At 48.0% G+C, this 57,671-nt stretch carries 53 protein-coding genes and 1 riboswitch (1 of these 54 running past the window's edge); of the genes, 32 read left to right on the forward strand and 21 right to left on the reverse strand.

Annotated features, from left to right (window positions below; genetic code table 11):
• The 6 genes from Q5866_RS12180 to Q5866_RS12205 all read left to right on the forward strand — a co-directional run.
• On the forward strand, nt 1-1,009 hold a 1,009-nt coding region (locus tag Q5866_RS12180; RefSeq protein WP_303180497.1), incomplete at its 5' end, for a RagB/SusD family nutrient uptake outer membrane protein.
• A 23-nt stretch (nt 1,010-1,032) separates the two neighbouring features.
• Nucleotides 1,033-1,911: a hypothetical protein gene (locus tag Q5866_RS12185; protein ID WP_303180499.1), complete on the forward strand. Its 879-nt coding sequence runs from the start codon at nt 1,033-1,035 to the stop codon at nt 1,909-1,911.
• Nucleotides 1,912-1,974: 63 nt separating this feature from the next.
• On the forward strand, nt 1,975-4,644 hold the full coding sequence (locus Q5866_RS12190; protein WP_303180501.1) for a zinc-dependent metalloprotease: 2,670 nt from the start codon (nt 1,975-1,977) through the stop codon (nt 4,642-4,644).
• 228 nt (nt 4,645-4,872) lie between these two features.
• Nucleotides 4,873-5,805, forward strand: a complete 933-nt coding sequence (locus tag Q5866_RS12195; RefSeq protein WP_099292327.1) for an ABC transporter ATP-binding protein — start codon at nt 4,873-4,875, stop codon at nt 5,803-5,805.
• Nucleotides 5,806-5,817: 12 nt separating this feature from the next.
• Nucleotides 5,818-8,109: a Gldg family protein gene (locus tag Q5866_RS12200; RefSeq protein ID WP_303180504.1), complete on the forward strand. Its 2,292-nt coding sequence runs from the start codon at nt 5,818-5,820 to the stop codon at nt 8,107-8,109.
• 17 nt (nt 8,110-8,126) lie between these two features.
• Entirely contained in the window at nt 8,127-10,412 is a 2,286-nt protein-coding gene (locus Q5866_RS12205) for a Gldg family protein (protein WP_186975289.1), read from the forward strand.
• Nucleotides 10,413-10,773: 361 nt separating this feature from the next.
• Here the strand turns inward: Q5866_RS12205 and Q5866_RS12210 are convergent, their stop codons facing one another.
• The 13 genes from Q5866_RS12210 to Q5866_RS12270 all read right to left on the reverse strand — a co-directional run bounded on the left by Q5866_RS12210 (nt 10,774) and on the right by Q5866_RS12270 (nt 24,640).
• Nucleotides 10,774-11,523, reverse strand: a complete 750-nt coding sequence (locus Q5866_RS12210) for a HesA/MoeB/ThiF family protein (protein ID WP_303180507.1) — start codon at nt 11,521-11,523, stop codon at nt 10,774-10,776.
• Between the two features lie 39 nt (nt 11,524-11,562).
• Nucleotides 11,563-12,171: a recombinase family protein gene (locus Q5866_RS12215; RefSeq protein WP_099292331.1), complete on the reverse strand. Its 609-nt coding sequence runs from the start codon at nt 12,169-12,171 to the stop codon at nt 11,563-11,565.
• A gap of 115 nt (nt 12,172-12,286) precedes the next feature.
• A complete protein-coding gene (gene thiH, locus Q5866_RS12220; protein ID WP_099292332.1) occupies nt 12,287-13,396 on the reverse strand; it encodes a 2-iminoacetate synthase ThiH in 1,110 nt (369 codons plus the stop codon).
• A gap of 223 nt (nt 13,397-13,619) precedes the next feature.
• Nucleotides 13,620-14,387, reverse strand: a complete 768-nt coding sequence (locus tag Q5866_RS12225) for a thiazole synthase (RefSeq protein ID WP_099292333.1) — start codon at nt 14,385-14,387, stop codon at nt 13,620-13,622.
• A 100-nt stretch (nt 14,388-14,487) separates the two neighbouring features.
• Nucleotides 14,488-16,452 carry a thiamine phosphate synthase gene (locus tag Q5866_RS12230; protein ID WP_303180511.1) on the reverse strand — a complete coding sequence of 655 codons (1,965 nt, stop codon included), beginning with the start codon at nt 16,450-16,452 and terminating at the stop codon, nt 14,488-14,490.
• Nucleotides 16,453-16,609: 157 nt separating this feature from the next.
• A complete protein-coding gene (gene thiC, locus Q5866_RS12235; protein WP_227214624.1) occupies nt 16,610-18,358 on the reverse strand; it encodes a phosphomethylpyrimidine synthase ThiC in 1,749 nt (582 codons plus the stop codon).
• 106 nt (nt 18,359-18,464) lie between these two features.
• On the reverse strand, nt 18,465-18,665 hold the full coding sequence (thiS, locus tag Q5866_RS12240; RefSeq protein ID WP_099292336.1) for a sulfur carrier protein ThiS: 201 nt from the start codon (nt 18,663-18,665) through the stop codon (nt 18,465-18,467).
• A 119-nt stretch (nt 18,666-18,784) separates the two neighbouring features.
• Nucleotides 18,785-18,935, reverse strand: a riboswitch (TPP riboswitch).
• A gap of 64 nt (nt 18,936-18,999) precedes the next feature.
• Nucleotides 19,000-19,692 carry a Crp/Fnr family transcriptional regulator gene (locus Q5866_RS12245; RefSeq protein WP_099294529.1) on the reverse strand — a complete coding sequence of 231 codons (693 nt, stop codon included), beginning with the start codon at nt 19,690-19,692 and terminating at the stop codon, nt 19,000-19,002.
• Nucleotides 19,693-19,785: 93 nt separating this feature from the next.
• Nucleotides 19,786-20,580 carry a cytochrome c biogenesis protein gene (locus Q5866_RS12250; RefSeq protein WP_292267433.1) on the reverse strand — a complete coding sequence of 265 codons (795 nt, stop codon included), beginning with the start codon at nt 20,578-20,580 and terminating at the stop codon, nt 19,786-19,788.
• The gene (locus Q5866_RS12255) at nt 20,577-21,818 is read right to left on the reverse strand and encodes a cytochrome c biogenesis protein ResB (protein ID WP_292267435.1); all 1,242 of its coding nucleotides are present in this window, start codon (nt 21,816-21,818) and stop codon (nt 20,577-20,579) included. The genes Q5866_RS12250 and Q5866_RS12255 overlap by 4 nt, the downstream gene beginning before the upstream one ends.
• A gap of 7 nt (nt 21,819-21,825) precedes the next feature.
• Nucleotides 21,826-23,304, reverse strand: coding sequence for an ammonia-forming cytochrome c nitrite reductase (gene nrfA, locus Q5866_RS12260; protein ID WP_303180513.1), 1,479 nt, complete (start codon nt 23,302-23,304; stop codon nt 21,826-21,828).
• Between the two features lie 14 nt (nt 23,305-23,318).
• Nucleotides 23,319-23,909: a cytochrome c nitrite reductase small subunit gene (gene nrfH, locus Q5866_RS12265; protein WP_303180514.1), complete on the reverse strand. Its 591-nt coding sequence runs from the start codon at nt 23,907-23,909 to the stop codon at nt 23,319-23,321.
• 404 nt (nt 23,910-24,313) lie between these two features.
• Nucleotides 24,314-24,640: an MGMT family protein gene (locus Q5866_RS12270; RefSeq protein WP_099292341.1), complete on the reverse strand. Its 327-nt coding sequence runs from the start codon at nt 24,638-24,640 to the stop codon at nt 24,314-24,316.
• Between the two features lie 342 nt (nt 24,641-24,982).
• On the opposite strand from Q5866_RS12270, the gene Q5866_RS12275 reads away from it, so the two are divergent.
• Entirely contained in the window at nt 24,983-25,171 is a 189-nt protein-coding gene (locus Q5866_RS12275; RefSeq protein ID WP_099292342.1) for a hypothetical protein, read from the forward strand.
• A gap of 48 nt (nt 25,172-25,219) precedes the next feature.
• On the opposite strand, the gene Q5866_RS12280 is transcribed toward Q5866_RS12275, so the two are convergent.
• From Q5866_RS12280 to purB, 3 genes are read right to left on the reverse strand one after another with little or no spacing between them, the layout of a single operon-like run.
• A complete protein-coding gene (locus Q5866_RS12280) occupies nt 25,220-26,095 on the reverse strand; it encodes an NADPH-dependent 7-cyano-7-deazaguanine reductase QueF (protein ID WP_303180517.1) in 876 nt (291 codons plus the stop codon).
• Nucleotides 26,096-26,097: 2 nt separating this feature from the next.
• Nucleotides 26,098-27,921, reverse strand: a complete 1,824-nt coding sequence (locus Q5866_RS12285) for an ABC transporter ATP-binding protein (protein ID WP_099292344.1) — start codon at nt 27,919-27,921, stop codon at nt 26,098-26,100.
• 9 nt (nt 27,922-27,930) lie between these two features.
• A complete protein-coding gene (purB, locus tag Q5866_RS12290) occupies nt 27,931-29,271 on the reverse strand; it encodes an adenylosuccinate lyase (RefSeq protein WP_099292345.1) in 1,341 nt (446 codons plus the stop codon).
• A 419-nt stretch (nt 29,272-29,690) separates the two neighbouring features.
• On the opposite strand from purB, the gene Q5866_RS12295 reads away from it, so the two are divergent.
• Genes Q5866_RS12295 through Q5866_RS12305 form a run of 3 tightly spaced genes read left to right on the forward strand, consistent with a single transcriptional unit; the run spans nt 29,691 to nt 32,358 of the window.
• The gene (locus Q5866_RS12295) at nt 29,691-30,476 is read left to right on the forward strand and encodes an EI24 domain-containing protein (RefSeq protein WP_227214630.1); all 786 of its coding nucleotides are present in this window, start codon (nt 29,691-29,693) and stop codon (nt 30,474-30,476) included.
• Nucleotides 30,473-31,858 carry a nodulation protein NfeD gene (locus Q5866_RS12300; protein WP_303180518.1) on the forward strand — a complete coding sequence of 462 codons (1,386 nt, stop codon included), beginning with the start codon at nt 30,473-30,475 and terminating at the stop codon, nt 31,856-31,858. The genes Q5866_RS12295 and Q5866_RS12300 overlap by 4 nt, the downstream gene beginning before the upstream one ends.
• Nucleotides 31,855-32,358, forward strand: coding sequence for a tetratricopeptide repeat protein (locus tag Q5866_RS12305; RefSeq protein ID WP_099292348.1), 504 nt, complete (start codon nt 31,855-31,857; stop codon nt 32,356-32,358). The genes Q5866_RS12300 and Q5866_RS12305 overlap by 4 nt, the downstream gene beginning before the upstream one ends.
• Nucleotides 32,359-32,430: 72 nt before the next feature.
• On the opposite strand, the gene Q5866_RS12310 is transcribed toward Q5866_RS12305, so the two are convergent.
• Together Q5866_RS12310 and Q5866_RS12315 are read right to left on the reverse strand one after the other, a co-directional pair.
• On the reverse strand, nt 32,431-33,384 hold the full coding sequence (locus Q5866_RS12310) for a 3-oxoacyl-ACP synthase III family protein (RefSeq protein ID WP_303180524.1): 954 nt from the start codon (nt 33,382-33,384) through the stop codon (nt 32,431-32,433).
• Between the two features lie 18 nt (nt 33,385-33,402).
• On the reverse strand, nt 33,403-33,987 hold the full coding sequence (locus Q5866_RS12315; protein ID WP_186975302.1) for a TetR/AcrR family transcriptional regulator: 585 nt from the start codon (nt 33,985-33,987) through the stop codon (nt 33,403-33,405).
• Between the two features lie 326 nt (nt 33,988-34,313).
• On the opposite strand from Q5866_RS12315, the gene Q5866_RS12320 reads away from it, so the two are divergent.
• Nucleotides 34,314-35,243 carry a YitT family protein gene (locus tag Q5866_RS12320; RefSeq protein ID WP_303180526.1) on the forward strand — a complete coding sequence of 310 codons (930 nt, stop codon included), beginning with the start codon at nt 34,314-34,316 and terminating at the stop codon, nt 35,241-35,243.
• A 289-nt stretch (nt 35,244-35,532) separates the two neighbouring features.
• Here the strand turns inward: Q5866_RS12320 and Q5866_RS12325 are convergent, their stop codons facing one another.
• Entirely contained in the window at nt 35,533-36,258 is a 726-nt protein-coding gene (locus tag Q5866_RS12325; RefSeq protein WP_303180528.1) for a hypothetical protein, read from the reverse strand.
• A 568-nt stretch (nt 36,259-36,826) separates the two neighbouring features.
• On the opposite strand from Q5866_RS12325, the gene Q5866_RS12330 reads away from it, so the two are divergent.
• The 9 genes from Q5866_RS12330 (at nt 36,827) to Q5866_RS12370 (ending at nt 46,472) form a co-directional block, all read left to right on the forward strand.
• Complete coding sequence (locus tag Q5866_RS12330; RefSeq protein ID WP_303180529.1) at nt 36,827-37,771, forward strand: hypothetical protein; 945 nt, start codon at nt 36,827-36,829, stop codon at nt 37,769-37,771.
• 225 nt (nt 37,772-37,996) lie between these two features.
• Nucleotides 37,997-38,362: a hypothetical protein gene (locus Q5866_RS12335; RefSeq protein WP_099292352.1), complete on the forward strand. Its 366-nt coding sequence runs from the start codon at nt 37,997-37,999 to the stop codon at nt 38,360-38,362.
• A 93-nt stretch (nt 38,363-38,455) separates the two neighbouring features.
• Nucleotides 38,456-39,418, forward strand: a complete 963-nt coding sequence (bioB, locus tag Q5866_RS12340) for a biotin synthase BioB (RefSeq protein ID WP_303180531.1) — start codon at nt 38,456-38,458, stop codon at nt 39,416-39,418.
• A 159-nt stretch (nt 39,419-39,577) separates the two neighbouring features.
• Entirely contained in the window at nt 39,578-40,861 is a 1,284-nt protein-coding gene (gene bioA / locus Q5866_RS12345; protein ID WP_099292354.1) for an adenosylmethionine--8-amino-7-oxononanoate transaminase, read from the forward strand.
• Between the two features lie 213 nt (nt 40,862-41,074).
• A complete protein-coding gene (locus Q5866_RS12350; RefSeq protein WP_303180532.1) occupies nt 41,075-42,232 on the forward strand; it encodes an 8-amino-7-oxononanoate synthase in 1,158 nt (385 codons plus the stop codon).
• 56 nt (nt 42,233-42,288) lie between these two features.
• A complete protein-coding gene (locus Q5866_RS12355; protein ID WP_303180534.1) occupies nt 42,289-42,933 on the forward strand; it encodes a DUF452 family protein in 645 nt (214 codons plus the stop codon).
• A gap of 183 nt (nt 42,934-43,116) precedes the next feature.
• Nucleotides 43,117-43,896: a malonyl-ACP O-methyltransferase BioC gene (gene bioC / locus Q5866_RS12360; RefSeq protein WP_303180535.1), complete on the forward strand. Its 780-nt coding sequence runs from the start codon at nt 43,117-43,119 to the stop codon at nt 43,894-43,896.
• A gap of 84 nt (nt 43,897-43,980) precedes the next feature.
• Nucleotides 43,981-44,667, forward strand: a complete 687-nt coding sequence (gene bioD / locus Q5866_RS12365) for a dethiobiotin synthase (protein WP_303180537.1) — start codon at nt 43,981-43,983, stop codon at nt 44,665-44,667.
• On the forward strand, nt 44,664-46,472 hold the full coding sequence (locus tag Q5866_RS12370) for a U32 family peptidase (protein WP_303180538.1): 1,809 nt from the start codon (nt 44,664-44,666) through the stop codon (nt 46,470-46,472). The genes bioD and Q5866_RS12370 overlap by 4 nt, the downstream gene beginning before the upstream one ends.
• A 4-nt stretch (nt 46,473-46,476) precedes the next feature.
• Here Q5866_RS12370 and Q5866_RS12375 read toward each other — a convergent pair whose 3' ends face one another.
• Entirely contained in the window at nt 46,477-46,797 is a 321-nt protein-coding gene (locus Q5866_RS12375; RefSeq protein ID WP_099292361.1) for a multidrug efflux SMR transporter, read from the reverse strand.
• Between the two features lie 133 nt (nt 46,798-46,930).
• On the opposite strand from Q5866_RS12375, the gene Q5866_RS12380 reads away from it, so the two are divergent.
• The gene (locus tag Q5866_RS12380) at nt 46,931-47,488 is read left to right on the forward strand and encodes a Crp/Fnr family transcriptional regulator (protein ID WP_255302021.1); all 558 of its coding nucleotides are present in this window, start codon (nt 46,931-46,933) and stop codon (nt 47,486-47,488) included.
• Between the two features lie 311 nt (nt 47,489-47,799).
• Nucleotides 47,800-48,984, forward strand: a complete 1,185-nt coding sequence (locus Q5866_RS12385; RefSeq protein WP_303180540.1) for a clostripain-related cysteine peptidase — start codon at nt 47,800-47,802, stop codon at nt 48,982-48,984.
• Here the strand turns inward: Q5866_RS12385 and Q5866_RS12390 are convergent.
• Nucleotides 48,960-50,090, reverse strand: coding sequence for a M20 family metallopeptidase (locus tag Q5866_RS12390; protein WP_099292363.1), 1,131 nt, complete (start codon nt 50,088-50,090; stop codon nt 48,960-48,962). The genes Q5866_RS12385 and Q5866_RS12390 overlap by 25 nt on opposite strands.
• A 263-nt stretch (nt 50,091-50,353) precedes the next feature.
• Between Q5866_RS12390 and Q5866_RS12395 the strand changes: the two genes are divergently transcribed.
• The 10 genes from Q5866_RS12395 to Q5866_RS12440 all read left to right on the forward strand — a co-directional run.
• Complete coding sequence (locus Q5866_RS12395) at nt 50,354-51,421, forward strand: DUF2157 domain-containing protein (protein ID WP_099292364.1); 1,068 nt, start codon at nt 50,354-50,356, stop codon at nt 51,419-51,421.
• Nucleotides 51,422-51,428: 7 nt separating this feature from the next.
• Nucleotides 51,429-51,899: a YqaA family protein gene (locus tag Q5866_RS12400; protein WP_303180541.1), complete on the forward strand. Its 471-nt coding sequence runs from the start codon at nt 51,429-51,431 to the stop codon at nt 51,897-51,899.
• 317 nt (nt 51,900-52,216) lie between these two features.
• Nucleotides 52,217-52,729: an outer membrane protein gene (locus tag Q5866_RS12405; protein WP_255302022.1), complete on the forward strand. Its 513-nt coding sequence runs from the start codon at nt 52,217-52,219 to the stop codon at nt 52,727-52,729.
• A gap of 20 nt (nt 52,730-52,749) precedes the next feature.
• Nucleotides 52,750-53,763 (forward strand): hypothetical protein, encoded by a 1,014-nt coding sequence (locus Q5866_RS12410; RefSeq protein ID WP_303180542.1) that lies wholly within the window; start codon nt 52,750-52,752, stop codon nt 53,761-53,763.
• Between the two features lie 14 nt (nt 53,764-53,777).
• Entirely contained in the window at nt 53,778-54,176 is a 399-nt protein-coding gene (locus tag Q5866_RS12415) for a hypothetical protein (protein ID WP_099292367.1), read from the forward strand.
• Nucleotides 54,177-54,194: 18 nt separating this feature from the next.
• Nucleotides 54,195-54,776, forward strand: coding sequence for a Yip1 family protein (locus Q5866_RS12420; RefSeq protein ID WP_186975315.1), 582 nt, complete (start codon nt 54,195-54,197; stop codon nt 54,774-54,776).
• An 84-nt stretch (nt 54,777-54,860) separates the two neighbouring features.
• The gene (locus Q5866_RS12425; RefSeq protein WP_099292369.1) at nt 54,861-55,397 is read left to right on the forward strand and encodes an AraC family transcriptional regulator; all 537 of its coding nucleotides are present in this window, start codon (nt 54,861-54,863) and stop codon (nt 55,395-55,397) included.
• Nucleotides 55,398-55,411: 14 nt separating this feature from the next.
• Nucleotides 55,412-56,776 (forward strand): hypothetical protein, encoded by a 1,365-nt coding sequence (locus Q5866_RS12430; protein WP_303180545.1) that lies wholly within the window; start codon nt 55,412-55,414, stop codon nt 56,774-56,776.
• Nucleotides 56,728-57,489: a hypothetical protein gene (locus Q5866_RS12435; RefSeq protein ID WP_303180547.1), complete on the forward strand. Its 762-nt coding sequence runs from the start codon at nt 56,728-56,730 to the stop codon at nt 57,487-57,489. The genes Q5866_RS12430 and Q5866_RS12435 overlap by 49 nt, the downstream gene beginning before the upstream one ends.
• Nucleotides 57,490-57,528: 39 nt before the next feature.
• Nucleotides 57,529-57,671, forward strand: the 5' portion of a protein-coding gene (locus Q5866_RS12440) for an AraC family transcriptional regulator (protein WP_303180548.1). Its footprint extends 1,009 nt past the window's final position; the window shows 143 of its 1,152 coding nt (coding positions 1-143); the start codon lies at nt 57,529-57,531; its stop codon lies beyond the right edge, outside the window.

The following is a 57,671-nucleotide window of genomic DNA, read 5'->3' on the forward strand; positions in this document are numbered from 1 at the left end:
GCTAATTCGCTACGCTTTGCCCAAATTTACTTTTTCGCTATGTGTTTATTTTATGTTGGTGAATACCTTTGGTGAACCTTATAATTATAATAAAAAAGCATTGGGAGTTCCTCTTAAGCTTTCCGCTGATATAGAGGAGAATGGGATGCCCCGAAATACAGTAGAAGAGGTTTACATGCAGATCGTAGAAGATTTAAGAGAATCGTCAGCTTTGTTTGAAAAATACCCGAAACGAAGGGGAAATTACCGTATTAATTTACCGACGGTTAATATCTTGTTATCCCGGGTATATTTACATATGGAACGATGGGATAGCGTGATCGTGGCAGCGAATAAAGCTATTCAATATTCCGAAGGCTTGACCGACTACACGAAATTTAGCGGGAGTAACTTTTTCATGTGTTCTTACGATCATTCGGAAGTAGAATGGATTTATGGTGTCGGAGTGAATATCCAGTTTTTTGGTCCCTCGGCTGATCTTCTTTCAAGGTATGATAAAAATGATTGTCGACCCGGGATGTGGTTTGATATGGGCGAATATTCGACCAATCGTTTATTAAAAAAGGATTATGATTGGATGAGTGGATCCGCTACTCCCGTGAATACGGTTCGGATTTCCGAAGCTTATTTGAATCGTGCGGAAGCTTACGTGCAAAAGGGGATGACGGGTGAGGCTTTGGCGGATTTGAACGAGGTGCGCTGTAACCGGATTACGGGATACACGAATATAGAGAATGTCCCGGCAAATTTGTTGGAGGAAGTACGTTTGGAACGACGTTTGGAATTGTGTTTTGACGAGCAACGGTGGTTTGATTTACGTCGTTATGGGATGCCTTCTATTACACATAGATATCGTTATCGAAAAAGCGATCCGTGGGTAATATACACGTTGCGTGAGAAAGACCCGTTGTACACGCTTCCTCTACCCAATGAGGCAATACGAAATAACGTTAGACTGGAGCAAAATGCTTCGGCTTACGAACCCAAGAGATCGGGGGTTGAAGAATGACAAGATTAAAAAAATGATGTAGTATGAAAAAGATATATTGGTTGATGTTTGTGGCACTGGGAATGTTGGCTTGTGCCGAGGATAGCAAGTTGGGGGAAATACCTTCGTTGACACAGGAATATACTTTACCGCAAGGAAATTCTCCCGCGGATGACCGTATCGTGGATTTGCATGATAAATACGGGACGTTTGTTTTGTACGAGTATATAGAAGCGGATTTGAAATGGTTGCAGGTGGACGTGAATAATACTTGGGGCGATTACGAGTATACTCAGCCGAATCCGCTATACGCGGGAAATGTTTTGGATCTATTGGGAGAATGTTGGTTTAGATTTTATCCGGCAGAATTTCATGAGAAATTCATGCCTTACAAGATATTTCTGACCTCAACCTTGAAATATGTGTCTTTCACGGGAGCTGAAACGATGATGAATAGCCGTGTTGTTCAGACTCAAATGGTCGTCAGTCATTGTTCGGAGGAGGTGAAGAATATGACTCAAGCGGATAAGGTTGCTTTTAAAAATGATTTACAATCCAAACTTTGGGGAAGTTGGCTTTCAAAATTTGATATTCCCGGGGAGTTTTATGGTGTAAGTAATTATTACGGTAAGGCTAGTTCTGATCCAACGAATTGGAATTATGCCCGAGAGAGAGGTTTTGTTGCTGATAGCAAAGGTACGGAATGGAGTACGCAAGACCCATGGCCTTCTTCAACTCTAAGTGAAAGTGCCGATCTGGATGCTTTTTTAAGTGGAATGCGCAACCGGACTTCGGAGGAGTGGGCTGAAGATTTGACGTATCCTCTGGTAAAAAAGAAATATGATATTCTGAGGAATTATTTTTTAGAGAAGTTCAATTTTGATATACAGAAGATTGGGGATGCAAATGCGGTAACCGAATAGTAATGTGTTTCTATGATATATTGGAAATAAATCATTGTATGTTTAAATCTTAAATTTTAGGAAATGAGAAAATTTTACGTGCTATTGCTAATACTAGCAATAATGGCTCCTTGTATGCTTACATTGGGGGCAGATAGAAAGAGGAAAAAAGACAAAACAGAACAAAAAAGTGAAGAGGTAGTTAAAAAGAAAAGTAAGTATGATGAGTTGTTAAAAAAATCTAATGTCGTGACTGCTAAAGGTGATTTTGTAACCGTACATAAGATTGGAGGTAAGATTTATTTCGAATATCCGTTAAAATACATGGGACGGGATGTATTGTTGGGAGGTACAGTATCGGCAACTTCCGAACCGATGTTCGTGAATTTGGGATTCAAGTATCAGAACCCGATGTTGCTGGAAGTCGTGATACAGGATTCTACTGTTTTCTTTAATAAGAAGAATGTTGCTTATTCACGAGGCACGGATGAGGCTTGGGCTCGTAAAGCTGTGGAAAGAAATTTCATCCCGCGTTTATACAAGCGTTTCCCTGTTGCGGCTTATAATATCGATAGCACGGCGGTGGTAATTGACGTGACGGAACTTTTAAATAATAACCCGGAACTTTCTCCTGAAGGATATACCGGTATGTTTAAAAATACCCTTATGAAAGAATCCTCGTTCTTCGGGAAAGTAAAAGCTTTCGAGGATAATGTTTCCGTGGAGATAAACCAAGAGGTGCAGATCGGTATGGAGTTCGCTATTTTTAAAGCGTCTTTGGGAAAAGTTTCAACCCGTTCGGTTATCTCAATGCTTTTATTACCGGAAAAGAAAATGAATCCTCGTGTTCAAGATTCTCGTGTAGGAATATTTCCGACTTATAACGGTAGTCACGAAAACGGGACTCTTCCCTTTCGAGAAATTTCGCAGACAGAGGATGGATTACGTTTATATAATCTAGCTAATCGTTGGCGTTTAGAACCGAAAGACATCAAGGCGTGGGAGCGTGGTGAGTTGGTGGAACCCGTGAAGCCGATCGTGTGGTACGTGGATGACGCTTTTCCCGATGAGTGGAGAGAACCGATCAAAGCGGGTGTTTTGATCTGGAATCAAGCTTTCGAGAAGATCGGTTTCAAGAATGCGATTCAAGTTCGTGATTTCCCCGTGAATGACCCGAGTTTTGATCCGGATAACCTGAAATATTCTTGCTTGCGTTATTTGCCTACTCCGGACGCTAATGCTATGGGGCCTTCTTGGGTGGATCCGACAACCGGAGAGATTGTTAACGCTTCGGTTATCGTCTATAATAATATTATACAGTTGATTAATAATTGGCGTTTCGTGCAGACCGCACAGGTAGATTCCAGAGTTCGGGCGAAAAAGATGCCGAAGGATGTTATGGACGAATCGATAGCTTACGTGATCGCCCACGAGATCGGGCACACGTTAGGATTGATGCACAATATGGCAGGGTCGGCAGCTATACCGGTGGATTCTTTACGTTCGGCAAGTTTCACTCGTGAATACGGGACGACGGCTTCCATTATGGACTACGCTCGTTTTAATTACGTGGCGCAACCCGGTGACAAAGGGGTGAAATTGACACCCCCGGGGCTGGGCGTGTATGACGAGTATGTTATCAAGTGGTTGTATAGTCCGATTCCTCAAGCCAAGGATATGTGGGAAGAAGCCGCTATCGCTGAAAAATGGATTGACGAGAAAGCGGGAGATCCTTACTATCGTTATGGACGGCAACAGATAGGTAATCGTTACGACCCCAGTGCTTTTGAGGAGGATTTGGGTGACGATCCCGTAAAGGCAGGAACGTACGGTATCAAGAATTTAAAGTATATTCTTGAAAATATGAATGAATGGATCAAGGACGACGAGGATTTGAGATATCGTTCCGGGATTTATTTGCAGATTCAGCAACAATATTTCCGTTATTTGATGAACGTATTGTATCAGGTAGGAGGTATATACCTGACACAAGTGAAAGACGGGACGGACGGGGAGCCGGTAAGGGCATTGGATCGCAAAAAACAAAAAGAATCATTAGCTTGGGTAATAAACGAGTTACTTCACAGTGAATGGATTAATGCCCCGCAATTATCCGATAAATTTGATTTGGATATAAGTGCATCAGCTAATATAATTAATCGGGTTTCATATTCCTTTTTGTCGACATTGGCAACGAATGTAACCCTCTCTTCGCACGTTTCAAAAGAAAAAGTGCCTTACTCGGTTCGGGAATATTACGATGATTTATACTTGAAGATATTTGCCCCTACAATACAAGGACGGAAATTAACAACAACCGAAAAAGCTTTACAGAATGCATTTCTGCTTTCCGGATTTAGTGCCGGTGGTGGAGGGAGTATGGCTGCTTTGACGAACGATTCGCGTTTCGTCCCGTCGGAAATGTCGCCATTACCTTCTTTGGATGAGATACGAGCTTATGGTTTGGATGAATCCGGAGTATCAAAAATATGGTATGAACAGTTGCAGCAAATTGAAGCACGTTACGGGAAGGGTTCCGTGGCACGTGCCTTGTTTGATAATAATTTTGGACGTTATGTATCACCGTTTCAAAATACGGTTTTCGTGGACGCTATCAGTGAACTCGGGTACTATAATATCGTGATGCTACGAAAAGTGCGTGATTTGGTAAAAGGAAAAGTTGCCACGGCTCACCGTGATGATAAGGCGTATTACGAGGGATTATTGATTAAATTGAATAAGTTTTTCAAATAGATATAAAATGTTTTTGTGTTTGAAAGGTCGTGTCTGTCTGGCACGACCTTTGTCTATCGACTATATGGTAACGAGGGGTGTTGTATTGTGAAAATGAATTCAGATTTGAGATAAATAAATTGCTCCCGGTTTTGATTTAATACCGATATTGATAGTACCATTTTTGTTTTCGGGTATTCTATACGTGTGGAAAAAAGTGTGATAATTTTTTACTCAAAACAATATTGTATGGAAAAATCAATCGTAAAAGTAGAACATCTGTCTCATCGATACAGTGTTCAATGGGCTATCCGGGATATTAATTTCGAGATAACGGAAAATGGAATTTATGGTTTGCTCGGTTCTAACGGGGCGGGGAAATCAACCACGATGAATATCATGTGCGGGGTGTTGAAGCAGACAGAGGGGGACGTTTACATCAAGGGCGTGAGCATGCGTGACAATCCGGTAGAAGCAAAAAAGCATATCGGTTTCCTGCCGCAGAAACCCCCGTTGTATGGTGATTTGACGGTGGAGGAGTTTCTGGCGTTCACGGCGAATATCCGTCGTATTCCGGAAGACGAAGTCGCGGGAGCGGTGAAAAGTGTAATGGAACGTTGTGGGGTAGGCCATTTCCGGAAGCGGTTGATTCGTAACTTGTCGGGCGGTTACCAGCAGCGGGTGGGTATCGCGCAGGCGATTATTCACAATCCGGCATTCGTGGTGCTGGACGAGCCGACGAACGGTTTGGACCCGAATCAGATCATAGAGATACGCCACTTGATAAAAGAGATCGGTGAGGATAGAACGGTGATTCTATCGACGCACATTCTGTCGGAGGTACAGGCGACGTGTGATTATATACGGATGATCGAGGAAGGACAGGTAGTCTTTTCCGGCACGGTGGAGGAGTTTGACAATTATATTGTTCCCAGCACGATATTCGTGACTTTGGCGTCAATGCCTTCGGCGGAGGAACTAAAGGTATTGCCCGGGGTGGTGGATGCCGAGAACACGGGTGGCATGAATTACCGGGTAAATTTCTCGGACTCCCGCGAGGCGATCACCAAGATCGTGGAAACAAGCGTGGCTCGCAACTGGCAATTGCTGGAGATTCGTGCCGAGAAGAGTTCTATGGATAACGTGTTCGCCGAGTTGTCCGCCAAGAGTAAGAAACATTAAAATCGAGAATTTATGAAGATGGCATTTAAAATAGCAAAGATGGAATTGCAATCTTTGTTCTTCTCGCCCGTGGCGTGGTTGTTGCTGGTCGTGTTCGCTTATCAGGTCGGAATGACTATTTCTGATTCGTTGGAGGGAATCGTGGTACGCCAAGCGATGGGATACGAGATGTGGAGAGTGACGGGCAGCGTGTTCGCGGGATTAATGGAGTCGATACAAGGCTCTCTTTATTTGTATATTCCCTTGTTGACGATGAATATGATCAGTCGCGACTTGAACGGGGGGACAATAAAGTTGTTGCAGTCGGCACCTTTACGCAATATTCAGGTGGTAGCCGGTAAATACATGGCTTTGATGGTATTCGGGCTGGCGATGATGGGCGTGATATTGTTTTACGTGATATTCGGTTTGTTCACGATCGAGAATATAGATATTCCTTACGTGTTGACGGGTATTCTGGGACTTTACCTTTTGTTGTGCGCTTATGCCGCTATCGGGTTGTTTGTTTCCAGTCTGACTTCTTATCAAGTGGTGGCGGTGTTCGGTACTTTGATGATTCTCATCCTGTTCAATTACGTGGGCGACGTGGGGCAGAACTACGAGTTCGTGCGGGATATCACTTATTGGCTTTCAATCCGGGGCAGGGTGTTCGAGTTTATTTACGGGTTAATATGCAGCGAAGACGTGCTTTATTTCCTGATCGTGATCGCTATATTCTTGACATGGACAACGCTCCGGTTGATCAACCGGGTGCAGAAGCGGGGATGGACAGTCCGCTGGGGCGCCTACCTTGGTGTATTCGTGTTGGCGATGGGATTGGGGTATCTGAGTTCCCGCCCGATGCTGATGTCGTATTACGATGCCACGAGAACGAAGGGAAATACGCTGAGCGAGGGAAGCCAGAATATCGTGAAGTTACTTGACGGAAAGGTGAAGATCACGACTTACACGAATGTGCTTGACAAGGAGTTTTGGAGCACGCTGCCCGATCATATTAATCATGACATGGGCAATTTCCGTGATTACGTGCGTTTTAAACCGGATATGAAGTTGCGTTACGTTTATTTCTATGACAACGCGGGTAACGAGGAACTGGACGAGCAGTATCCCGACTTGAACGACAGAGAACGGGCAGAACGGATATGTGACAATTACGGGATTCCTTTCTCTATTTTCCTGTCGCCGGAGGAGATGAAGAAAATAGAGGATTTGAGCGCGGAGGGCAACAAGACAATACGCGTGATCGAACGGGAGAACGGGCAAAAGTCTTATTTACGTTTCTATTATCACGGGGGATGGAAGGAGTCCCCGATGGAAGGCGAGATTTCCGCCGCATTCAAACGTCTGGTGATGGACGTACCGACGATAGGCTTCCTTACCGGGCATGGTGAACGCGATATCAACCGGGAAGCCGACCGGGAATACAAGCGTATTTCCAGCGACAGGAATATTCGAAGCTCTATGGTGAATCAGGGGTTCGATATAGAGGAAGTGCGAGCGGATCAGGCTATCCCGGACAGTATCAATATACTGGTGATTTCCGAGTTAAGGTCGCCTTTGAGCGAGCGTGAAAAAGTGCATCTGGACGCCTTCGTTGACCGGGGCGGCAATCTCTTTATACTCGGCGGGCCGGGAAGACAGGAACTGATGAACCCGCTTGTCGAGCGGTTCGGTGTCCGCTTTATGCCGGGGCAGCTGGTGCAACCGACAAAAGATCTTCAGGCTGACCTGATACAGGCTTTACCGACGAAAGAAGGAATAAAATTATGGCCGGGGTTGGATATAATCCGGATATACGAGGGCTGCGTTGCCATGCCGGGCTGCGTCGGTTTGGAATACACTCCCGTCGAGGGGGTGACGGTCACGCCGTTGTTTACCACCGACACGGTGGGATGCTGGAATAGGACACGGGGTGCGGACTTCACGCGTGATTCGATTGTTTATGAACCGGAAGCGAGTGACCGTGCCGGAGTTTTCGCCACGGTAATAGCTTTGAGCTGCGACGTGAACGGCAAGCAACAACGTGTAGTTATCTCCGGCAACACGGATTGCTTGAGTAACGGGGAATTTGCCACGGGCAGGCGGGAAGTTCGCAATTTTAATTACGAGTTGGCTCGTTCCGGTTTCTACTGGTTGTCACACGAGGAATTGCCCGTGAATACTTCCCGTGCGGAGCCGATAGACAGGAAATTGAATGTTAGCGAGTCTGCCATGGAGGTATGGAAGATCGTGTTCATGGTAGTTATTCCCGTTATACTCGCGTTTGCCGGAATCTTGATATGGCTTCGGCGCCGGGGACGTTGATACTTAAAATTTAGATTATGAGAATGATATATAAAATAGCGAAAACCGAGTTACAGATGTTGTTTTACTCGCCTATAGCTTGGTTGGTGTTGATCATATTTACTTTTCAATGTGGTTTGATTTTCACGGGTTCCGTCACGATGATCGAGAAACAGCAAGCGATGGGGTACGATCCCATGTTTATCAGTTCCAGTATTTTCGGTCGCCTTTTCTACGAGGTGCAGAACTATCTTTTCTTGTACATCCCTTTACTGACGATGGGATTGGTAAGCAAAGATCTTGCCGGGGGAACGATGAAACTTTTGTACTCGTCGCCGATGACGAACGCGCAGATTATCTTGGGTAAATACTTGTCCATGGTGATTTTCGCGCTCGTGTTGGTATCTATTTTTATCGTGTACGTGATATTCAGTCTGTTCGCGGTAGAGAACTTTGATGTATTGCAGATTCTTACCGGGATACTCGGTCTTTTCCTTTTGATATGTACTTATGCAGCCGTCGGGTTGTTTTTCTCGACGCTGACTTCTTACCAGATTATTGCGGCAGTGGCGACTTTAGTATTCTTGACTTTCTTGAACTTCATAGACCGTATCTGGCAGGATATTGATTTCGTTCGCGACGTCACTTTTTGGTTGTCACTTCCGCGGCATGCCGGAACGTTTATAGGCGGGATGATTTGCAGCGAGGAGATCGCTTATTTCATCATGTTCCCCGCCATGTGCGTGTGGTTCTCTATCGTGCGCCTGTCTTCCCGCGTGCAGAAGAGTTCATGGGTGCGGAATTTCGCGAAGTACGCGGGTGTTTTCCTTATCATGGCGATGGTGGCTTACGTGAGTTCCCGTCCCGCCTTGATGGGGTATATCGACACGACACGGGAGAATAGTTTAACGTTGACGCCTAACAGTCAGGAAATTGTGAAGAAGCTGAAGGGCGGACTCACGATCACCACGTACAGTAATTTGCTGGATGAGGACTTCATGAAGGCACTCCCTCGTTACCAGAATAATGACGCGTACCAATTTCGTGAATACCTGCGGTTCAAGCCGGAGATCAAGATGAAATACGTGTATTATTACGATTCGGTTCAGAACACGAAACAGAGAGGTTTTTTGTCTGAATTGCCGATGGAGAGAAGGGCAAAACAGATTGCCGCGTCGTTCAAGATCAAGTTGTCGAGATACTTGACCCCGGAGCAGATCAAGCAGGTGATTGACCTGTCGCCGGAGGACAACCGGTTCGTGCGGCAGGTGGAACGGGAAAGCGGGGAGAAGATGTTCCTGCGGCAGTTCGACGATATGATGAGAGATCCGTCGGAGGCGGAGATTTCCGCCGCGTTCAAACGTATGGTGATGGAGTTGCCTACCGTGGGTTTTCTCACCGGACACGGCGAGAGAAGTATCAGCCGCTACCGGGATCGGGATTATGCCAGCTTTGCTCAAAACAAGCGTTTCCGCTATGCCTTGCTGAATCAAGGTTTTGATGTTCAAGAAGTAACATTGGACGGGAATATTCCCGAGCGGATCAATATTCTGGTGATAGCCGACATGCAGCAACCTTTGAGCGAGCCGGAAATGGAACGTCTACAACAATATATCGACCGGGGAGGCAATTTGTTTATCGCGGGAGAGGCGGGCGGACAAGCACGGATGAATCCTCTGGTGCGGCAGTTTGGTGTGGAGTTCACGGATGGAGTACTCGTGAAACCGACAGAGGATTATCAGCCCGATCTAGTGCTGGCATGGCCGACAGAGGAGGCACGGGAATTATCGTATTTCTTCGGGACGATGATCGAGTGGCGCATGTGTGCCATGATGCCGGGTGCTACCGGGTTGAGATACACGGTAGATAAGGGGTTTAAAGTTACGCCGATGTTATTGACGGATTCCACGGGAGTGTGGAATGAACTGGAAACCGTGAATTTCATTGATGATACGGTGCGTTATAATCCGGCGGCAGGGGAGAAGGAACAACAATACACGACGCTTTTGGGATTATCCCGTCCGCTGGGAGAGCGCGAACAGAAGATCGTGATTCTCGGTGACGCCGATTGTATCGGCAACGCGGAATTATTCAAGCCCCGCGAGGGAATGGAGAACGGCAATTTCTATATCATTCTCGGTTCCTTCCAGTGGCTGTCCGACGGTGAAGCCCCGGTAGACGTGCGTCGCCCGAAAGCGATAGATAATAAACTGTTCCTCGGTAAAACCGGGGTGAAAGTGACGGAGATCGCGTTCAAGTGGATTGTACCTGCCGGGTTATTGCTATTGGCTATTTTCGTGTGGATCAGGAGGAGAGGGAGGTGATTTCATCTTCCAATAATAGAACGATTAGACTATTCCACGGGCTCGTCAGGGGAACCCTTGTATTGTTAACGAGTGTTTAACGTGTCGTGAACCGGTGGTGTACCGGTATATACCGTTTACCACCGGTACACCACCGGAACACCACCAGTACACGATACTGGAACACCCCTTGTGTTTCTCTGTTAATATGTTGATGTATAGTGGTTTAGTTGTGTTGATTAATTAACATTTATTAATAGATACAAGGTCGCTTACCCGTGTTCCGCCCCTTTTCCACTCCTTTGATGCCTGATGGTGTAGCTATTTTTAACGCTAAGTGTTGTAATAATTGTGATATTATGTGATATAATTATAAAAGCATTTATAAATCATACATCCCCGGGGCGGGTTCATTTTTCTTTTGAATGGTGAACGTGAGATACGTGTTGTTCATGATATCGATGGCGAGTAGTTTGCCGGAAAGGACACCGGGTTTTTCCAGAATGACTTTTATTACTTCGTTGGCTTGGAGAGAACCGATGATGCCGGGAAGGGCACCGATCACCCCTAGGGGTTGCGAGAAGTCCTTCACGGCATCATGGTACTCGAACAGATCCCGGTAAGTCGGACCGTCGTGATAATTAAAAACAGAGAGTTGTCCCTCGAACTCGCGAATGCTACCGTAAACGAACGGTTTATGCAGTTGCACGCAGGCGTCGTTTATGACGTAGCGGGCATAAAGGTTATCGGTGGCATCGACCACGACATCGTAATTGGTGATGATATCGAGCGCGTTGTCGGGAGTTAATCGGGTGATATATGGTGTAATCCTGCAAAAAGGATTTAATTGAATTAATTTAGCGGCTGCAACGGTTGCCTTGGCTGTCCCCACGTGTGTCGTGTCGTATAATATCTGTCGTTGCAGGTTGGATTCCGATACCGTATCGTCGTCCATGATTCCGATGTGCCCGATGCCGGCGGCGGCAAGGTAGTATAACACGGGAGAACCGAGTCCCCCGGCACCGACTACCAGTACACGGGAATCTTTAATTTTTTCTTGTCCTTGAATTCCAATGTCTTGAAGAATTATATGTCGGTTATAACGTTCCGTTTCTCTAGAGGTTAATGACATATTCTATCGCTTTAATTCTAAATTTGTTCTATTTGTCTTTTAATTATTTCTCTCGTTAATGTGTTGCTTCACGAAACGATTGACGGTACAGATGGAGACCTTGTATTTTTTGGCTATTTTCTTGTAAGGGACGCTGTTATCCATGAGTTCAATGATTTTATCCTTGTTCTGGATTAACACGTTTAACTGCGGGCAACTCCCGTACGGGCGTCCCAGTTTAACGCCTTCCGCTTTCCTGACTGCCAAAGCTTCTCTCGTGCGGATGGAGATCAGATTACGCTCGATTTCAGCCACAAGCCCAAAGGCAAACCCCAAGATTTTGCTATTCAAGTTATTCTCGAAAGTGTATCCCTCTTTCGTGCTGTGAAGAACAATTTTGCGCTGGATGCAGGTATTGATGATATTCATGATATCGATCAATGTCCTGCTCAAGCGCGATACTTCCGTGACGATAAGGCAATCACCCTCTTGCAAAGATTCAAGAAGATCACCGAGTTTCCGGTCACTACTGCTAACTTTACCACTGACTACGTCGTGGTACCATTTATCAATATCAAGACCTCGGCTGGATGCAAATTTCTTAATCTCCTCCTCCTGATTTTCCAGGTGTTGTTTGTTAGTACTGACTCGTAAATACGCAACTACCATAATTGATTTAGTTTTTGACGTTTAAAAAGACAAACGTAACAAAAGGAGGAGAATAAACGTGATACTATAAATGTTAAAATTAGTTATGAAATTCAAGAGAGTGTCCCGCTCTCGACTACATCCATGCATCCCAATCTTTCCACACCGGTTCATAGCCTTGTGCCTTAATGGCTTCCACCATTTCTTGCGGGCTACGGTCATCGTTAATGGCAAATTGCTCCAGTTCCTTGTGGGGAACGACATACCCGCCGGGTTCCGTGCTTGATCCCGCGCTCATCGAGGTTGCCCCCAAGTGCATCACGTGATCTCTGAATTTCCGGCTTTCCCGCGTGGAGATGGAGATTTCTGCCTGTTGATCTAGCAAGCGGTACGCGCAGATCAGTTGCACCATTTGGCGATCGTTGATCGGGTCTTTCGGCATAAAAGCTCCCGCGTGCGGGCGCAAACGGGGCAGGGAGATCGAGAACTTGGATTTCCAGTAGTTCTTTTCCAAGTATTTTAGATGCAAGGCGGTGAAGAAGGCATCCGTGCGCCAGTCTTCCAACCCGAGTAACGCCCCGATTCCCATTTTTTGTACACCTGCCGAGCAAGCTCGATCGGGAGTTTCCAAACGGTAACGATAGTTTGCTTTTCTTCCTTTCGGGTGGTAAAGCGGGTATTGTTTCTCGTTATACGTTTCTTGATACACGCAGACAAAGCTAAGTCCGGCTTCATGCAGGCGGGCGTAGTCTGCCGTGTCGAGAGGTTGTACTTCTATGGCTATTTGTGAGAATTTGTCGCGTACGGTACGGATTACTTCCTCGTAATAATCCACGGTCGTAACGGCGGGTGCTTCTCCCGATACGAGTAATAAATGCTTGAAACCCCAATCGGCGATAACGTCTATTTCAGCCTTAACCTCGTCCAAGGTAAGCATTTTGCGATGAATTTCATTATCATGGTTAAATCCGCAATACACGCAAAAGTTCGTGCAATAATTGGAAACGTAAAGGGGAATGTATAATTGGATGGTATTCCCGAACCTTTCTAGTGTAAGGCGTTGCGCTTCGATAGCCATATCTTCCAATAAAGGAGTGGCGGAGGGTGCAATGAGTGCCATAAAATCGTCTAACGTGCGATGCGGGTTGTTTATGGCGGCAATCGCGTCGTTTTTCGACTTATCCATGATGCTTTGTTTTACATCATCCCAGTCGTAGGTTTTAATTGTATCGTAGAATGTATTCATTTTTTTTATGTTCGCCTTTGGCGAGTTACAGGTTAAATTTGCTTTTAGCAAGTTGCATTTGTCTTCGACAAGTTACATTCGCCTTTGGCGAGTTACATTTACCTTTGGTAAGTTACAAGTTGTAATTGATGTCACTGGCAAAGTGAATTTGCAATTTGCTGAAAGCAAATGCAACCTGTAACCTGCAACTTGCTGAAGGCAATTATAACCCACCACAGGCAGTTTAGTCCAAGAATGCCGTTAGTGGAGAACTGGCTTGCGCGTGGCGGTATTGCTTGGCTAATTTTGCCTCGAATGCCATGCGTCCGGCTTCAACAGCCAGTTTGAAGGCTCGTCCCATTTCTACCGGGTTGGGGGATACGGCAATAGCGGTGTTCACCAACACGGCAGAGGCTCCCATTTCCATGGCAGCGGCAGCGTGTGAAGGAGCCCCGATTCCCGCATCCACGATAACGGGTACCCGGCTTTGCTCGATAATGATTTCAAGCAGATCACGGGTAACCAAACCTTTGTTTGTCCCGATAGGAGCTCCCAAGGGCATTACCGTTGCGGCTCCGGCGTTCTCCAAATGCTTGCATAACACGGGATCGGCTTGAATGTAGGGTAGAACGATGAATCCTAATTTAGCCAATTCTTCCGTGGCTTTCAAGGTTTCAATCGGGTCGGGGAGAAGGTATTTCGGATCGGGATGTATTTCCAGTTTCAACCAATTGGTACCGAGAGCTTCTCTTGCCAGCTGTGCGGCGAACACTGCCTCTTTGGCGGTGTGCACACCGGATGTATTGGGCAATAACGTGATATGGGGTGCTTTAAGGTGGGCGAGTATATCGTCTTCTTTGCTTTCCATGTCTACTCGTTTCAGTGCGACTGTCACGAGTTGCGATTCGGACGCCAGTATGGCATCTTCCATGATCTGATTTGACGCGAATTTACCGGTTCCGGTGAACAGGCGTGAAGTGAATACCTTGTCTGCAATCTTTAATGGTTCCATATTAATTTTAGATTTCTTGATTTTATGATTTAAGATTTATGATTTCAACTGCACTTGTCGCCATTTTTTTTATCGTAAATCGTAATTCATAAATCGTCAATTAATTCGTTTTCAATTGTAACAAAACTTCTTTTGTCTTTTCCGTGATATCGTCGCTGTCTTTCAGTAAAGAGGAGAGGGCGATACCTGTTACTCCCGTGTCTAAAATCGGACGGATATCTGTTTCCCGGATGCCGCCGATAGCGTGTATCGGGAGATGAATACCTGCTTCCCGGCATTTATCCGTGATTTGTTGATAACCTTCCAATCCTAGTATCGGGCTTAGACGCTTTTTCGTGGAAGTAAACCGGAACGGTCCCAGACCGATATAGTCTACTTGTTGACGATAGCGCTCCGCCACGTCGTCAAACGTGTTGCATGTTCCCCCGATAATCTTTGAATAACCTAGTATTTTACGGGCTTCCAGTGGGTTCATATCTTCCTTACCGAGGTGTACCCCGTCCGCATCCAGTTCGATGGCGATATCCACGTGATCATTGATCAGGAATAAAGCATTGTAACGTCGGCAAATTTCTTTCACGGCGTTCCCGGTTCGGATAAATTCCTCTCTCGACACTTCTTTCATCCGTAATTGTATCCAACGGCAACCGCCTTTGCACACGGCTTCCACTTGTTCGGGAATAGGCGTTCCCTCCTTGTGATCCGTGATGTACTGCAACGGAATTTCGTGCAGGTTCGTTGTAGCAGTTGCGTGTATCCGGCTGTGTATACCCAAATTCGTGTCATTTCCCCGAATAAAATCGGATACATAGCGTTGTCCCAGACGACAGGCTTCAGGTAAAGAATACCCGAGAGTCAAGTAGGAGGTAACGGTGGAGGAAAGGACACAACCCGTGCCGTGTTTGCCGTGCTTTCCCCGTGCGACGGAGAAAGTATATATCTCTTCTCCCGTGATCAGACGATCGGACGCCAACGCTTCCGTGTTGTGTCCGCCTTTCCAGAGAATATTGGTATGCAATTGTTTGGCAATTCTTTGCAATCCTTCTGCTTCCAAGTTATTGCCGAAAAGAATCTCCAGTTCGTTTCTATTCGGGGTAAGTAAATATATCTTGCCGAGGATATTTTGTATCGTTTCCATGTTTTCCCCGTTATGAAATTGGAATCCGGCACTTGCTTTCAGAATCGGGTCCCAGATGATTTTCACTTTTGGCAAAGCGGTTGTGAGGTAATCCACTACTTGTGCCAAAGAATCAAAGTTTTCGATCAACCCGATTTTGACGTATGCCGGGGTAAATTCACGGAACAATACTTCACACTGGTGGATAATCTCCCCCGGGGATATCCATTTTGTCCCAAGGTACTCGTTCTGATTTTGGAACGTGATCGCGCTTGCAACTCCTAATCCATATACCCGGCAACATTCAAAGGTCTTGATGTCGGCAGTTACTCCCGCACCGGAACTCTGGTCGAATCCGGCGATGCTTAACGTTTCGTCGGGAAAGATTTTCAGAAAGCGGGAGAGAGCTTCCGAAGGGGTATCCCAAAGGTATCCCAACAGAGCGACTCCCCGGAATCCTAATTTCCGGCAAGTGGTTACATTATCCGCGCTAATTCCCCCCAAGGCAATCACGGGGGTAGAGGTCTTTTTTAATCCTTCCTTCAGCATGTCAGGTGTAAACACGGATTTGTACCCCTGTTTGGAAATACTGTCAAACACGGGGCTTAAAAACACGTAATCGGGAGTGAATGGCAATGTCGCGATCTCTTCAAAGGAGTGGCACGATACGCTGACATGCGCGTACCGTTTCCTGTCCCCGAAATGCTCCGCTTGCTTTGACTTGAGATGAATCCCTCTCAGTCCGTATGCTTCTACCAGATCAAAATGATCGTGTACAACGATGCGTTCCCGGAAACAAGGTTCTATCTTCTGGATAAATCGCTCGTAAACAACCCGTTCTGCATCCGGCTTTCGTAAATGCAACAGGTGCAAACCGTTCTTGAAGAGGCTATTCACGATAACTTCTTCATCCGGAATCCGGTAAGGGGGGGTAATGACGACTATCATGTAGTTAGTTCATAAAGTTTATAAGGTTCATAAAGTTTATAAGGTTTTGGATGTCCTTCGGACAAAGTTTTCCGACTGTTTAATTAGTCTTAGAGTATTCCCCGTGAAGGGGATAACTTTATGAACTTTACAAACCTTATAAACTTTATAAACTCATTTATTCTTTCATTTTCTTTCTCAATTTCTCGCTTGCACGCATGGAGCAGAAGTGTTCACCGCACATGGAACAGAAATGTGCTTCCTTGTGTCCTTCGGCGGGTAAGGTTTCGTCGTGGAAACGGAGAGCTTTTTCAGAATCCAGTGCAAGGTGGAACTGGTCTTTCCAGCGGAATTCGAAGCGGGCTTTACTCATGGCGTAATCACGATAATAGGCAGCCGGATGTCCCTTTGCCAGATCGGCGGCATGAGCGGCGAGTTTAAAGGTGATCACTCCTTCTTTCACGTCGTCCCGGTTGGGAAGTCCTAGATGTTCTTTCTGCGTGACATAGCATAACATAGAGGTACCGTACCAGCCGATCATGGCTCCGCCAATGGCAGAGGTGATATGGTCGTAGCCGGGAGCGATATCCGTAACAAGCGGTCCGAGCGTGTAGAACGGCGCTTCATTACAATATTCAAGTTCGAGATCCATGTTTTCCCTGATTTTCTGCATCGGCACGTGACCGGGACCCTCGATAATAACCTGCACGTCGTGTTTCCATGCAATCTGAGCGAGTTCGCCCAAGGTTTTCAATTCGGATATCTGTGCCTCGTCGTTCGAATCGGCGATACATCCCGGGCGTAACCCGTCACCGATAGATACCCCGACATCGTATTTTGCCAGTATTTCGCAAATATCTTCAAAGTGATCGTACAAGAAACTCTCCTGCTTGTGCGTGGTACACCAGTGTGCCATGATAGCCCCTCCGCGGGACACGATACCCGTGAGGCGTTTCAGCGTCAAGGGTACATGATGCCAGCGCAATCCGGCATGAATGGTAAAATAGTCAACGCCCTGTTCTGCCTGCTCGATTAGCGTATCGCGGTAGATTTCCCATGTCAGGTCTTCTACTTTGCCCCGTACTTTTTCCAATGCTTGGTACAAAGGTACTGTTCCCACGGGCACGGGGGAATTGCGGATGATCCATTCCCGCGTTTCGTGAATATTCTTTCCGGTAGAAAGATCCATGATCGTATCGGCACCCCAGCGGAAAGCCCACGCGGCTTTTTCCACTTCTTCCGATATGGAAGAGGTAATCGGGGAATTACCGATATTGGCATTGATCTTCACGAGAAAATTACGTCCGATGATCATAGGTTCGCTCTCCGGGTGATTGATGTTTGCCGGGATAATGGCACGTCCGGCAGCCACTTCTTGGCGCACGAATTCGGGCGTGATATATTCCGGGAAGTTAGCACCTAAAGGTTCCCCCTTTTCCTTTTTATAGTTTTCCCTAATTTTATCGACCAGTTGGTTCTCGCGGATAGCAATAAACTCCATTTCCGGGGTGATGATACCCTGTCTAGCGTAATACATTTGTGATACGCGATGCCCCGGTTTTGCCACTCTGGGGGTAGTGTTCACGTGCTCGAAACGAAGAGCGTCCAGCGATTTGTCATTCTGGCGCATCCGCCCGTACTCGGAACTTAAACCGTCTAATTTTATGGTATCATTCCGGTCGGCAATCCATTGTTCCCTGATTTTGGGCAATCCCTTGTGCAGATCCACTTTATAGTCCGGATCGGTATAAGGACCCGATGTGTCGTAAACAACAACGGGTTCGTTTTCAACTTTTTTCCCGTCAATATCAATCGTCGGGGAGAGGGCGATACGACGCATCGGTACTTTGATATCGAACATCTCGCCTTTCACGTAAATTTTCTCGGAACCCGGTAGCGGGCCGCTTGAGATTTTAAATTGTTCCATGTTTATATTTTAGATTTATGATTTCAGATTTATAATTTCAGATTTATAATTTACGATTTAATGATATTTGGAATCTAAAATCGTAAATCATAAATCTAAAATCAAATCATCCTCCCTGTACCGCCTTAATGATAATGATTTTGTTTCCGTCCTGTAAAACGGTTTTATTCCAATCCGGGCGGGGAATAACGGAGAAATCCACGGCAATGGCGATGTTTTCCGTTTTGATGTCGTTGGCTTCCAATACTTCGGGAAGTGTAGCCCCGGCGGGGCATTCAAATACTTTGTCGTTTATAAATATCTGCATCGTTTTAATTTTTAAATTTAGAATGAAAGAATTGAATTAAACTTTAATTCCCGAAATGGGTTGTCATTTTCAATTTTTCATTTTCCATTTCTTCAGGGGATTCTATAAAACGGCATTCAACTTGTATTATAACTCTTTCCCTACGCCGGCATTACCCGGATCAGGTTCATGGGTATAATCTCAGCCTGTTGTTTTCATCTGCTAATGGTCTTAGTCAGACAGAAGTGTCGGGAAATTTCCCTTGCTTCTTAGGCACCCCTTCAGAATATTTCACGACAAAGCTACAATAATATTTTAATACGCGGAATATTTTGGAAAGAAAATAAACGTTTCTTTACAGGATGGCTAGTTGAAGACCGTTGAAATCAATCAATTGTACCTGTTTACCCTCCATGGCAATCATTCCCTCCTTGATCATTTTGTTGATTTCTTTAGAGAGGGCGGGACGAGTGACGCACAGGTATTCGGCGAGTTGCATGATATTATGTTCGATCAGGACTTTATTATTATCATCTTTGGCGTGTTCAAAGAGATAGGTGATAAAACGTCCCCGCACGCTTTTCTGGGAGAGAGCCCGAAGACGGGAAACGGTACAACGGTTGCAATTACCCGTTATCTGGAGAAATTTCTTCAAGATGCTCGGTTCTTTGCTGATTAATTCAAACAGCGAGGCTTTGGTAACCGTGAAATAAATACCTTCTTCCACGACCGTGAAGGTGGCGGGCAACAGGCTGTCGGCACTGAATAAATGTGGTGTGGCAAACGCACGGGGAGCAATGATATTCTCGATCATTACTTCATTACCCAAAGCGTCGAATATGTCTACCCGCAAACGCCCTTTCAGCAGTACCATAAGATTCTTGCAGATCGTGTTCTGTTTGGCAATCTGTTCGTTTTTGCTGATATTGTAAACGGAATAATCCAATTGTTCCAGTAATGAATCTTTTATGTGAGAAGGCAAATCCCGGAAGAGAGGGATTTGGAATAATAATTCTTCGTGTTCCTTTGTGAAAGTGATTAAATTCATTGCCATTGAATTACTGGTTTACCGTGCAAATATAAATAAAAGTTTGTCTTCGGCAAGTTACAAGTTGCCGAAGGCAAACTCCCCGTGAGTGAACTAATCCAAATTGTACGTGTGAACGCTCACCCCTTGCGCGGATGGAAGGTAATTGATGCCGTACCAGCACATTTGCAAAAGAACGAACGAAACGAGTAATATACTCAATGCCATTCTGTGTTTCCGGTTCCGGTGGAGTCTGAAGTGGATATATACCAGATAGGACACCCATGTCGTGGCTGCCCATGTTTCTTTCGGGTCCCAGCTCCAGTAGTGTCCCCATGCTTCTTTTGCCCACACCGCCCCGAATAACATTCCCAAGGTCATAAAAGAAAGTCCCACGTAAACCAAATTGTCACAGAGATCCATTTCCTGTTGTGTGGCTTTTTTCTCTTTCTTGAACCATAACAAGTAAATTGCCATGATCGCGGCAGCACCCAGCATGGCATAGGCGAACATATAAACGATCACGTGAGGGGCAAACCACGGGCTCTGCAAGGCGGGCATTAACGTCTTGTTATGTATTTCCGGTTTGAATATATTGATACAGATGAACACGATGGACAGGACGGTACTGAAAGTGAGTATCCATTTATATTTCCAACGGGCATACGTGATGATTCCCGCCAAGGGCAAAAAGAACGAATACCACAGGCGGGTTTCCCCCATGGTACGCATGGGCGGACGTTCCAGTGAAATCCACATGCTTACGATAAAAGCGAAGAACACCAGCAATCCCGTGATTGTACACCCGAATGTCAATCCCGGGTGCCTGCCTTTCCATGCACTTATCGATCCCGCTCCCCAGAAGCATAAAGCTATAACGGCAAATATTGGAAATTGATCCCACGTCATACGTTTTCCTCCTTTCTTTTTCCGGCTATCGTGAACATGCACACGGCTCCCGCTATCATCATCCATATACCCGTGTAAACCAAGGGTAACCACGGGTCTTTGACTATTTCCAAAATACTGATTTCACTCCATTTGCCCTTACTCTCGTCGTAGCTTAGCTGGTATATCTTCCAACCTTCTATTTGATAGGGCTTGTTTACCTCGATCGTTGCCGAGTCTTTACGTCCGCTCCGCGTGTACACGGTCACTCGCGAAGCGAAACGACGGGGTTCCCGGTCGGGCATCACCAGACTCATTTTTTCGTTCAGGCGTATGGCTTTGTAAGGGAACAGGAAGCTGCCGCAACTCACCCAACCTTCCTGCCGTTCTCCGGTTTGCCGATTCTCTGCTTTCGCGTACAAGGCGTAGGCGGCTCCCATGGAATGAAATTCCACGTACTTTACCGTGTCTTCCGTGGCGACTCTTGCCGCCGAGGGCAAACGTTGTTCAATGGTGATATGCCAATCCTCTAAATCTCCCGATAAAACAGAATCTTCCACGAGTATATTTTCGGCTTTTCTTTCGGGGATCACCTTACCCGTTTCATTATCGATGAGCATCAGTTTCGGGGGATACTCGTCAATCGTGAAATCGTGAAGTTCTATGGCAAGTGGTAATTCCATCAGTTTCCGGTCTTCATCGAAAGCCCGCCATTCGGCTTTGCCGATGCTGGTTTGCATTTTCAACCGCTGCATATCGGCACTTCCAAGGATGGCTCCCGTGAGAGCTAGAAAGAGTCCCATATGATTAAGTATAAACGGAATATCTCTTGGCTTGAAATGCCGGATACGACGCAATGTTACCATACCCAACAGCGTGATGAACCATACCAGCAACAAGGAAAATGACCACGCCGACAGCATTTGATGAAAACCGAGCCAACCGGCAATTCCCGTGACGTGTACTTTCTCGTTGACCTGCAACGTGAGCCCCATGATAACAGTGATGATCACGGCGGCTATCATGGAAGTCACTGCCGCCTGATAACCGCTCATCCACCGGAAAAGATATACTTTCCGGGACAAAAGAGAAGCCGCGATAATTAAAACGAGATAGACCAATCCAAGAATTAAATTCACCGGATAGGCTAAAAGATCCAAATGTACTTTACCTAAAACAATTTGCAGGAGAGTTCCCACGAGGAACAATCCCCCGCAAATCGCGAATCCTTCTTTATATCCCCAAGGTTTCTGCCACATACATATTTTACATGCTTACTCTCCCGTTTTCCTTCGCTTTCGCGAGCCACTGGGGGACAATCGTGTTCATGAACTTTTCTTTCGCTTCTTTTTCTTTCTTGATATCTAACCCGATATATGCCTGTGCTTTTTCTTTTGTAGAGATATCCGGCATGGGAACATTTTCCAAATGACCGTTCTTGGCCAATACTTTAGAGATAGCCAACCGGGCTTGCATCGCTTTGTCAACTCCATTACCCAGTATACGTTGTATTTCTTGCGGCGCGTGGAATGAACCGCCATGAGAGGCTACACCGAAATCCCATCTCCATTGAGCCTGACGCAATAATTTCAGACTTTCTTTCATTTGTTCATCGGTAGCGCCGTTGTCCCAAGCGTATTTTGCCTCGATGTGTGCTTTTGCCAGTTCCTGTTCCAGACGGTTACGGGTTTCATTGGCTTTGTGTTGGCGTTCGTACACGTTATTACGCAGGGTTTCCTCGCTTTCGCGGTGACAAACCTGACACGTGCGGTCTATCATTGCCAATGGGCTTTGGATATGGTGGTCGCTGAATTTCATGCCGCCTTCACTCTTGTACGGCATATGGCAATCGGCGCAAGATACTCCCCGTTGCCCGTGAATACCCATTTGGGCGATCTCGTAATCCGGGTGCTGTGCTTTCAGGATCGGGGTTTTACTGAGCGCATGTATGTAATCATAGAATTCCGCTTCGTCATAGTAAGTTTCCATGTCTTCTACCGTGAAACCTTTGTCCCACGGGAAAGTCAGGTATTTGCCGTCGCCTTTGAAATAATATTCCACGTGGCATTGTGCGCATACCAGAGAACGCATTTCCTGTGGGGTGGCTTTATCAATATCTTTGCCTTGGCGGGCAAATGCTTCCCGCAGAGCCGGACGACTGATATGCAGGTTCATGTTTTCCGGTTCGTGGCAATCGGCACACCCTATCGGGTTCACGATCTCGCTTCCCATGGCAGCCCATTTATTGCTGTAAAAGTTTTCAACCCCGATAGCCTCCATTATGCGGGGCACGTCCGGGCTCTTGCATGTCCAGCAGGTAGCGGGTTGCGGTCCTTCCTCGGCAGTCATGGGGCTGCCCACGCGGAGGGTATGACGCATATCGTCGATAGCGTGCATGTGTCCCCGGGGAGTGGAATAATCTTTGGAGAACGCGTATCCCGCCCAGAGTATCACCATTTCGGGACGTTGTTCCAATACATCCACTGCCTCGTTCCCGTTAAATTCGCTCTTGAAATCCGTCTTGATTGTTTCCGTCCACGTGTTGTATTCACGGGGATAGTTTTCCCCGAAAATCTCGTTACGTGCTTCAATACCTTTTATCTCGACTTTCTTGTTATTGAAAACGCTCACGATTTCAGCCTGACGATCCATAAGTGCTGAAACGAGCAATCCCAATATGAAAACGACAACCATTGTTCCCCCGAACAACAGCCATCCTTGCCATGATTTTAGTTTCTTTTCCATATATAATTAGTTTGTTATTGTTTCATTAATTTCTTTAGCCAAGCCGGGGCAGGGGATGCCGGGTAAGGAACCAGTGCCGCCGGGGTAGAGGAAAGACTGTTTTTCCCGCCGTGAGGAACATCCCGGTGACAGTCCCAGCACGCTTTGCCTTCACCGACTTGTGCCATCATGTAGTCAACGCGCCCTGTCTTCACGAACTCCGTGTTTAATTGCGTGTGACAACGGATGCAATTGTTCATGATCACTTTTGAACTCTCCGGAATGGCTTGCAATACTTGCGGTTCACCTTTCGCCAGATAGACCGCCACGTGGCGCATCCCGTCCATTCCTTTGAATACCCATTTCTTCACGAAGTTGTCATGTGGTACGTGACAATCGTTACAGGTAGCGTCGCGGCTGTGCGAACTATGGAACCACGTGGCGTAATAGGGTGCCATGATATGACAATTCACGCAGGCTGACGGATCGTCACTTAGATAGGTGTGTGCCCGCAGCACGTAAAGGAATAGCATACCGCTTCCGCTGATCACTCCCAGTAAAACGATAGATACTATCTTCCACCTGCGGGAAGGTAATACTCGATTAATTATGGCTTTCAGTTTCATCTGCTATATGGTATAATTTTAGACAAAAATACGGAATTAATTAATACGTGTGTGTAATCAAAATTACACTTTGATAAATTTCTTGTGAAGAGTCGCCTTCGGCGAGTTGCAAGTTGCTTCACTAGCGTTTATGACAGTATTCCAACTCCTCCTCTGTTTATAGAGGAGGAGGCTGCGAAGCAGACGGAGGAGTTTGTTGATTAGGAGATTCAATGATTTTAGATTGAATGATTCCAGCCGCACTAGCAACGCTTCGTAAATCACGGAATCGACAATTATTGAATCACTGAATCAAAAAACTCCCTCCCCCTTTCGGGGTACTCCCTCTATAAACAGAGGGAGAGCTAAGATACAGTCTTGCACGCTAGAGAAGCAACCTGCAACTCGCCGAAGGCGAACAATGTTCACTCCAGTAACAGCTCCGTGTTCCATCGGTGTTTCTTCATGTCCACGCACCCGTTTTTCTTGAAGGTTACGCCTTCTTCAATCAACAATTCCTTTTGTTCCGGCCAGTTCGGGGCTATTCCCCCTTTGTGATTTACAACTCGGTGGCAGGGAAGATGCAGGTCAGCCGGGGCGTTGAACATGGCTTGCCCGACCATTCGGGAGTATTGAGGTCTGCCCGCTAACCGGGCGACACCGCCGTAGGTAAGCACTTTTCCAAAAGGGATTTGTTTCACGATTTCGTAAACTTCCGGGAAGAATTCTTCGCGTGTACTCTTGTCAGGCATATTATTCAATTCATGTTCACGGGGTGAAGATAGTAAATATATTCAATACTAGCCAATTAATGGGGCTTCTCGAATATTATTTAACGAACGTTTATTGATACTGCAAATATAAGATTTCTATTTAAAAAAACAAACAGTCATCAAAAGTATTTAATTACTTCATTTCCAAAACATAGAATGATACACGCGGAATCAAAGTACTGTCCGGTTATCATGGATAAAAGCTATCGCATAAAACCTTCTTTTTTTAGTATTTATTTGAATTGGTGTTTTACTGGCGAGAGGGAGTAAGATGGATGTATTTGCACTATAAATAAGCGTGTTATTTTAAATGAAATGTGTATGATTATATTAAAAGTGTTTAGATCAAAGAATAAGCTGGTTTACTTCAGTTTGGCCAAGAAGTACAATACCACCCCGTGGTACGTGTATAAATTGGCACATGGTAAACGAGTTCGAATTACCGGAGTTACGCATGAAATATTAAACGAGCTGAGAGACCTGAATATTATCGAGAATATCCGGGTATGAGAGCTGGTTGCACGGGGCTGGCTATATTCTCATTAAGCCAGCCCTTTTTTACTGTCTCATCAATTTACGGGTAAGTACCTCCGGATCATGGATGTATTCGGGCAGGTACTCTACTTTGTTCGCCCTCGACGGGCAAATATCTATACCGCCCCGGCGGGTGTAAATACACGTTATCGAGAGTATTTCCGGGTTGAATTTATCCCATAAGCGTTTGTACGTCATTTCGCAGATTTCCTCGTGGAAATGGTTCTCGTTCCGCAGGGAAACGATGTATTTTAGCAGGGAAGCGTTGTTCGGCAGGCGGGAACCTTTCATTCGAATATAGATGCTTCCCCAATCCGGTTGCTTCGTGATCTTGCAATTACTGCGCAATAAATGGCTGCAAACCTTTATTTCACCTTCACCGGGCGTGTTTTCTTCCAGAAGAGCCGGGGTTTCGTCGTATTCCGTGAATGACAGGTCTTCCGCGTTTTTATCGTTTTCCAGCAGGGCATAGCCGTTGAAATCGAAAAACAATTCTTCCGGTTCCTGTTGGAAGAAAGAAATATCTACCCGTGTATCCAGAATTTGCTCCAAGTCGGATTTCACGATTCGGGTAAACAAGTCAATCCCTTCCGCCACGTTTTCCCCGAGGCGGGTCATGTTGAGCGAATTGAGGTAAAGTTTTAAGGACTTGCTCTCCACTATATTCGGGCTGCCCGCCGAATACACGATCTTTAGCACCCCGCACACGGGAAGTCCTTTTTGGGTTAAGAATCCTGCCTCGTAAGCATGCCATGTGTCATATCCCCGGAAAAGTTCTTCCGGGAGATGAATATCGTATATCACCCGGTTCAGACTACGGGGAACCGGAACGAGAATCAACGGGCAATAATCCGTGGGGTAGGCAACTTGCTGCCCGAGTACCTTGGCTTCTATTCCCATGACTAAAAGTTTTGCATGTTATACAATTTCGTGTATATACCGTTCTGTGCCAATAATTCCTCGTGGCGTCCCTGCTCGACGATTTCTCCTTCGTGGAACACGCAGATCAGGTCTGCATTCCGGATCGTCGACAGGCGGTGGGCCACGACAATGGATGTACGATTCTTCATCAGGTTATCCAATGCTTCCTGCACGAGTTTTTCCGATTCGGTATCCAGAGCCGAGGTTGCCTCGTCAAGAATCATGATCGGGGGATTCTTCAGTACGGCACGCGCGATGCTTAAACGCTGCCGTTGTCCGCCGCTTAATTTCCCGCCGCGGTCACCGATATTAGTCTGGTAACCTTTTTCCGTCTGCATGATGAAGTCGTGGGCGTTGGCAATCTTGGCGGCTCTTTCCACTTCTTCCGGAGTGGCGGTTTCCACGCCGAACGCGATGTTGTTGAATATCGTGTCGTTGAACAGGATCGGGTCTTGGTTCACGTTCCCCATCAATGCCCGCAGGTTTTGAGTAGAGGTATCTTTGATATTTATACCGTCAATCGTTATTTCTCCTTTCACGACATCGTAGAAGCGGGGGAGAAGATCGACAAACGTGCTCTTGCCCGAACCGGATTGCCCCACGAGTGCGATAGTCTTGCCTTTCGGGATGGTTAAGGTCACGTCTTTCAGTACCAGATGATCCTGACGGTAAGCAAAGTTCACGTGTTTGTATTCAATCTGCCGGTTAAAATCTTTCAGCGGCTTCGGGTTCTCCGGCTCTTTTATCGTGGATTCGGCGTTAAGTATCTGGTCGATACGATCCATGGCTGCCTGTCCTTTCTGTATACTGTACAATGCCGTGGAGAATTGTTTTGCCGGGTTGATGATAGAGTAGAATAGCGCGATGTACGCGATAAAATCCTGAGCCTCCATGATCGGGGAATCTCTCAAGATAAGGTACCCCCCGAACCAAACCACGATAACCACGACGATCGTTCCGAGAAATTCACTCATCGGGTGAGCGAGTGAACGCCGACGCATCAATTTGTTCATGATCCGGCGGTAGTCCTCGTTCAAGTTGGAGAACGACCGATCTACCTTTTTCTCCGCGTTAAAAGCCTTGATAATACGTAAACCGGAGAGTGTTTCCTCGATATTGGACAGGATTTCTCCCATTTTATCCTGTCCCTCTTTCGATCTCTTCTTCAGTGATTTACCTACTTTCCCGATCAGGAGTCCCATGACAGGCAACAGTACCAGTACGAATAAGGTCAATTGCCAACTCATGAAAATCATCGTGCTCAAGTAAATCAATATCAATATAGGGTTCTGGAAAAACATTTCCAGCGAGTTCATGATCGAGTTTTCCACTTCCTGCACGTCACCCGTCATGCGCGAAATGATATCCCCTTTGCGTTCTTCCGAGAAGAAGGGGAGCGGGAGCGATAAAATCTTCCGGTAAATCATGCGGCGAATATCCCGGACAACCCCGTTCCTGATAAAGATAATCTCGTAAGAAGCCATGTAAGAAAACCCGGTTTTGAAGAGAGCCGCCAACGCGAAGAAGCCTCCCGCGACCAGTAACGTGGTGACTGGTCCGATCGTATCCCGTCCTAACGTGACATAGTAGTACAGGATATTTTTCAGCGTGGTCATATTCATCGCGAATTCAGGCAATTCCTTCACGTCGGATTCCGTCCGGAAAAGGATGCCCAAAACGGGTATCAATATCACGAATGACATCGAACCGAATATGGCGTGCAATATATTATATAGTATATTCTTGGTTAACCTTGCCTTGTAAGGAGGAATAAATCTTTTCAGTATCTGGATAAAATCGCGCATGTATTCCGTTTATAATCTCCCCGTGTAGTTGGAGGGAGTGATTTGTTTTAATGCTTTCTTCAACTCGGGGGACACGTCCAATGTATCGATAAATTCGGCAATGGATTGTTGTGTCACTTTACTGTTGGTGCGGGTGAGTGCTTTCAACGCCTCGTACGGGTTCGGGTAAGCCTCTCGCCGCAGGATGGTCTGGATGGCTTCCGCCACGACAGCCCAGTTTTCCTCCAAGTCTGCCTCTATCGCCGGTTTGTTGATAATCAATTTATTCAATCCTTTCAGTGTTGATTTGAACGCGATTACCGTGTGAGCCAAAGGCACCCCGATATTACGCAACACGGTAGAGTCCGTCAAATCTCTTTGCAGGCGGGATATCGGCAATTTATTGCTCAGGTGATCCAGTATAGCGTTTGCCATACCGAGATTGCCTTCCGAGTTCTCGAAATCGATCGGGTTCACCTTGTGGGGCATGGCGGACGAACCGACTTCCCCCGCTTTGATTTTCTGTTTGAAATAAGTCATGGAGATATACGTCCAGAAATCACGATCCAAATCAACCACTATCGTGTTGATACGGCGCAGGTTGTCGAACACGGCGGCAAAGTTGTCGTAGTTCGAGATTTGCGTGGTGTATTGTTCCCGCTCTATTTTCAGCTTTCGCGTCAGGAAATTATTGGCAAACTCCGTCCAGTCGATCTCCGGGTAAGCCACGGTATGGGCGTTAAAGTTTCCGGTAGCCCCGCCGAATTTCCCGGAGCAGGCTACTTTCTTCAACAATTCCAGTTGTTTGCTCAGGCGATACACGAATACCTTTATCTCTTTCCCCAAGCGGGTGGGTGATGCCGGTTGCCCGTGAGTCTTTGCCAGCATGGGCACGTCTTTCCATTCTTCGGCAAGTTCTTCCAGTTTCGCTATCAGTTCGTCGATGAGCGGGTAATACACGTCATGGATAGCATCCCGGAAAGAGCAGGGCACAGAGGTATTGTTTATATCCTGTGAGGTCAGTCCGAAATGGATAAATTCTTTGTACTCGTGCAGGTTCAATTGATCGAATTTCTCTTTGATGAAGTATTCCACGGCTTTCACGTCGTGGTTCGTGACTTTCTCGATGTCCTTCACCTTTTGCGCGTCTTCCACGGAGAAATCGAGGTAAATATCTTTCAAGCTATCGAACAGCGCGTGATCGAATCCTTTTAATTGCGGCAATGGAAGCTCGCAGAGAGCGATAAAATATTCAACTTCAACCATCACCCTGTAACGAATCAAGGCACTCTCGGAAAAGTAGTTCGCCAACCCTTCGACTTTATCTCTGTATCTGCCGTCGATAGGGGAAATTGCTGTTAATGCTTGCATAATATACTTTAATTTTTAATTGTTTCTCTCGCGAAAGTACAAAAAAGTTCGTAAAGTTTATGAGGTTCGTAAAGTTTATAAAGGAGGGTGGCAAAAGTCATCTTGAACTCCCTCCCCCCTCCGGGGTATTGAGCCCGGAAACCGGTCTCGAACTGTCTCTCGCTCGGTAACAAAGAAGCAAGCTTCTCCGTTACCCTCGCTTACTCGCCAGTTTCCCTCTATAAACAGAGGGAGAGCTGAATTACTCACCGTCTTCGGTAAATGTCACCAGTTCCTCCTCTGTTTATAGAGGAGGTGGATGCGAAGCGGACGGAGGAGTTCAATCTAAAATCTAAAATGAATACTCCCTCCCTCTTCCACCCTTAGGAAAAATCAAAAAAATCCCTTAAATTTACACGAATTTTAAAGGTAATCGGAACATGAACTTCTTCCAAGGATTTTCTAAAGGAATAAAGGCATACGGTGAAGCCGTGAAACTATTGTTTTCCGGGCGTTTCTGTTATTTCCTTTTATTTCCGGTCGTGATAATTATCGTGCTGTTCGCGGCGGGGAATTACGCTGTTTCCTGTATCGGGGGCGGACTTTCCGAGACGGTGGAACAGCAGGTTATGGATTGGGTTTCCGGCATTTCGTGGTTGAGTTGGGTTTCCGGTACGGTAGGTTTTATCGTGCGGTTGCTCGTGCGTGCCGTGTACTACATCCTGTTTATTTCTTTCGGGGGGTACGTGGTGATGGTCGTGATGTCGCCCGTCTACTCGTGGCTTTCCGAGCGCACGGAAGCGCGTCTTTCCGGGCGGGAATACCCGTTCAGTTTCGGGCAGTTGATGTGGGAAATCGGGCGGGGCATCGTGATCTCCTTGCGTTGTATGATATTTCAATTTATATTGACCGTTCTCTTGTTTTTCCTCTCTTTTATCCCGCTGGTCGGGTTGGTCACCCCGGTGCTGACGTTCGGGGTAAGTGCCTACTTCTACGGTTTCGCCTTCATGGATTACGCCGTGGAGAGGAAGCGTTTCCGGGTGCGGGAGAGTGTCCGCTATATGCGGCGCAATTCGGGAATGGTCGTCGCGATAGGGGCGGTATTTACCTTATCGTTGATGCTCCCGTTTATACGGGTAGTGGCGTGTAGTTTTGTATCTTTATTATCGGTAATCGCCGGGACGGTTGTCGTGAATGAAACATTAAATAAAAAGGTCGAGAAATGAAAAGATTGTTGCTTTGCATCGGTTTGTTGTTTTGTCTTCTCTCCGCGAGCGCGACGGGGAATAAGGCTATCGTGTACAAGGTGGATATAAAAGACGAAATCGGTCCGGGCATCTGGCGGCTGGTCAAGAAATCGTTCGACCGTGCCACGAAGGAGCGTGCCGATTACGTGTTGATTCACATGAATACCTACGGGGGAATGGTGGTATACGCCGATTCCCTGCGCAGCCTGATCCTGAATTACCCGAAACCCGTGTGGGTATTTATTGATAATAACGCGGCTTCTGCCGGGGCTTTGATTTCCATCGCCTGTGACAAGATATACATGCGGGAGGGGGCGAATATCGGTGCGGCTACTGTGGTCAACCAGACGGGAGAGGCTATGCCGGACAAGTACCAGTCGTACATGCGTTCCATGATCCGCGCCACGGCACAGGCGCACGGCAAAGATACGGTGACGGAGAACGGCAAGACGGTTGTCCGCTGGCATCGCGACCCGCGCATTGCCGAGGCGATGGTGGACGAGCGTGTGGCGGTGGAAGGTGTTTCGGACAGCGGCAAGATATTGACTTTCACGCCACACGAGGCGATGCAGCACGGGTATTGTGAAGGAATCGCCGAGAGCGTGCCGGAAGTGATACGGGAAGCGGGCGTCACGGATTACGAGTTGCGGGAATATCGCCCCACGACGATGGATCGGTTGATCGGTTTCCTGATCAGCCCGATTATACAGGGACTCCTGATCATGGTTATCATCGGCGGCATTTACTTTGAATTGCAGACTCCCGGGGTAGGTTTCCCGCTGGTTGCCGCCGTCACGGCATGTTTGCTTTACTTCGCGCCGTTGTACTTGGAAGGGTTTGCCAATTACGTGGAAATCATCTTGTTCGTCGTGGGACTTGTCTTGCTCTTGCTGGAAATATTTGTCATACCGGGATTCGGCGTGGCGGGAATACTCGGCATTCTTTGCATCGTGGGTTCCTTGGCGTTATCCGGCATTGACAACTTTACCTTTGAATTTCTGCCCGATTTCGCGGGGGCAATCATCCGTTCACTGTTCTTCGTTATCAGTTGTTCTCTGATTTCCGTCGTCGGCAGTATTTGGTTAAGCCGCAAGTTATTCGGTTCCCGTCGGTTGAACTTTGCCCTTCACGCGGAACAGCGGGTAGAGGAGGGATTCGTGGGCGTGGATATGACCGTGAAGGAAGAAGTCGGGAAAGAGGGTGTAACATTCACGGACTTGCGCCCGGCGGGTAAGGTGGAAATCGGTAACGACATTTATGATGCCGTTTCCAACACGGGAGTGTTTATACAAAAAGGGGAGAAAGTAAAGATCATAAAGTATCAGGCGGGACAGGTTTACGTGGAAAAGCTCGTGCCATGAATCCAATCAGATGCTTGAAGAAAGTCGTTTACGTCGTTCTGGCGTTTATGATAGGGTGGTACGCGTATCCCTTGTTCAAGGATGCCGGTGCGGCAAAAACTTTTAATCGAGCCGCACGCTATTACAATAAAGGGAAATATGCCGATGCTGAGAAGTATTTCCTGATCGCGGCGAAGGACAGCATTCCGGAGGCGTATGTCAACTTGGGCATGATGTACTTCCGCGGCACGGGAGTGGAAAAGGATTACAAGAAAGCGGAATCTTGGTTGCGTTTGGCTGCCGAACACGGGTTTGCCGAAGCCCAATTCTGTCTGGGCGTGATATATCTCAAAGACGAAAGCAAATGTAGCATGCCGAAAGCCTTGCGTTGGTTTCTCGCCGCGGCGGTAAAGGGTGTACGGGAAGCCTCTAACAATCTGGGGGTGATGTACGAATACGGTTTGGGCGTACAGCGTGATACCGTGCTTGCCCGGATGTGGTACGACGTGTCGAACGAGTGATTCAATGATTTCTTGATTTATGATTGTTTTGGGAATCACTCAATCATAAATCAAGAAATCGTAAATCATAAATCAAATAAATTCCAACAACACCGCGCCGCACGAGTACCCGCCGCCGAAAACGGTCAGTCCCACGAGGTCGCCTCGCTCCACCCGGTCGAGGTTTTGCGAGAGGGCGATGCCGCAACTGGGACAACCCGTGTTGCCCACTTCCCCGATGTTCGACAGGATACGATCTTCCGGGAAGTCGATTTGCCGGGCGATCGTTGCCATGATTCGTTTGTTTGCCTGATGGGGGGCGATATATTTCAGGTCTGCCAATGTCTTGCCGTTGCTTTCCGTCACTACTTGCAAACCCTCGATCATGTAGTGGCAGGCATTGATAAACACGTCGCGTCCCTCCGGCATGCCGATGCCCCCGTGGCGCGGGCGCAGGTACACGGCGGTGTCCGCCTTGCCGATATGTCCCAGTCCCCGCGTGAAGATATCTAGTATCTTCGCCGCTTTTTCACCTTCCGGCGAAGTGGATATAGCGATGGCGATAGCACCGTCACCCCACAGGTGACCGCTCTGGGGACAACTCTCGTTGCTGTATTCCGTGTTATGCTCGGAGGCGACCACGATAGCTTTCGTCGCCTTGCCCATGGCGAAATACCCTTGCACGATCTCGATGGCGTTGATGAATGACGAACAAGCCGAGGAAACACTCAGGCATTTTGCCGCCCGCGTCGTGTACGCCCGCTGGATGGCGTGAGCCGCCGTGGCAACGGTGTCATGCGGGGAATACGTGGCAGCCACCACCAGATCGGTGTCCTCGATGGCGAAAGGCAGCTTGTCTTTCAGCCTTGCCACGGCTTCGAGAGCCATGGTATTCGTGTTTTCGCCTTCTCCCGCTTTGCTTCTGGTTTTGATTCCCGTTCTGCTGAATATCCATTCATCGTCCAGACCGTTCACGTCCTTGAAATAGGAATTGGGAACTCTCGCTTCCGGTATGTAATGTGCTATGGCGTTGATATATAGATCCATTTTTATAATGTGTTGTGATTACTTTTTGATAATCCCGTGAAATAATATATTAATATACTCGTTGATAATTTGAGGGTTTGGTCGATGATCATATTCCCGGATAAAACCAAATTCAAGGCTTTTAAAAACGGATTGCAGCGAGTTTGCCAGACGTCTGGGTTGTTTGATCGAGAATATCCCTTTATCCGCCCCGTCCTTTAAGATGGCGTACAAAAGTTCAATCTCCTGTTTGTCTATATTCTTTCTCAAGATATCGATTTTACTGTTGTTGTGTAAAAAAGTTTCCTTGATCGGCAGGCTTCCACCCATGAGTTCCGCGATTAAATTGAACCGTTCCTTTATATATAACTTCAACCGTTTGTCGGCGGGCAAGGCCGTGCGTACTGCCTGTTCCAGTTTTTGGTTTATCAATACTATTCTTTGATCCACGATGTGGTTAAAAATCTCTTCCTTGCTGTTAAAATGCGTGTACAAGGTACGCCTGCTAATCTTGGCGGCGTTGGCGATATCTTTCATCGTGGTCCCGTAGAAACTCATCTCGATGAACAATTTTTGTGCCACGTTGAGTATTTTATCTTTCGTTATTCGTAGGCTTGTTCTCATTTTAATTTCACAAATTGGAAAAAGTGTGCAATTATAATCAATAATTCGGGATATGCAAAATTAAGGGAAAACAAGTTTTCCCGGTTTATAAGGTTTATAAAGTTCATAAAGTGACGGGTGTCCTTTGAACAAGATTAAAACGGCAGCTCATGCTGCCGTTAGTATAGTACCCCGCGGGGGGCAATAACTTTATAAACCTTATAAACTTTATGAACTTTATAACTTCTGAAGTGTTAAATTGTATTTTTACCCGAAGATATGACAAATGTCATGTTTTCATCCCCCGCCGGGGGGTATATTCGCGCCCGAAATTAAAATCAAAATCAATGGTAAATATATTATTAAAAGAAAAGCCGTTTACCCGCGAGTGGTTCAAGACATACGCCTTGTTGGTCGGCGGGGCTTTCGTGTTAGCGCTGGGGTATAGTTGTTTCATGGCACCGTACAAGATTGTTCCGGGAGGAATATACGGTATCACGATAGTGTTGCAGCACATGTGGGGATTCCCGATAGGTATGGCAGCGCTCTGCTTCAATTTACCGTTGAGTTTAATCGGTTTACGGGTATTGGGTTCCGGTTTCGGGGTGAAGACATTTATTTGCTTCATTCTGGTTGCCGTGTTCTCCGACAGTCTTCCCGCCCTGTTGTTGACTTTGATGGGTGAACCTATCCCGGTGAGCGGCACGTTGGACCCGTTCAAATTGGGTGATGAAGTGTTGCTCGCCTGTATCTTCGGTGGGGTGGTCATGGGTATCGGCGTGGGCATGATACTGAAAACCCGCGCGTCCAGCGGCGGTACCGACGTGCTGTCGAACATCCTGCACAAGTGGACGCGTCGCCCGCTGGGGCAGTTGCAGATGTCCGTCGATTCCTGCATCGTGGTTTTCGGTTTCCTCATGTTTCAGGATTGGAAAGTGCCGATGTATTCTTGGTTGTCCATATTCCTGATGGGAAAGACGATCGATATGATTCTGCAAGGCTTCGACAACGAGAAGAGTTTCTTTATTATCTCCGACAAAGTGGAGGAAATCCGCGCCTATATATTGAATGACCTGCACCGCGGCGGTTCAATCGTGCCGATTCAAGGGATGTACAATCGTGCCGAGAAGGAGATGATCATGACCATGATCAACCGTCGCCAGATGGCTACCTTGCAACAGGCTATCTACAAGATTGACCCGAACGCTTTCGTGACCATCTTCGACGCCAACCAGATACTGGGCAAGGGCTTCAAGAAGCTGGAGGCGGACGCTTGAAAGTAATTGAAAATTGAAAGTTGAAAATTGAAAATGAACTACCCGAAGACGGGGTGGTATTCCAGCCACACGAGCGACGTTTTGTCAATCACTAATCAACAAACTCCCTCCCCCCCTTCGGGGTATTGAGCTATCGCTCGAACTGGAATACAGTCTTGCACGCTAGAAAAGCAACCTGCAACTCGCCGCGGGCGACTCTAAACAGAGGAGGAGCTGGAATACCACCCCCGTCTTCGGGTAGTTCTTCATTTTCAATTTTCAATTTTCAACTTTCAATTTTCAATTGCTTTCAATTGCTTTCAATTGCAAAGTAGTCGTTCGGCGAGAAGTCCCCGTTTCCCTCGCTGCCGAAGAAGGGGTAGACGTGGACGGTGCCGCCGTTGCCCCGCGGTTTGAAGGCGAAGGTTCCGTCGCCGCGACACGCGTAGCCTGTTTTTATCATGATAAGTCCGTTGCGTTCGTCGTCGCGGATGATGGCGACGTGGAGCCGGTCGGTGGCGGATTCGTCGGGTGTCCAGCGGAGGGTGATCGTGTCGCCCTCGCTGCTGCCGCTCATGTTATCGGGAAGCAGGAGAGGGCCGTTACTTATCATTAGCGGGCGGAATTTGCAGAACTTGCCTTGCTTCATGCACTTGTGGTTCACGTGGAAAAGGTAATTGTCGGCGTTCATGCCCGGGGGCTCCATGATTTCCACGAGGCGCCGCCACACGCCCAGCGGGCGCAACTGCCGGCTCATGTGCGCCACCAGTTTCCGGTTGGTATCGAATTCCGTTCTGGCTTTTTTCTGTCCCGGGGTGGGCGGGTGTTTCTTTTTCCACGCTTTTTTTTCCTTGGGAGTCATTTTTTTCACCCTTCGTTTCGCGATTTGTCCCAGCCGCCAAAAGAATACTAGATTACCCAATCGCAAGCGTTTCATCTTGCCCAGTAATAATTTTATCAGTTCGTTTGCTTCCATGATGAACCGTTTTTTATTGATTAACCATTTAATAATAAACAAATATAATGATTTTTTCAATATAAGCAAATTTTATTAAAAATATATACTTGTTTTAGCACGCGACAGTCGTGAAAATGTCTGTTCGCGCAATTTTTAGGCATATTCCTCGATGCATCCAATGTAATGCAAAATTGGATGTGTGTATTGATCCCGTTTCGAGTACATTTATTAACTTCCCATCTACTCCACTTCTACTGCCGATGTATTCCACCTTTTAGCAATACATCGGCAATACTTTTGGAATAGATGGGCAATACATGAAAGTGATGCCCACCTCGTGAAGAGGCGTGGGTGGCGGGATATGGGTATTGTTAAAATTAGTAAAAATAATCATTTTGACGGGTTTTTTGCTTGTTTTAGGTCTAAAAATAATCGTAATTTAGCATCTAACATTATAATATTAAAATATTATTCTTAAAATAAATAAAATATTTTCTTGGTTTTTCTTGTTTGTTTTATTCTAATGTTGTAATATTGCAGAAAGAAAGAAGGTGGCAGGTGTCTGTCGCTCTCGATGGCTCGCGAGTCCGGTCGGCGGTCGTTGCCCGGATGTTGAAACGGAAGTTCAATTTTTAATATTATTATTATGGCTATTGTAGAAAGTGAAACTTTTGACGGGATGCACAACCAGTTGGGTGGTAAAGTGCTGAGAACGCTTCCCTCGGGTACGATCGTGCTGGCTAAAATGCCGGCGGAGCAGCAATTCAAGGACAAGGGCGGTCGGATGAAACGCGACCTCCGGATGATGGGCTACGGCGAGTGCGGGCGCATGAGCCGTTTGCTGGCGGACACGCTGGGTGTGGGGTACGTGCAGCGGGAACGCTACATCTCGGCGGCGAACGCTTTCATGGAGGAGAACGCGACCACGTTTTGCACGGTGACGATGGACGGGGAGGGGATGCTGTTGTTCGACTACAAGTTCGATTTGTTGCAAGTGTCGAGGGGTGACGCGGCGAAACCTAAAACCGCCGTGACATATGATTTTGAAGCGCGGAAGATTGCCGTGGAACAGACGGCGGAACCGGATCCCAGTTCGAAACGGAACCCCGATGACCGGGTGTACGCCTGTATGTTTGACACGGTGAATTTCGAGTCGGAGTTGATGTCCCTGCGCGTACGCGGAGAGGGCGGTTCAAGTTCTTTCGCCATCCCGGCGGAATGGGACGCGGAGAACACGGTGGTCTACACGTTCGCCGTGTTCGCGAATAATCAACGGGCGTCACCGCCGAATTACTACCACCACGTGACGGAAGCGGAAGTGGCGGCAATCGCCGAACGCGACCGCGTGGCGCGAGAGGCGGAACAGCGCCGGCAGGAAGAAGAGGCGGCGGAGGAAGCGGCGGTGAAAGAGAAAATCGAGAAAGCCGCCCGCGTGAAGCTGGGCAAAAGTGATTTGCGCAAGGCGAAGGAGAAAGCCCGTTCGCGCGGCGTGCAAAACGTGACGCTCGGGCAGATCAATGCCGATATCCAGCGTATCCTCACCGAAGAGGAGGAGAGGGAGAAGAAACGGAAACAGGAGCAGGAGAGCTGAAGGCGTTAGGAGTTCATAAGGTTTATAAGGTTCATAAAGTTCATAAGGTTCTTGGCCCCCCGCGGGGCGCTTTGTCCACGGCAGCTTGAGCTGTCGATAAGCCTTGTCCGAAGGACACCCGTAACTTTATAAACTTTATGAACCTTATAAACTTTATAAACCTCATAACTTGCCGGAGGGCAATATTTTTATTAACTTGCGGCGTTTTTAACATGAACGTGAAAGATGATGAATAAACGTGACGTCGGTTACCGGGCTAAATTACGCTTTTCCCGTTGGAACAGGAAAGGGTATGCCATTTTCGCCTCGCTGGGGCGGGAGGTGTGCATCGGGCGGTTGGCGATACATATTTGTGAAATGGCGTTGCGGAAATCATCGAGAAAAGGCGTGATCGTGAATCTCGCGGAGGCGTTCGAACGAATGGTGACGACATTCGAGGAATACGCGGAAAAGGTGACGCGGGCGTGTTGCCCGGTGGTTCCCGCGCGTGTCGATGCTATTAATACCGGGAGTTACGGGAATTATGATACGAGAATGAAGGTACGTCCGGCTGTAAAGGTGGACGTACCTTTTTTATTGAAAACAAATTAATTTATGATTTATGAATTACGATTCGCGATTAGAAAAGCGTTAGCAGACGGGAGGGAATCATAAATCATAAATCCAAAATCTTAAATAGATCGGATGATAGAGAAATTGAAACAGAAGGTCTTCGAGGGAGGACAGATCACGAGGGAGGAAGCGCTGGCACTGGCTGCCGCGGGGGATAAGGCGGCGTTGTATGCTGCCGCGGGGGAGATACGCGATCGGTTTGCCGGGCGTTATTTCGACACTTGTTCCATCGTGAACGCGCGGTCGGGACGGTGCTCGGAAAATTGCAAGTGGTGCGCGCAGTCAGCAGTTTTCAAAACACACGTGCAGGAGTACGAGCTGATTGACGAGGAGAGTTGCGTGGAGTTGGCTCGATTGAACGCGAAATACAAGGTGAACAAGTTTTCGTTTGTCACGAGCGGGCGTGCGCTGTCGGACAAGAATATCGACCGCCTGCGCGGGTACGCCGAGAGGATAAAACGAGAGATGAATATCAACCTGTGTGCCTCGATGGGGTTGTTGAGCAAGGAACAGTTACGCCGACTGAAAGAGTCCGGTATAACCCGCTACCATTGTAATCTGGAATCGTCGCCGAGGTTTTTCGCCACGTTGTGCTCGTCACACACGCTAGAGGAGAAGATACAAACGATTCGTGCCGCACAGGAGGTGGGGATGGAGGTTTGTTCCGGCGGGATTATCGGCATGGGTGAAACGATGGAGGATCGCGTGGATCTTGCCTTGACGGTGCGGGAATTGGGCGTGAAGTCAATACCGATGAACGTGTTGAATCCCATACCGGGTACCCCGCTGGAGGGTATGCCGCCGCTCGCGGACGACGAGGTGCTGACCACCGTCGCGGTGTTCCGCTTTATCAACCCGGACGCTTTCCTGCGCTTCGCGGGGGGACGCGTGCTGATCGCCCATATCGAGGAAGAAGCCATAAAAGCGGGTATTAACTCCGCCATTCTCGGCGATATGTTGACCACCGTAGGCTCGAAGGTGATGGAGGACATGGAGAAGGTGCAAAGACTAGGGTTTACAATTGAAAATGAATGAATGCAAGAGTTTATAAGGTTCATAAGGTTTATAAAGTTATAGACCGTCGTGGGGCGCTTTGTTCACGGCAGCTTGAGTTGCCGATAAGCCTTGTCCGAAGGACACCCGTCACTTTATGAACCTTATGAACTTTATAAACCTTATAAACTTTTAGTTATAATGAATACGGCAGAATTATTGAAGTTTGACAGGGAGCACGTGTGGCACCCGTACACGTCGACGATAGATCCGCTCCCGGTGTACCCGGTGAAAAGGGCGGAGGGTGTTTATATCGAACTGGAGGACGGTACGCGGCTGATTGACGGTATGTCGTCATGGTGGTGCGCGGTGCACGGGTACAATCACCCGGCGTTGAACGCGGCGGTCGAGGAACAGTTGAAGAGCATGTCACACGTCATGTTCGGCGGGTTGACGCACCGTCCGGCGGTGGAACTGGCGGAAAAGCTGCTGGAAATGGCCCCGCGGGGGATGGATAAGGTGTTTTACAGCGATTCCGGTTCGGTTGCCGTGGAGGTTGCCATGAAAATGGCTCTGCAATACTGGTACGCTGCCGGGAGAGAGGAGAAACGCTATTTCCTGACGATCATGAAAGGGTACCACGGCGACACGTGGAATGCCATGTCGGTATGCGATCCCGTGACGGGGATGCACGGTATTTTCCGGGGGACGCTGCCGATGCAGTATTTCGTGCATCGACCGGAAGTGCGTTACGGGGAAGTGTGCCTGCCGGAACATATCGAGGAGTTGAAGCAATGCCTGCGCAATAATCACAACCGTATCGCTGCCGTGATACTGGAGCCGATCGTGCAAGGTGCCGGGGGGATGTGGTTCTACTCGGCGGACTACCTGCGGCAGGTGCGGGAGTTGTGTGACGATTACGGCGTGTTGCTCGTGTGCGACGAGATCGCTACCGGGTTCGGTCGCACGGGGAAGATGTGGGGGGTGGATCACGCGGGAATCGTGCCGGATATCATGTGTGTCGGCAAGGCACTCACGGGCGGGTACATGAGTTTTGCCGCCACGATGGCAACGGAGAAGGTGGCAACGTGGATATGCACGGGAAACCCGGGTGTCTTCATGCATGGTCCCACGTTCATGGGTAACCCGATGGCGTGTGCCGTGGCGAATGCCTCGCTGGACTTGATACGGGGGTATGACCTTACCGAAATGATCGGGCGGATAGAGAGCCAGTTGCGGGTGGATTTGCTACCCGCGCTCGAGTATCCCAACGTGGCGGACGTGCGCGTGTTGGGGGCTATCGGCGTGGTGGAGATGAAAGATGCCGTGAACATGGGTGTTCTGCAAGCGGCTTTCGTCAGAGAGGGGGTATGGATACGTCCTTTCGGGCGGCTCGTGTACGTTATGCCGCCGTATATTATTCGGGCGGAGGAACTGAGGCGGTTGACGTCGGCGTTGTTGCGGGTGATCAAGTATTTCAGGTGAGGCGGCAGTTTAATTCGCCTTCGGCGAGTTGCATTTGCCCGCGGGCAAGTTGCAGGTTACATTCGCCTGCGGCGAGTTGAAGGGGATTACCGGTGTTAGAGTTGAATGATGAAAGAATATAATAAGGTGAAGTTATTGGAAGCGGAAGCAACTTGCAACCTGCAACTTGCCGAAGGCAAATTTAACCTGTAACTTCGCCGAAGGCGAAAAACAATGAATAAGGAAAGGTACATTAATAAACTGGAGAAAATCAAGGAATTCGGGAATTACCGGATGTTGCGGGACGTGCAGCACAACGGTTTTCTGATTCATTATAACGGGCGGGAGATACTGAATCTCTCGTCGAACGATTATCTGGGATTGTCTTCCAACCCGGTTTTATACGAGGATTTCAGGAAAGAAACCGACGTGAAACTGTTGAGTTACAGTGCCGTGTCGTCCAGACTACTGTCCGGGAACCACGAGTATTACGGGTTGCTGGAGGACGATTTACGGGATTTGTACGGCAAGGAGGCGGCTTTGGTGCTGAACTCCGGGTATCACGCGAATATCGGTATTTTGCCGTCATTGGCGGGGAAGCGGGATTTGATCGTGGCGGACAAGCTGGTGCACGCGAGTATCATCGACGGTCTGCGGTTGAGTGACGCGCAGATGTTGCGTTACCGTCATCTGGATTACGACCACCTGCGGGAACTTCTGTTCAATCACCGGGAGGAGTACGAGAACGTGTTTATCGTGACGGAATCGATATTCAGCATGGACGGTGACACGGCGGATTTGCAGGAGTTGTGCGACTTGAAGAAGGAGTATGACGCGTTCCTGTACGTTGACGAGGCGCATGCCGTGGGGGTGCGGGGTACGAACGGGTTGGGATGTAGCGAAGAGCAGGGATGTATTGACGATATCGACTTTATCGTGGGCACTTTCGGCAAGGCGTTTGCCTCGTACGGGGCTTTCGTGGTGTGTGACGAGTTGTTCAAGGATTACCTTGTCAACACGCAGCGGAGTCTGATTTTCACGACGGCGTTGCCCCCGGTGGTGGTGGCGTGGACGCGGTTCGTGCTGAACCGGATGCCGGACTTTTTCCCGTATCGGCTGAAACTGACGGAGATTGCCGAACAATTGCGGACAACATTGTCCGAACGGGGATTCGAGACACGGGGCGATTCGCATATCGTGCCTTTCCTGTGCGGGAGCAACGAGAATAGCGTTTACATGTCCGAACTGTTTCAAGATAACGGCTTTTTCGTGTTGCCCGTGAGGTACCCGACCGTGCCGAAAAACGAGGCTCGTATCCGCTTCTCGCTGAATGCGGCGATACCGGAGGAGGATTACGAGTGTTTGAGGGAGTTCGTGGAAGTGAGTTTATGAACTAAATAAAGAGCGAAGCCCAGTGAGTGGGAAAACTTCGCCGAAGGCGAAAAACTATGCGAAGACAGTGGATAACCAAAAAAGGGGGGCGGTGCTTGACTTTGTTCTTTTGCGGATGGGGGATGGACGAACGTGCCGTGCAACATCTGACGGGAACGGGGGACGTGCTCGCGTTCTATGATTACCGGGATATAGCGGGGGAAGAAGCTCCCGTGACGGACGGGTACGATGAAATTCGTGCGGTGGCGTGGTCTATGGGCGTGTGGGCGGCGGCGGTGTTGCTGGAGCGGTGGAAGTTGCCCGTGACAAGACGGGTGGCGATCAACGGCACGGAGCGTCCCGTGGACGAGCGTTACGGGATTCTCCCGAAGCTTTACCTGTTGACGGAGCGGGGCATGGACGAGCGGGGACGGGACAAGTTCTTTGCCCGGATGCTGGCGGGACGGGAAGAGATGGCGAGATTCGGGGCAAATAAGCCTCTCCGGGAGTTGCACGAGCAGGTGGAGGAGTTGCGGGCTATCCGGGAGCAAGCGATGCTGATACGGCCGGAAACGCGGTGGGACAAGGCGTACGTGTCCACGGGCGACGTGATCTTTCCGCCGGAAAGCCAGCGGAACTGGTGGGACGGACGATGCGAAACGGTGAGCATAGAGGGAGGACATTACCCGTTTTACGTGTTGGATAATTGGGATGAGATATGATGGAAAGGGGGTTAAAAGTTTATAAGGTTTATAAGGTTCATAAAGTGACGGGTGTCCTTCGGACAATGTTTATCGGCAGCTCAAGCTGCCGTGGACAAAGCGCCCCGCGGGGGTCTATAAACCTTATGAACTTTATAAACTTTATAAACCTTATAAACTTTATGAATTTCATGAAATTTGAACATGATGGAAATAAATAAAGAAAAAGTGCGGAAACATTTCCGGCGCAGTATGGGAAGTTATGACGAAAACGCGCGGGTACAGCGGGCAGTGGTCGGACGGCTGTGTCCTATGGCTGTGGCAGCGGTGGAACGGATGCCCCGGAAGATACTGGAAGTGGGATGCGGGACGGGATTGTTGACCGTTTTGTTGAGGCAGGCTTTTCCGGGGAGCGAGTTGCACGTGAACGATCTCGTGGAGGATTTGTGCCGCGGGACGGCTGTCGCTAACGGGATTCCGGAGGGATGTTGCATACCGGGTGATATCGAGCGGGCGGAACTACCCGGCGGGTATGACCTTATTGTTTCGGCTTCCACGTTCCAGTGGTTCACCGACCCGGAGGCTACTTTTCGCGAGTTGGCGGAGAATCTGAATGATGGCGGTTGCATGATATTCAGTTCGTTCGGTAAGCATAACTTGCGCGAGATACGGCAAACCACGGGCGGCGGTTTGGCATACCGCACGAAGGAGGAGTTGCGGGATTTGTTGAGTCCCTGTTTCACGGTGGAACGGATGGAGGAAGAGTTTCATGTTCTTGAATTTGATAATCCCCTGTCGGTTTTGCAGCATCTGAAACGAACGGGCGTGAACGTTTCTTCCGACCGTTCCGTGTGGACGAAAGGACGGGTGAATGCCTTTATCGACGAGTATAATACCCGCTTCACGGTGGAAGGAAAGGTGATATTGACTTATCACCCGCTTTACTTCGTGTGCAGGAGGAAACAATTGAAAATTGAAAGTTGAAAATTGAAAATGAAAAATGAACTCCTCCGTCTGCTTCGAAGCCGGGAGGGAGTTCAATCTAAAATCATAAATCATAAATCATAAATGGGAACAGTTTATTTTGTCAGTGGAATAGATACGGATGCCGGGAAGTCGGTGGTGACCGGGTTGTTGGCTCGTTCTTTGAGAAGGAAAGGGGTAAAGGTGATTACCCAGAAGTTTATTCAGACGGGATGCCGGGGGATATCGGAAGATATTCTGAAACATCGCGAGATTATGGGGATGGAGCCGCAACCCGCGGACGAGGACGGTACGACCTGTCCTTACGTGATGACCTATCCCGCCTCGCCGCATTTGGCAGCCGAGATTGATCGAGTGACACTCGACATGGGGCGCATTGCCGGGGCAACCGGGAAGTTGCGGGCGATGTACGACACGGTATTGCTGGAAGGAGCCGGGGGACTGTACGTGCCGGTGACGAGGGAGTATTTCACGATAGACTACGTGTGTGAACAAAAGCTTCCGTTGATTTTGGTAACATCCTCTAAACTAGGAAGTATTAACCACACGTTGATGAGCCTTGAGTTGTGCCGTGCGCGGGGAATTGAGTTGGCTTGTCTGGTGTATAACCGTTTCCCGAACGACAGCGAGTGGATCACGAATGATTCGATCACGATATTCCGGCAATACTTGAAAGAACATTTCCCGACGACGGCATTGATCGAGGTGCCCGTGGTACACGGGACGGATTACCCGGACGTGGACGTTAGCGCCTTGGAGGGACGGAAATGAGGAAACTGGAATTGTTATCCCCGGCAAAGAATGTCGAGGTGGCGATAGCCGCTATCAACAACGGGGCAGATGCCGTGTACATCGGCGGACCCGCTTTCGGGGCGCGTCAGGCGGTAGGCAACACGGTGGAAGAGATCGCGCGGGTGGCGGAGTACGCTCACCGCTTTTATTGCAGGGTGTTCGTGACTTTGAACACGATACTTTATGATGATGAACTGGCGGAGGTGGAACGGTTGATTCACGCGCTGTATCGGGTTGGCGCGGATGCTATTATCGTGCAAGACCCGGCTATATTGAAACTGGATATACCGCCTATTGCCCTGCATGCCAGTACGCAGATGCATAATTACGATCTGGAACGCGTGAAGTTTCTCGATCGGTTGGGATTTCAGCGTATCGTGTTGGCGAGGGAATTATCCCTAGAGCAATTGCGGGCAATCCGGCGGGAGGTGAAAGCGGAGTTGGAGTATTTCGTGCATGGGGCTTTGTGTGTCAGTTTAAGCGGGCAGTGTTATATCTCTCATTATCTGACAGGAAGGTCTGCCAACAGGGGCGAGTGCGCGCAGGCTTGCCGGATGCGGTGGACGGTGGCGGACAGTGACGGGCAGGTGCTGGTGAAGGACAAACACGTGCTTTCACTTAAAGATTTAAATTTATCCGCTTACTTGCGTGATTTGGTGGATATTGGAATTGATTCGTTCAAGATAGAGGGGCGGTTGAAAGAAGTGGATTACGTGGCGAACGTCACGAGGTATTATTCTGCCCGGTTGGACGGGATTATCGCTGGAAGCGAGGGATTGTCCCGCGTGGGAAACGGGCACGTGAACGCGGGATTCGATGCCGATCCGGAACGAAGTTTCAACCGGGGGTACACGGATTATTTTATTGCCGGGCGGAAACAGGGCATCGTGAACATGGATACCCCGAAGTCCACGGGGAAGAAAGTGGCGGTGGTGAAACAGGCGAAAGGAAATTTGTTGGTCGTGGAGGCGCTGGAAACGATACATAATGCCGACGGCTTGTGCTATTTTGACGGGCAAGAGTTGCGGGGGATCAAGGTGAACACGGCGGAAGGCAATCGACTGACGTGCAACGAGCGGGTGACCGTGATGCCGGGGACGGTGTTGTACCGGAATTACGATCACGAGTTTGTAAGTCGTTTGTCCAAAGCGGTTTCAGTGCGTAAGATTCAAGTAAGAGTTGACGTGTACACGGAGGAGGAGCATCTCGTGCTGGTTGCCGAGGACGAGGCAGGCGTGGCGGTGACACTGCGTAGTGACGAGGTGTTCGAGAGGGCGACAAACGCGGCTCAGGCGGAACGAATTGTCGGGCAGTTGGGCAAAAGCGGTAATACGCGCTATGATTGTTGCCCGGTAGAGTATCATGGTGATACGGTACTTTTTATCCCGTCGGCGGTGGTGAACGGTTACCGGGGGCGGTTGCTGGACTTGTTGACCGAGGAACGGGAGAAGCAACGGGAACGTTGGGTGCAGGCGCCGTTGAACCGGGATGCGGTGTACGCGGGAGAGGCGGATTGGCGGTTGAACGTGGTGAACAGGTTGTCGGGGACATTCTACCGCGAACACGGGACGGCAGAGCCGGAAGCGGGTTTCGAGGTCGCCCGGAACCGTTCGGGACGTGCCGTGATGACCACGCGCTATTGCCTGTTGTTTGAACTGGGAATGTGCCGCAAGTCGGGCAAGGATAAGGCGTTGAAGTATCCCCTTTACCTTTCCAATAACTTGGGCAGATTCCGGCTTGAGTTCGATTGCGAACGTTGCTTTATGAAGGTGGTTTCGCCGTGAGGGGTTAGTGGACTAATTTCAGTCCCACGACACCCGCCAGTATGAGCGTGACGAATAATAGGCGAAGGACGCTTGCCGAGTCGTGAAAGAATAATATCCCTAGCAAGACGGTTCCCACGGCACCGATACCCGTCCATACCACGTACGCGGTGCCTATCGGGATGCTTTTTTGGGCAAGGTACAGGAGATAGCCGCTGCATCCCATGGAAACGATGGAAAGCGCGATGAAAAGGTAAAAGTGTTTCTCGTGAACACCCGCTAATTTGAACCCGAGAGGCCAGCCTATTTCCAGTAGTCCGGCACAAACCAATAAAATCCAAGGCATAGTTGTTTTCGTTAATGTTACAGGGCAAAGGTAGGGCGTCGACGCGGGGAATTACTTGATATTTATCAATTAATCGACACGGGCTTGCGATTCAATTGTAAAAGTATAATTTTGTGGAAAACTTGAAACAGATATGAGCGTGATGGCAGGAATGGAGAACTTTCTCCCGGGGAACGTGGGGAAACGGTTGGCATCTCTCGTGACGGCGGTGCGTTACCCGAGGGGACACGTGTTGTTCAGTCGGGATAAGCCGGAGAGGAATATCTATATCATCGGGCAAGGGATCGCACGGGCGTACACGGAGGGCGACGGGAAGGACGTGACTATCTGGTTCGGGCTGGAAGGGGACGTTATTATCTCTGCCCGCGGGTATGTGTACGGGGAAAAGGGATACGAAACGATGGAGTTGTTGGAGGATGCAGTTTTGTACCGGATTGAATGGCAGGGACTTTTCGAACTTTATCATCACGATATAGAGGTGTGTAACTGGGCACGGCAGTTGCTGGAACGGGAGTTCGTGAAGACGGAACAACGGCTGATATCGCATTTGTCCGAAACGGCTTCGGAACGATACCTGCGCTTGACACGGGAGAAACCGGGGATTGTCCGACGGGTGCAGTTGCAGTATATCGCTTCTTATCTTGGGATTACTTCCGAGCATTTGAGTCGAATTAGGGGGAAGAAAAAGTGACGGACAGGTTAGAAGTTATTTTAAACTCCCTCTATAAACAGAGGGAGAGCTGAGTTACTCACTGTCTTTGGTAAGATTCACTAGCTCCTCCTCTGTTTATAGAGGAAACCATCGATTAAGCGAGGGCAGAAAGAGAGCTTGCTCTCGGTTTGCCGAGCGGGAGCTGGTTCGAGACCGGCTTCCGGGCTCACTTGGATGCGAAGCAGACGGAGGAGTTTTTAGAAGAAAAAGACTTTCGATACGCCCTCATTATTTGCATTATTAATAGATTTTGATTATCTTGCAGAGTTTTATATAGGGTATAATTTGTTATGAGATTAAAGAGTCGATATTTTATTCAATATATTTTGTGTGTCGCTTTCTTTTTCATGGTGTCTTGCGAGAAGGATGAGAATGAACCGGAGAAGGTGAGGACGTTGATGGTGTATCTAGCTGGAAATAATAATCTTTCCGGTCATTTGAAAAATAATATCAAGGATATGGCGAGCGCGTGGAAAAAGAGTTATAACGGGGATATCGTGATCTTTTTTGACGGCAGCGGGAGCGTCCCCCAGTTGTTGACGTTTAAAGTCAAAGACGGGGTGGTGGAACAGGAAGTGCTTAAAACGTATGACGAGTTAAATTCCGCTTCCCCGGAAACGCTGAAGCAGGTAGTAAAAGATATGCAGGCGTTATATCCTTCTGATTCTTACGGGATGATTTTCGGATCGCACGCCACGGGTTGGATACCGTCTTCTTTGTTGGGACGAGCGGAGAGGTCTTTGTATCAAATAGAGAATCCTCTCACGAGAAGTTTTGCCACTGACGGGGCTTCAACTATGGATATCCGTGATATGGCAGCGGCAATCCCGGATGGAATGGATTTTATCGTGTTTGACGCTTGTCTGATGTCGTCTATTGAAACTCTATACGAGTTTCGGAATAAAGCCAAGTATGTCATCGCCTCCCCGGCAGAAACACCTGCTCCCGGTTTTCCTTATGCCAAGATGATGCCTTATTTTTGGAGGGAAGGTGATCGGATGGAGAGTGATTTGGAAGAGGTGTGCAAGATATTTTACGAGTATTATAATACTTACAATTCGTCTGACCGTTTCGGTACGATAGCTTTAATCAACATGTCGGAGTTGGATAATTTATATGATTTGACTTGTCAAGTGTTGGAAGGAAAAGCACCGGAGGCCGCCCAAATGGGCAAGGAGGCCGTGTATAATTACCCGAAAGTGGAATATGATAAATATGACCGCTTTTTTGATTTAAGGGAATATATCAGGTATATGACGGTGAATGACGCGGCTCTCCGTGCGGCTTACGAGGATTTGTTGGGAAAGGTGGTTTTGTATAAAGCGGTGACTGATCCTTTTTATCGAACGACAATCCCGGTAGAGAAGTTCAGTGGTATTAGTACTTATATTCCCCGAAGTGAATGGTATGGCGAAACGAACGCTTACTGGAAGTTCCCGTGGGCGGGAGTTTACGGTAAGGATGCTACGGAATAGAATACCCGGGCTCCGGTTTCGATGAGTTCGTCCGGGAAATCGTAGTGCGGGGAGTGAAGCGGGGGACAGTTTTCGCCGGCTCCCAAACCGAACATGGCTCCTTTGTATTGTTGGGTGAATAGCCCGAAGTCTTCGCCCCAGCTAAAGGGGTTTTCCACTTTCACGTAATTGAAACATTCGCGAAGGGCGGCACTTTTGATTGTTGCCACTGCCTGCTTGTCGTTTTCGTTGGCGGAGAAAGGTTCAAGCCACGTGATTTCGTGTTGCAGACCGGGAGTGTTTTCACAGTCGGCAATAACCAAATGTTTTAGTTTTTCCGTGTATTCGTTTAACCGACGGTCGGTTTTGGCACGGAGTGTAGCTCGGATAACGCTGTTCCCGGCGGATACACCGTATGCTTCTTCACCGACATGTATTTCCACGATCGTGGCGAGGAAATAGTCGTCGGATTGTATGTTCGTGTTATTCCAGCGTTGCAGTTCCTCGACGATGTGGAGGGTGGCGGGAATCGGGCTGATGCCATTCCGGGGTTCGGCGGCGTGGGAGGTCTTTCCGGTGAGAGCAATGGAAACACTGACGACGGCGCAGGTGAAACTGCCTTCTTTGCAGAGTACGGCAGAGGTCGGTGCTCCCGGTATGTTGTGGAGGGCGAATACCCGGTCGATGGCATAGTAATCAAGTATTTTCGTGTCGAGTACGGCCTTGGAACCGCTACCGTTTTCTTCGGCGGGTTGGAAGAGCAGTAGTATGCGGCCTTGTTGCAGGGGATGGTCGTGCAACATTTGCGCAAAACGCAAGAGGATTGTCGTGTGTCCGTCGTGTCCGCATTTGTGGGCTACGCCGAGGTTCTGGGAATGGTACGGGAGTTCGTCAGGTTCCTGTACCGCCACGGCGTCCATGTCCGCACGGAAAAGGAGCGTCTGACCGTTTTCGGAGAAGAAATATTCCGCCAGTAGCCCGTGTCCGCCAACGTGGCGGATGATCTTGGTCGGGGCGAAAGGTTGTAGTTGTTCCTCGATGAAACGGGCGGTGTTGCTCTCCCGTCCGGACAGTTCCGGGTGTTGGTGGAGATGGTGGCGTATGTTGTAAAACGTGTTTTCCTGCATGACTTGTTTTTTTGATTGGACAAAGGTAAGGGTTAAAGTTTAAATTTGAACCCCGAACAGTTACCAATTGAGTTCTTTTAGAGAGGTTGTTTTGATGAATTATCGTTTTGTATTTGTTCTGTAACCGTTTCGAAACGGTTGAACAACGGTTAAACACTGAATGAACAACGAGGCGACGGGATGACGTGGATAGAAATCTGCCTGAAACGCAGTTGGTATCGAAAAATTATTACCTTTACGACGAATTATAAAACAGAATAGCGATGAAGTTGAATAAAACTCAGGGTGATTTTCTGCGGGGGGTGATAGAGCGTTGGGAAGCGGAAGGAACAATCACGACAGATACTGCTAATCGGTTGAAAACAAGTTACACGGTGCGTCCGTTCGAGTGGAAAGAGTTGGCAAAGTACTCGTTTTGGATAGCGGTTGTATGTGGCGTTATTGCCGTGGGATCGGTGCTTGCCGATCATTTTATCATGAATTTTCTGGAAAAGCTGTTCCTTTCTTCTTACGGGTTGGCGAGCGGGGTGTTTGCCGTGCTTGCGGCGTTGACGTATTACTGGGGGTGGAAGAGGCGGCAGCGGTTGCCATACAAGATATTCAGCAATGAAACGATTCTTTTTATCGGCGTGGTGTTTACAGCCGTGTCGATAGGGTATTTGGGAGCCGCTGTTGATAACGGGAGCGGGCATTTTTCGTTGTTATTGTTGCTGGCGGCGTTGGTCTACGGGTTTCTGGGACTCCGGTTCTCGTCTTCCATGGTATGGGTGTTTGCCTTGCTTTCACTGGGAGGCTGGTTTGGTGCGGAAACAGGTTACCTGACGGATTGGGGACATTACTTTTTGGGGATGAATTATCCTACCCGTTTTGCGGCTTTCGGGGCGGCAATCCTGTTGTGCCGTTTCGCGGTGCGGGGGAAACGCTGGTTTACCGATGTAGACCACGCGACTTACGTGGTAGGGATGCTTTACTTGTTTATTTCCCTGTGGTTGCTGTCCATATTCGGGGATACGCGTAGTTTTGCCCGTTGGTACAGTACGCGGCAGATTGAGCTTTGGTACTGGAACGGCTTGACGTTGGCAGCTTCGGCGATTGCGGCGTATATTGGTCTTAGACGGGACGATGCGGTGGCACGGGGATTCGGGATATCTTTCTTTCTTCTGGGAATATACACGTTGTATTTCACGTTGTTGTGGGACGTGATGCACGTGGCATTATTCTTTTTTGTTCTGGCTGTATCTTTCTGGCTGTTGGGACGTAAAGCCGAGAAAATATGGAGTCTTGAGTTTTTCGCCCGGGATGCCCGTAAAGTAAAAGAAGACATGAATTGAAAGAAGTATGGATACACTCGTAAGCTTGGGATACTGGGGACTTTTTATCGGCTCGTTTCTTGCCTCGACGGTTATACCGATGAGCGCGGACGTGTTGCTGGTAGGCGTGTTGGCGTTGGGAGGAAACGTGTGGTGGTGTCTGGCGATTGCCACGGTGGGCAATTGGTTGGGCGGGCTTACCTCGTACTGGATTGGCTGGCTGGGGCGTTGGGATTGGATGGAACGGTGGTTCAAGGTGAAGCGCGAGCAGTTGGAAAAGCAAAAAGGATATATCGACCGCTACGGCGTGTGGCTGGCGTTGTTCACTTGGTTGCCTCTGGTGGGAGATTTGTTCGCTATCGCTCTGGGGTTTTATCGTATCCGTCCGAAAATGTCCGCTTTCTATATGCTGGTGGGACGGTTTGCCCGGTTCGTGGTGTGGGTGCTTCTTTACTTGAAATACGCTGATCGCTTTGTCGAGTGGATTAGTAAAAATTAGCACAAGGCAACAGGAAGTTAAGTTTTCCGGGTGGAATGTGTCTTACTTTTTTAAATGATTGTCTTATTATTTTATGTGATTTGTCTTACTTTGTTTGAAAATAATCTGTTTTCAAAAAAAGATACATCAAGTGTATTTGATTCTTCCGGTGTATTTGTTTACTAATATATAGCTACTTGTTATGTGTTGTTTTGATTATTTTGTCCGAATAATTTTATTCGGACAAAAACGAGCGCAATCTGCTTTTCTGTGAAATTGTATTCCCGTAATTTTACAAATGTGAATAAACAACATAACAAATCTAAAATTGAAGTACTATGAAAAATCAAATGAAAAAAGTTATTTTATTACTGGTAATGATGGTGTCTGTTTTATGCGTGAACGCGCAAAAGAAAGGCGATATGGCGGCAGGTGCGCATTTCGTTTACGGAACCAGCAGTGATATAAGTAATTTCGGGCTGGGGTTGAAATTCCAGTGGAATGTCACGGATGTTATCCGGTTGGAACCCAGTTTTAATTTTTTCTTCCCGAAAGACGAAGGTTTGGGTTTTAAGTATAACATGACCGATTTCAACGCGAACGTGCATTATCTTTTCCCGTTGAAGAACGAGAAGTTTCTGTTTTATCCTTTGGCAGGGTTGAGTTACATGAACGTGAGCGTGAAAGTACTCGGAGTGAAGGCGTCGGATGGTAAATTCGGTTTTAACATCGGTGGTGGCGGCGAGTACCGCTTGTCGGATGTACTTTCTTTGAACTTGGAAATCAAGTACCAGATTATTGCGGACTTTAACCGCCCGGTATTCGGGTTGGGTGTGAAGTATAGATTCTAATGACTACTAACAGAATGATTATGAAACGCGTACTTTTTTGTTTACTGGCGATTTTTGTCATGGGCTCCTTCGGGAGTCTCATGACAGGATGTAGCGATGATGATGAGAAACCGGGGATACTGGAAGAAAAGTATTTCATGGTACTCGATGCTACTTATGTACGGGGTGGTTTCCCGGCGGCAACGTCGGAACTTTCCGTGGGACAGGTGAATATCAACAAGAATGTTTTGGCAGGCGGTTCTTCCGTGGTAACGATCAATTCGGAAGAGGAGGTTTCGGAAATTTATGTGGCGGTGTCCGGCGAGACAGAGGGGTATTATCGTTTTGATCCGACGATATCTCGCGCGGGGACTAACATGTATAACGTGATTCTGCTTGTGAGCCAGAATCTGGAGGGTGATTTTACGATACGGATTGCCACAAAAACAGTAAATGGAGAGATCACGAAGGAGTTCACGAAAAACGTGAAATATATAGCCGCGGGGACGGGAGCGTTGCAGGTGAGTCTTTCTTTTGACAACGAGAAGGATGTTGATTTGTATTTGGTAAAACCGGATGGCGCGGTGATTTATTACGGTAACCGGGATAATTATCGGGAGAGTGACGATGAAACCGAAGGGACAGAAGAGGTGATTTACGGGTTAGACGTGGATTCGAATGCCGGATGTGGTATTGACGGGATTAATAACGAGAATATTTTTTACCCGGACGGATACGTGCAATCGGGTAAATACGAGGTGTGGGTGAATATGTACCAGAATTGCGACAAGTCAATAGCCACGAATTGGGTGGTGACGGCTATTTATAAGGGTGCATTGCTGTCGCCGACATGGGGACAAAATCCTGTCACGGGTGTATTCCCTGTGAATACGCCGAGCAATAGTATCGGTTCTGACTTGAACGATTTGGCTGTAAAGGTTATGGAATTTTCGATTTCCGATGGTTCGCGGGCTGTAATGAGTTTGAACGGAAAGAAACTGAAACCGTTACCCGAATCGGCGAAGTTGAAATTGCAGCAAGCTAAACAAAGATAACAAAGGAGGGCGTAATGAAAAGACTATTGATACTAACCCTATTCGCGCTTCTTTTCTTTGGATTCGTTTCATGCGGGGGAAGCGCCACGAACAAGTCTTTGAAAGCGATTGACGAGATAACGACGAAGGCGGAAAAAGAGAAAGACAAGTTGACCGACGAGGATTGGAAGAAGTTGGGGAAGGAGATGGAAACTCATCTTGAAACGTTGAACAAGGCGATTGATGATGACGAGTTGGGCATGATGGATAGGTTGAAGTGCGTGGGGATCGTGGCACGGTGGACGAAAATTGCGGTGGAGAAGGGATTGGAGAAGGTGGAGAAAGAAACAGGTATGTCTGCCGAGGAGTTGGGAAAAGAATTGGAAAAAGCCGCTTCCGAACTGGAGAAGGCAACAGGGGAGATGAATGACTAATGTTTAAAATTTGAAATTATGAATCTGATAGACAGGGCTAAGAATATCTTGTTTTCCCCGAAGACGGAATGGGAGAAGATTCAAGGAGAAACGATACCTCATGTTAAAATGTTGACTACTTATTTGTTGTGGTTGGCGCTGATACCTGCGGTTGCCGCTTTTATCGGCTGGGGGGTGATCGGGCATAAGGTGTTGTTCGTGCGGGTGGCAGGTTTCGGGTTGGGCATCCGCTATGCCTTGATGCAGTTTGTTTCGGTGATCGGGGGGGCATACCTGACGGCGTTGGCGTTCTATCTGGTGGCTCCTCATTTCGGTGCGAAGAAGGATTTTGATAAGGCTTTCCAGCTGGCTGCATATTGTTACACGGCGGTTTGCGCGGGTGGTGTTTTCTATATAATGTGGAGTTTGAGTTTTCTTGCGGGGATTGCCGGGCTTTACGGTTTGTATATCCTTTGGTTGGGTGTGAAACCTATGCTAGAGGTACCCGAAGAAAAAGTGACGAACTATTTTATAGTGGCTCTTTTGTGTATGGTGGTGATCTCCATTGTACTGGGGGCTATATTGGGTGCGGTGACAGGTGTGGGAACGACGCTAGTGTAACTGGTTAAGAAAAGAAGGTGTGTCACGGTTTCGCGACACGTGGCACAGGCTTCTTTCATGAGGTATCTAGTAAAAATATGAACGATGAAGAATTATTCTGAACAAGAGGAGTATTCCGGGGTACCTAAAGGTTGTTGGGGACGTGTATTACGTTACTTGATGATTCCGTTTAAGGTTTTTAGAAAAAGGAGGGATGGTACGGGACAGGGAGAGAAGCAATCCTGTCGGGGGGAGGCGGATAAGTGTGTAAATACTCGTTCATCTTTAAGCCGGACGGATATGGAAGGGTATTGCGAGAAAGTGGTGGCTTATTTGCAAGAGAGTGAGATATACAAGGAACCGGATATTTCGGTGGCATACGTGGCGAAGGCTACCGGTATTTCAAGTATAATCATATCTCAATCGATAAACACACTTTTAGGGAAGAATTTTTTTAATTTGATAAACGGAATGAGGGTGGAAGAGATCAAACGGATGTTGCTGGACGGGTGTCAGAATAAATATTCCATCGAACAGATAGCCCGCATGTGCGGTTTTCGTTCCCGATCTTCTTTCTATCTTGCTTTTAATAAGATAGAGGGGGTGACACCCACGGAATGGTTGAAGAAAAACAAAAAATAAATCTAAATGAAGTGATGAGAAAGATATGGATATTCCTCACGTGTTTTATGTTGGCGGTGAATCTCGCTTACGGTCAGTCGTGGGGTGAAAAGATAATAAAAAAGGCTGGTAAGCGGGCAGAAGAGAGAGCGAAGCAGAAAGTGGAGGACAAGGTGAACAAGAAAGTGGACAAGACCGTGGATGACGCTTTTGATGAGGCGGGGAATGCCGTGAAAGGAAATAAAGATAAAAAAGACAAAACGGAGAAGAAGGAAGAGGTGAAGGTAAAACCCGTCGCAACAAAAGCGGAGAGTGGTCAGCGAATGAAGCAAGGTCCGCGGGGACCGGTAAAAAGGACGGAGGTAGGTAAAATATTGCCTTCCGAAAGTATCGACGTTGCGGAAAGTAGTGGTGGTGTCTTATCGGGGGGAGGGGAAATTTCGATTGCCGTGTATAACGTTGCCGATAGGTCGTTCTATATTTACAAAGACGGTAAGCGAACAGGGCCTTACACGAAGTCCGAGATGAAGGCTCAATTGCCTGCCGATAGAGTCAAGTACGTGAATGCCAACGTGACGAGGAAGGTTCGGGCTTCCCAAAAGCCGTTGCAGGACGGTTATGTTGTCGAGGAAGGCAAGAAATACGGCCCGCTCGAGGGAGAGCTCTATTATCTTTACGAGAACGAGGATAAAAGTGCTTTTATCGCTGTGGTGTATAACATGAATGCCCCGTTGGCGTTTGTTACCCCGTTAGCCGGGGTGGTGAAGACCGACAAGTATATGCAATATGACTTGGAAGTGCTCACGAACGAGAGTGGCAAAGTCCTTTTATTGAGTATACCGCTTACAAGCACGAATCCGCAAAAACAGATGGAGAAGCAGATGGAATATAATCAAATACAGATGGAGAAGATGAAACCTATCATTGATTTGACGAAGAAGATGCAGGGTGCCAGCACGGAGGAACAGATGAAAGTGGTCGCGGAGATAAAACGAAAGAAAGAGGAGATCGAAAAGGAACTCAAGGAGATCGCTCCCGATCAGCTTGTTTTCGAGAAATATATCTATACTCTTGATGGTAAAGGGTACGGGCCTTACGCGAAGGATGCCATGATATGTTTTTCCCGCTCCGGGGGAGAGCATTGGGCCGCGATGTTTAACGGCACGTTGCGAATAGACGGGGTGGAGATGCAAGTGCCGGGAGGAATTTACCCGACGAGTGATATACTTTGGATTTCCCCGGACGGGCAGCGGTTTGCCTTGAAAGAATATGATAAGATCGCCTTTTCCGACGGGAAGGAGTATCCCTACCCGATGCACGTGACGTACGAGAACGGTGAATTGATCTGGTTATGCATGGAAAACAAGGAAAGTATAGTAAGGTATTCTTTGGACTTTTAACGGGATGCGGAGTCGCTATCCTGCTATCTTTCGCGTGTGATTGCCGAAGTCGCAGGGAAGGGAATGAAGAACGCTACGATGAGCTGTTTCGGGCGGAGTATTCGGACGCATTGACTTTTCTTGACTGTAACCTTTGGATAGCGGACTCCGCCACCTGTTGGGGTGTCGATCCGGATGTGGTTCGTGCCACGGTGTTTCCCGAATTGTTGCGTTACTCCGCGCTTCGAGACCAGATAGAGACCTCTTGTCTGAAAACGCTTTACGTGCAGTTCGGGGAGAAGTATGCTAATTTCTCAATCGGGCGTTTCCAGATAAAGCCTTCTTTCGCCGAGAAGCTGGAACGATTGTGGATGCATGACACGGTGAAACGCAGTCCGGATGTTCGTTTTGACACGACGACTTCCGCACGAGCCCGCAAGGAACGTATCAACCGGTTGGAAACCTTGGAAGGTCAGGTTAGGTACATCTGTTTGTTCATGCGCTTGTTGCCTGAACTGCATCCGGGGATAGACCGTTTGGACGCCGAGGCACGATTACGGTTTTATGCTACGGCATACAACTATTCTTTCACGGCGGAATATGATGCCATACAGGTGGAAGCGTATAGAAAGCGTTTCTTTATATCTATGTTTGCTTATCCCGGAATGAAGTATTATAATTATTCGGATATTGTTCTTTTTTATTATTCGAATTTGAATAACCATGTTCCATAGGAATTTTTGAAAAAAATTGTATATTAGCAAAATTAGTGTATGGATTGGATGACAAATGAAGATTTATTGATTATAATTGTGAATTCCGGCTGTATCACCTTGTTGGTGGTTATGGCTATCGTGTTGGGCGCCGCTACTCGAATGAAAAGCGGCGGGGGGTTCGCAGTGCTGATCGTGGCGAC

It is taken from the genome of uncultured Butyricimonas sp., assembly GCF_959596855.1.
In the GTDB taxonomy this organism is placed as follows: domain Bacteria; phylum Bacteroidota; class Bacteroidia; order Bacteroidales; family Marinifilaceae; genus Butyricimonas; species Butyricimonas muris.

Excerpts from the sequence above, each read along its gene's own strand:
- Q5866_RS12185 (WP_303180499.1), top strand. The coding sequence starts at position 1,033 with ATGAAAAAGATATATTGGTTGATGTTTGTGGCACTGGGAATGTTGGCT.
- Q5866_RS12190 (WP_303180501.1), top strand. The coding sequence starts at position 1,975 with ATGAGAAAATTTTACGTGCTATTGCTAATACTAGCAATAATGGCTCCT.
- Q5866_RS12195 (WP_099292327.1), top strand. The coding sequence starts at position 4,873 with ATGGAAAAATCAATCGTAAAAGTAGAACATCTGTCTCATCGATACAGT.
- Q5866_RS12200 (WP_303180504.1), top strand. The coding sequence starts at position 5,818 with ATGAAGATGGCATTTAAAATAGCAAAGATGGAATTGCAATCTTTGTTC.
- Q5866_RS12205 (WP_186975289.1), top strand. The coding sequence starts at position 8,127 with ATGAGAATGATATATAAAATAGCGAAAACCGAGTTACAGATGTTGTTT.
- Q5866_RS12210 (WP_303180507.1), bottom strand. The coding sequence starts at position 11,523 with ATGTCATTAACCTCTAGAGAAACGGAACGTTATAACCGACATATAATT.
- Q5866_RS12215 (WP_099292331.1), bottom strand. The coding sequence starts at position 12,171 with ATGGTAGTTGCGTATTTACGAGTCAGTACTAACAAACAACACCTGGAA.
- thiH (WP_099292332.1), bottom strand. The coding sequence starts at position 13,396 with ATGAATACATTCTACGATACAATTAAAACCTACGACTGGGATGATGTA.
- Q5866_RS12225 (WP_099292333.1), bottom strand. The coding sequence starts at position 14,387 with ATGGAACCATTAAAGATTGCAGACAAGGTATTCACTTCACGCCTGTTC.
- Q5866_RS12230 (WP_303180511.1), bottom strand. The coding sequence starts at position 16,452 with ATGATAGTCGTCATTACCCCCCCTTACCGGATTCCGGATGAAGAAGTT.
- thiC (WP_227214624.1), bottom strand. The coding sequence starts at position 18,358 with ATGGAACAATTTAAAATCTCAAGCGGCCCGCTACCGGGTTCCGAGAAA.
- thiS (WP_099292336.1), bottom strand. The coding sequence starts at position 18,665 with ATGCAGATATTTATAAACGACAAAGTATTTGAATGCCCCGCCGGGGCT.
- Q5866_RS12245 (WP_099294529.1), bottom strand. The coding sequence starts at position 19,692 with ATGAATTTAATCACTTTCACAAAGGAACACGAAGAATTATTATTCCAA.
- Q5866_RS12250 (WP_292267433.1), bottom strand. The coding sequence starts at position 20,580 with ATGACGTGGGATCAATTTCCAATATTTGCCGTTATAGCTTTATGCTTC.
- Q5866_RS12255 (WP_292267435.1), bottom strand. The coding sequence starts at position 21,818 with ATGTGGCAGAAACCTTGGGGATATAAAGAAGGATTCGCGATTTGCGGG.
- nrfA (WP_303180513.1), bottom strand. The coding sequence starts at position 23,304 with ATGGAAAAGAAACTAAAATCATGGCAAGGATGGCTGTTGTTCGGGGGA.
- nrfH (WP_303180514.1), bottom strand. The coding sequence starts at position 23,909 with ATGAAACTGAAAGCCATAATTAATCGAGTATTACCTTCCCGCAGGTGG.
- Q5866_RS12270 (WP_099292341.1), bottom strand. The coding sequence starts at position 24,640 with ATGCCTGACAAGAGTACACGCGAAGAATTCTTCCCGGAAGTTTACGAA.
- Q5866_RS12275 (WP_099292342.1), top strand. The coding sequence starts at position 24,983 with ATGATTATATTAAAAGTGTTTAGATCAAAGAATAAGCTGGTTTACTTC.
- Q5866_RS12280 (WP_303180517.1), bottom strand. The coding sequence starts at position 26,095 with ATGGGAATAGAAGCCAAGGTACTCGGGCAGCAAGTTGCCTACCCCACG.
- Q5866_RS12285 (WP_099292344.1), bottom strand. The coding sequence starts at position 27,921 with ATGCGCGATTTTATCCAGATACTGAAAAGATTTATTCCTCCTTACAAG.
- purB (WP_099292345.1), bottom strand. The coding sequence starts at position 29,271 with ATGCAAGCATTAACAGCAATTTCCCCTATCGACGGCAGATACAGAGAT.
- Q5866_RS12295 (WP_227214630.1), top strand. The coding sequence starts at position 29,691 with ATGAACTTCTTCCAAGGATTTTCTAAAGGAATAAAGGCATACGGTGAA.
- Q5866_RS12300 (WP_303180518.1), top strand. The coding sequence starts at position 30,473 with ATGAAAAGATTGTTGCTTTGCATCGGTTTGTTGTTTTGTCTTCTCTCC.
- Q5866_RS12305 (WP_099292348.1), top strand. The coding sequence starts at position 31,855 with ATGAATCCAATCAGATGCTTGAAGAAAGTCGTTTACGTCGTTCTGGCG.
- Q5866_RS12310 (WP_303180524.1), bottom strand. The coding sequence starts at position 33,384 with ATGGATCTATATATCAACGCCATAGCACATTACATACCGGAAGCGAGA.
- Q5866_RS12315 (WP_186975302.1), bottom strand. The coding sequence starts at position 33,987 with ATGAGAACAAGCCTACGAATAACGAAAGATAAAATACTCAACGTGGCA.
- Q5866_RS12320 (WP_303180526.1), top strand. The coding sequence starts at position 34,314 with ATGGTAAATATATTATTAAAAGAAAAGCCGTTTACCCGCGAGTGGTTC.
- Q5866_RS12330 (WP_303180529.1), top strand. The coding sequence starts at position 36,827 with ATGGCTATTGTAGAAAGTGAAACTTTTGACGGGATGCACAACCAGTTG.
- Q5866_RS12335 (WP_099292352.1), top strand. The coding sequence starts at position 37,997 with ATGATGAATAAACGTGACGTCGGTTACCGGGCTAAATTACGCTTTTCC.
- bioB (WP_303180531.1), top strand. The coding sequence starts at position 38,456 with ATGATAGAGAAATTGAAACAGAAGGTCTTCGAGGGAGGACAGATCACG.
- bioA (WP_099292354.1), top strand. The coding sequence starts at position 39,578 with ATGAATACGGCAGAATTATTGAAGTTTGACAGGGAGCACGTGTGGCAC.
- Q5866_RS12350 (WP_303180532.1), top strand. The coding sequence starts at position 41,075 with ATGAATAAGGAAAGGTACATTAATAAACTGGAGAAAATCAAGGAATTC.
- Q5866_RS12355 (WP_303180534.1), top strand. The coding sequence starts at position 42,289 with ATGCGAAGACAGTGGATAACCAAAAAAGGGGGGCGGTGCTTGACTTTG.
- bioC (WP_303180535.1), top strand. The coding sequence starts at position 43,117 with ATGATGGAAATAAATAAAGAAAAAGTGCGGAAACATTTCCGGCGCAGT.
- bioD (WP_303180537.1), top strand. The coding sequence starts at position 43,981 with ATGGGAACAGTTTATTTTGTCAGTGGAATAGATACGGATGCCGGGAAG.
- Q5866_RS12370 (WP_303180538.1), top strand. The coding sequence starts at position 44,664 with ATGAGGAAACTGGAATTGTTATCCCCGGCAAAGAATGTCGAGGTGGCG.
- Q5866_RS12375 (WP_099292361.1), bottom strand. The coding sequence starts at position 46,797 with ATGCCTTGGATTTTATTGGTTTGTGCCGGACTACTGGAAATAGGCTGG.
- Q5866_RS12380 (WP_255302021.1), top strand. The coding sequence starts at position 46,931 with ATGAGCGTGATGGCAGGAATGGAGAACTTTCTCCCGGGGAACGTGGGG.
- Q5866_RS12385 (WP_303180540.1), top strand. The coding sequence starts at position 47,800 with ATGAGATTAAAGAGTCGATATTTTATTCAATATATTTTGTGTGTCGCT.
- Q5866_RS12390 (WP_099292363.1), bottom strand. The coding sequence starts at position 50,090 with ATGCAGGAAAACACGTTTTACAACATACGCCACCATCTCCACCAACAC.
- Q5866_RS12395 (WP_099292364.1), top strand. The coding sequence starts at position 50,354 with ATGAAGTTGAATAAAACTCAGGGTGATTTTCTGCGGGGGGTGATAGAG.
- Q5866_RS12400 (WP_303180541.1), top strand. The coding sequence starts at position 51,429 with ATGGATACACTCGTAAGCTTGGGATACTGGGGACTTTTTATCGGCTCG.
- Q5866_RS12405 (WP_255302022.1), top strand. The coding sequence starts at position 52,217 with ATGAAAAATCAAATGAAAAAAGTTATTTTATTACTGGTAATGATGGTG.
- Q5866_RS12410 (WP_303180542.1), top strand. The coding sequence starts at position 52,750 with ATGAAACGCGTACTTTTTTGTTTACTGGCGATTTTTGTCATGGGCTCC.
- Q5866_RS12415 (WP_099292367.1), top strand. The coding sequence starts at position 53,778 with ATGAAAAGACTATTGATACTAACCCTATTCGCGCTTCTTTTCTTTGGA.
- Q5866_RS12420 (WP_186975315.1), top strand. The coding sequence starts at position 54,195 with ATGAATCTGATAGACAGGGCTAAGAATATCTTGTTTTCCCCGAAGACG.
- Q5866_RS12425 (WP_099292369.1), top strand. The coding sequence starts at position 54,861 with ATGAAGAATTATTCTGAACAAGAGGAGTATTCCGGGGTACCTAAAGGT.
- Q5866_RS12430 (WP_303180545.1), top strand. The coding sequence starts at position 55,412 with ATGAGAAAGATATGGATATTCCTCACGTGTTTTATGTTGGCGGTGAAT.
- Q5866_RS12435 (WP_303180547.1), top strand. The coding sequence starts at position 56,728 with ATGCATGGAAAACAAGGAAAGTATAGTAAGGTATTCTTTGGACTTTTA.